At 45.0% G+C, this 54290-nt stretch carries 70 protein-coding genes and 2 other annotated features (2 of these 72 only partly in view); of the genes, 34 read left to right on the forward strand and 36 right to left on the reverse strand.

Annotated elements, in window-relative coordinates; genetic code table 11:
- Together solA and ADM98_RS08730 are read right to left on the reverse strand one after the other, a co-directional pair.
- Nucleotides 1–1019 carry the 5' portion of an N-methyl-L-tryptophan oxidase gene (gene solA / locus ADM98_RS08725; protein WP_053453136.1) on the reverse strand. It extends 124 nt beyond the left edge of the window, so the window shows 1019 of its 1143 coding nt (coding positions 1–1019); it begins with the start codon at nt 1017–1019; its stop codon lies off the left edge, out of view.
- Nucleotides 1020–1089: 70 nt separating this feature from the next.
- Nucleotides 1090–2835, reverse strand: a complete 1746-nt coding sequence (locus ADM98_RS08730) for a methyl-accepting chemotaxis protein (protein WP_235504862.1) — start codon at nt 2833–2835, stop codon at nt 1090–1092.
- 205 nt (nt 2836–3040) lie between these two features.
- Here ADM98_RS08730 and ADM98_RS17330 point away from each other — a divergent pair, with 205 nt between their 5' ends.
- On the forward strand, nt 3041–3217 hold the full coding sequence (locus ADM98_RS17330) for a hypothetical protein (RefSeq protein WP_160315923.1): 177 nt from the start codon (nt 3041–3043) through the stop codon (nt 3215–3217).
- 106 nt (nt 3218–3323) lie between these two features.
- On the opposite strand, the gene ADM98_RS08735 is transcribed toward ADM98_RS17330, so the two are convergent.
- Nucleotides 3324–3794, reverse strand: a complete 471-nt coding sequence (locus tag ADM98_RS08735) for a DUF2975 domain-containing protein (RefSeq protein WP_053453137.1) — start codon at nt 3792–3794, stop codon at nt 3324–3326.
- A 93-nt stretch (nt 3795–3887) separates the two neighbouring features.
- Here ADM98_RS08735 and ADM98_RS08740 point away from each other — a divergent pair, with 93 nt between their 5' ends.
- The 3 genes from ADM98_RS08740 (at nt 3888) to ADM98_RS08750 (ending at nt 5434) form a co-directional block, all read left to right on the forward strand.
- Complete coding sequence (locus ADM98_RS08740; RefSeq protein ID WP_053453138.1) at nt 3888–4697, forward strand: HAD-IIB family hydrolase; 810 nt, start codon at nt 3888–3890, stop codon at nt 4695–4697.
- 142 nt (nt 4698–4839) lie between these two features.
- A complete protein-coding gene (locus ADM98_RS08745; RefSeq protein WP_200904892.1) occupies nt 4840–5046 on the forward strand; it encodes a helix-turn-helix transcriptional regulator in 207 nt (68 codons plus the stop codon).
- A 1-nt stretch (nt 5047) separates the two neighbouring features.
- Nucleotides 5048–5434, forward strand: coding sequence for a hypothetical protein (locus tag ADM98_RS08750; protein WP_053453140.1), 387 nt, complete (start codon nt 5048–5050; stop codon nt 5432–5434).
- 69 nt (nt 5435–5503) lie between these two features.
- On the opposite strand, the gene ADM98_RS08755 is transcribed toward ADM98_RS08750, so the two are convergent.
- Nucleotides 5504–6052 carry a GNAT family N-acetyltransferase gene (locus ADM98_RS08755; protein ID WP_053453141.1) on the reverse strand — a complete coding sequence of 183 codons (549 nt, stop codon included), beginning with the start codon at nt 6050–6052 and terminating at the stop codon, nt 5504–5506.
- Between the two features lie 82 nt (nt 6053–6134).
- Nucleotides 6135–6380, forward strand: a binding site (T-box leader).
- Nucleotides 6381–6445: 65 nt separating this feature from the next.
- Between ADM98_RS08755 and ADM98_RS08760 the strand changes: the two genes are divergently transcribed.
- Entirely contained in the window at nt 6446–6931 is a 486-nt protein-coding gene (locus ADM98_RS08760) for an SMI1/KNR4 family protein (protein ID WP_053453142.1), read from the forward strand.
- A 16-nt stretch (nt 6932–6947) separates the two neighbouring features.
- Entirely contained in the window at nt 6948–7424 is a 477-nt protein-coding gene (locus ADM98_RS08765) for a GNAT family N-acetyltransferase (protein WP_053453143.1), read from the forward strand.
- On the opposite strand, the gene ADM98_RS08770 is transcribed toward ADM98_RS08765, so the two are convergent.
- Nucleotides 7403–7654 carry a hypothetical protein gene (locus ADM98_RS08770; protein ID WP_052019045.1) on the reverse strand — a complete coding sequence of 84 codons (252 nt, stop codon included), beginning with the start codon at nt 7652–7654 and terminating at the stop codon, nt 7403–7405. The genes ADM98_RS08765 and ADM98_RS08770 overlap by 22 nt on opposite strands.
- A 58-nt stretch (nt 7655–7712) precedes the next feature.
- Nucleotides 7713–8369 (reverse strand): hypothetical protein, encoded by a 657-nt coding sequence (locus ADM98_RS08775; RefSeq protein WP_053453144.1) that lies wholly within the window; start codon nt 8367–8369, stop codon nt 7713–7715.
- 132 nt (nt 8370–8501) lie between these two features.
- Between ADM98_RS08775 and ADM98_RS08780 the strand changes: the two genes are divergently transcribed.
- The 7 genes from ADM98_RS08780 (at nt 8502) to ADM98_RS08810 (ending at nt 13420) form a co-directional block, all read left to right on the forward strand.
- Nucleotides 8502–9188, forward strand: coding sequence for a VOC family protein (locus tag ADM98_RS08780; protein ID WP_053453145.1), 687 nt, complete (start codon nt 8502–8504; stop codon nt 9186–9188).
- A gap of 30 nt (nt 9189–9218) precedes the next feature.
- On the forward strand, nt 9219–9629 hold the full coding sequence (locus ADM98_RS08785) for a hypothetical protein (protein ID WP_053453146.1): 411 nt from the start codon (nt 9219–9221) through the stop codon (nt 9627–9629).
- A 19-nt stretch (nt 9630–9648) separates the two neighbouring features.
- Nucleotides 9649–10125, forward strand: coding sequence for an NUDIX hydrolase (locus tag ADM98_RS08790; protein WP_053453147.1), 477 nt, complete (start codon nt 9649–9651; stop codon nt 10123–10125).
- Nucleotides 10126–10238: 113 nt separating this feature from the next.
- A complete protein-coding gene (locus ADM98_RS17655) occupies nt 10239–11066 on the forward strand; it encodes an HAD-IIB family hydrolase (protein WP_053453148.1) in 828 nt (275 codons plus the stop codon).
- Between the two features lie 28 nt (nt 11067–11094).
- Nucleotides 11095–11868 carry an aminoglycoside phosphotransferase family protein gene (locus ADM98_RS08800; protein ID WP_053453149.1) on the forward strand — a complete coding sequence of 258 codons (774 nt, stop codon included), beginning with the start codon at nt 11095–11097 and terminating at the stop codon, nt 11866–11868.
- A 37-nt stretch (nt 11869–11905) separates the two neighbouring features.
- Nucleotides 11906–12502 (forward strand): AAA family ATPase, encoded by a 597-nt coding sequence (locus ADM98_RS08805; protein WP_053453150.1) that lies wholly within the window; start codon nt 11906–11908, stop codon nt 12500–12502.
- 102 nt (nt 12503–12604) lie between these two features.
- Nucleotides 12605–13420, forward strand: coding sequence for an ankyrin repeat domain-containing protein (locus ADM98_RS08810; protein ID WP_053453151.1), 816 nt, complete (start codon nt 12605–12607; stop codon nt 13418–13420).
- A 179-nt stretch (nt 13421–13599) separates the two neighbouring features.
- Here the strand turns inward: ADM98_RS08810 and ADM98_RS08815 are convergent, their stop codons facing one another.
- Both ADM98_RS08815 and ADM98_RS08820 read right to left on the reverse strand, forming a co-directional pair.
- The gene (locus tag ADM98_RS08815; protein ID WP_053453152.1) at nt 13600–14127 is read right to left on the reverse strand and encodes a PadR family transcriptional regulator; all 528 of its coding nucleotides are present in this window, start codon (nt 14125–14127) and stop codon (nt 13600–13602) included.
- 29 nt (nt 14128–14156) lie between these two features.
- The gene (locus ADM98_RS08820; protein WP_053453153.1) at nt 14157–15011 is read right to left on the reverse strand and encodes a sialate O-acetylesterase; all 855 of its coding nucleotides are present in this window, start codon (nt 15009–15011) and stop codon (nt 14157–14159) included.
- A 172-nt stretch (nt 15012–15183) separates the two neighbouring features.
- Between ADM98_RS08820 and ADM98_RS08825 the strand changes: the two genes are divergently transcribed.
- A complete protein-coding gene (locus tag ADM98_RS08825; RefSeq protein WP_053453154.1) occupies nt 15184–15855 on the forward strand; it encodes a 5'-methylthioadenosine/S-adenosylhomocysteine nucleosidase family protein in 672 nt (223 codons plus the stop codon).
- A gap of 45 nt (nt 15856–15900) precedes the next feature.
- Here the strand turns inward: ADM98_RS08825 and ADM98_RS08830 are convergent, their stop codons facing one another.
- On the reverse strand, nt 15901–16122 hold the full coding sequence (locus tag ADM98_RS08830) for a hypothetical protein (protein WP_053453155.1): 222 nt from the start codon (nt 16120–16122) through the stop codon (nt 15901–15903).
- A 573-nt stretch (nt 16123–16695) separates the two neighbouring features.
- Here ADM98_RS08830 and ADM98_RS08840 point away from each other — a divergent pair.
- From ADM98_RS08840 to sstT, 5 genes are all read left to right on the forward strand, one after another.
- Nucleotides 16696–16953 carry a hypothetical protein gene (locus tag ADM98_RS08840; RefSeq protein ID WP_053453157.1) on the forward strand — a complete coding sequence of 86 codons (258 nt, stop codon included), beginning with the start codon at nt 16696–16698 and terminating at the stop codon, nt 16951–16953.
- 43 nt (nt 16954–16996) lie between these two features.
- Nucleotides 16997–17641: a hypothetical protein gene (locus ADM98_RS08845; RefSeq protein ID WP_053453158.1), complete on the forward strand. Its 645-nt coding sequence runs from the start codon at nt 16997–16999 to the stop codon at nt 17639–17641.
- On the forward strand, nt 17613–18293 hold the full coding sequence (locus ADM98_RS08850) for a hypothetical protein (RefSeq protein WP_053453159.1): 681 nt from the start codon (nt 17613–17615) through the stop codon (nt 18291–18293). The genes ADM98_RS08845 and ADM98_RS08850 overlap by 29 nt, the downstream gene beginning before the upstream one ends.
- A gap of 106 nt (nt 18294–18399) precedes the next feature.
- A complete protein-coding gene (locus tag ADM98_RS08855) occupies nt 18400–18708 on the forward strand; it encodes a hypothetical protein (RefSeq protein ID WP_053453160.1) in 309 nt (102 codons plus the stop codon).
- Between the two features lie 326 nt (nt 18709–19034).
- Nucleotides 19035–20306, forward strand: coding sequence for a serine/threonine transporter SstT (gene sstT / locus ADM98_RS08860; protein ID WP_053453161.1), 1272 nt, complete (start codon nt 19035–19037; stop codon nt 20304–20306).
- A 72-nt stretch (nt 20307–20378) separates the two neighbouring features.
- On the opposite strand, the gene ADM98_RS08865 is transcribed toward sstT, so the two are convergent.
- From ADM98_RS08865 to ADM98_RS08875, 3 genes are all read right to left on the reverse strand, one after another.
- Nucleotides 20379–20765 carry a hypothetical protein gene (locus ADM98_RS08865; protein WP_053453162.1) on the reverse strand — a complete coding sequence of 129 codons (387 nt, stop codon included), beginning with the start codon at nt 20763–20765 and terminating at the stop codon, nt 20379–20381.
- A 241-nt stretch (nt 20766–21006) separates the two neighbouring features.
- Nucleotides 21007–21783: a phosphatidylserine decarboxylase gene (locus ADM98_RS08870; protein ID WP_053453163.1), complete on the reverse strand. Its 777-nt coding sequence runs from the start codon at nt 21781–21783 to the stop codon at nt 21007–21009.
- A 128-nt stretch (nt 21784–21911) separates the two neighbouring features.
- On the reverse strand, nt 21912–22223 hold the full coding sequence (locus ADM98_RS08875; RefSeq protein WP_053453164.1) for a DUF2834 domain-containing protein: 312 nt from the start codon (nt 22221–22223) through the stop codon (nt 21912–21914).
- Nucleotides 22224–22337: 114 nt separating this feature from the next.
- Here ADM98_RS08875 and ADM98_RS08880 point away from each other — a divergent pair, with 114 nt between their 5' ends.
- Entirely contained in the window at nt 22338–22895 is a 558-nt protein-coding gene (locus ADM98_RS08880) for a TetR/AcrR family transcriptional regulator (RefSeq protein ID WP_053453165.1), read from the forward strand.
- Here ADM98_RS08880 and ADM98_RS08885 read toward each other — a convergent pair.
- On the reverse strand, nt 22890–23153 hold the full coding sequence (locus tag ADM98_RS08885) for a hypothetical protein (protein ID WP_053454515.1): 264 nt from the start codon (nt 23151–23153) through the stop codon (nt 22890–22892). The genes ADM98_RS08880 and ADM98_RS08885 overlap by 6 nt on opposite strands.
- A gap of 82 nt (nt 23154–23235) precedes the next feature.
- On the opposite strand from ADM98_RS08885, the gene ADM98_RS08890 reads away from it, so the two are divergent.
- Together ADM98_RS08890 and ADM98_RS08900 are read left to right on the forward strand one after the other, a co-directional pair.
- The gene (locus ADM98_RS08890; RefSeq protein WP_053453166.1) at nt 23236–24510 is read left to right on the forward strand and encodes an alkaline ceramidase; all 1275 of its coding nucleotides are present in this window, start codon (nt 23236–23238) and stop codon (nt 24508–24510) included.
- Nucleotides 24511–25140: 630 nt separating this feature from the next.
- Nucleotides 25141–25620, forward strand: coding sequence for a DUF4825 domain-containing protein (locus tag ADM98_RS08900; RefSeq protein WP_053453168.1), 480 nt, complete (start codon nt 25141–25143; stop codon nt 25618–25620).
- Between the two features lie 54 nt (nt 25621–25674).
- On the opposite strand, the gene ADM98_RS08905 is transcribed toward ADM98_RS08900, so the two are convergent.
- The 3 genes from ADM98_RS08905 to ADM98_RS08915 all read right to left on the reverse strand — a co-directional run bounded on the left by ADM98_RS08905 (nt 25675) and on the right by ADM98_RS08915 (nt 28893).
- On the reverse strand, nt 25675–26580 hold the full coding sequence (locus ADM98_RS08905) for a TerC family protein (protein ID WP_053453169.1): 906 nt from the start codon (nt 26578–26580) through the stop codon (nt 25675–25677).
- 148 nt (nt 26581–26728) lie between these two features.
- On the reverse strand, nt 26729–27685 hold the full coding sequence (locus ADM98_RS08910) for a TIGR03571 family LLM class oxidoreductase (protein ID WP_152910994.1): 957 nt from the start codon (nt 27683–27685) through the stop codon (nt 26729–26731).
- 5 nt (nt 27686–27690) lie between these two features.
- A complete protein-coding gene (locus ADM98_RS08915; RefSeq protein WP_053453171.1) occupies nt 27691–28893 on the reverse strand; it encodes an MFS transporter in 1203 nt (400 codons plus the stop codon).
- Between the two features lie 311 nt (nt 28894–29204).
- On the opposite strand from ADM98_RS08915, the gene ADM98_RS08920 reads away from it, so the two are divergent.
- The 3 genes from ADM98_RS08920 (at nt 29205) to ADM98_RS08930 (ending at nt 30218) form a co-directional block, all read left to right on the forward strand.
- Nucleotides 29205–29534: a winged helix-turn-helix transcriptional regulator gene (locus ADM98_RS08920; RefSeq protein ID WP_053453172.1), complete on the forward strand. Its 330-nt coding sequence runs from the start codon at nt 29205–29207 to the stop codon at nt 29532–29534.
- Between the two features lie 45 nt (nt 29535–29579).
- Nucleotides 29580–29876: a hypothetical protein gene (locus ADM98_RS17335; RefSeq protein WP_053453173.1), complete on the forward strand. Its 297-nt coding sequence runs from the start codon at nt 29580–29582 to the stop codon at nt 29874–29876.
- Between the two features lie 105 nt (nt 29877–29981).
- Complete coding sequence (locus ADM98_RS08930; protein ID WP_053453174.1) at nt 29982–30218, forward strand: hypothetical protein; 237 nt, start codon at nt 29982–29984, stop codon at nt 30216–30218.
- 58 nt (nt 30219–30276) lie between these two features.
- Here ADM98_RS08930 and ADM98_RS08935 read toward each other — a convergent pair whose 3' ends face one another.
- The 4 genes from ADM98_RS08935 to ADM98_RS08950 form a co-directional block, all read right to left on the reverse strand.
- Nucleotides 30277–30579 carry a hypothetical protein gene (locus tag ADM98_RS08935; protein ID WP_023468098.1) on the reverse strand — a complete coding sequence of 101 codons (303 nt, stop codon included), beginning with the start codon at nt 30577–30579 and terminating at the stop codon, nt 30277–30279.
- A 109-nt stretch (nt 30580–30688) separates the two neighbouring features.
- Nucleotides 30689–31381 (reverse strand): hypothetical protein, encoded by a 693-nt coding sequence (locus tag ADM98_RS08940; protein ID WP_053453175.1) that lies wholly within the window; start codon nt 31379–31381, stop codon nt 30689–30691.
- Between the two features lie 25 nt (nt 31382–31406).
- The gene (locus ADM98_RS08945) at nt 31407–31607 is read right to left on the reverse strand and encodes a hypothetical protein (RefSeq protein WP_053453176.1); all 201 of its coding nucleotides are present in this window, start codon (nt 31605–31607) and stop codon (nt 31407–31409) included.
- A 16-nt stretch (nt 31608–31623) separates the two neighbouring features.
- Nucleotides 31624–31923, reverse strand: a complete 300-nt coding sequence (locus ADM98_RS08950) for a hypothetical protein (protein ID WP_053453177.1) — start codon at nt 31921–31923, stop codon at nt 31624–31626.
- A 189-nt stretch (nt 31924–32112) separates the two neighbouring features.
- On the opposite strand from ADM98_RS08950, the gene ADM98_RS08955 reads away from it, so the two are divergent.
- Nucleotides 32113–33033: an NAD(P)-dependent alcohol dehydrogenase gene (locus ADM98_RS08955; protein ID WP_053453178.1), complete on the forward strand. Its 921-nt coding sequence runs from the start codon at nt 32113–32115 to the stop codon at nt 33031–33033.
- Nucleotides 33034–33263: 230 nt separating this feature from the next.
- On the opposite strand, the gene ADM98_RS08960 is transcribed toward ADM98_RS08955, so the two are convergent.
- Both ADM98_RS08960 and ADM98_RS08965 read right to left on the reverse strand, forming a co-directional pair.
- Entirely contained in the window at nt 33264–34166 is a 903-nt protein-coding gene (locus tag ADM98_RS08960) for an NAD(P)/FAD-dependent oxidoreductase (RefSeq protein ID WP_053453179.1), read from the reverse strand.
- Between the two features lie 77 nt (nt 34167–34243).
- Complete coding sequence (locus ADM98_RS08965) at nt 34244–34651, reverse strand: RrF2 family transcriptional regulator (protein ID WP_053453180.1); 408 nt, start codon at nt 34649–34651, stop codon at nt 34244–34246.
- A gap of 191 nt (nt 34652–34842) precedes the next feature.
- Between ADM98_RS08965 and ADM98_RS08970 the strand changes: the two genes are divergently transcribed.
- Entirely contained in the window at nt 34843–35595 is a 753-nt protein-coding gene (locus ADM98_RS08970) for a collagenase (RefSeq protein ID WP_235504863.1), read from the forward strand.
- Nucleotides 35596–36255: 660 nt separating this feature from the next.
- On the opposite strand, the gene chbG is transcribed toward ADM98_RS08970, so the two are convergent.
- From chbG to ADM98_RS09000, 5 genes are read right to left on the reverse strand one after another with little or no spacing between them, the layout of a single operon-like run.
- Entirely contained in the window at nt 36256–36948 is a 693-nt protein-coding gene (gene chbG / locus ADM98_RS08980; protein ID WP_053453182.1) for a chitin disaccharide deacetylase, read from the reverse strand.
- The gene (locus ADM98_RS08985; RefSeq protein WP_053453183.1) at nt 36941–37243 is read right to left on the reverse strand and encodes a PTS sugar transporter subunit IIB; all 303 of its coding nucleotides are present in this window, start codon (nt 37241–37243) and stop codon (nt 36941–36943) included. The genes chbG and ADM98_RS08985 overlap by 8 nt, the downstream gene beginning before the upstream one ends.
- On the reverse strand, nt 37240–37572 hold the full coding sequence (locus tag ADM98_RS08990; protein ID WP_442855413.1) for a PTS lactose/cellobiose transporter subunit IIA: 333 nt from the start codon (nt 37570–37572) through the stop codon (nt 37240–37242). Before ADM98_RS08990 ends, ADM98_RS08985 begins: the two co-directional genes overlap by 4 nt.
- Nucleotides 37569–38888 (reverse strand): PTS cellobiose transporter subunit IIC, encoded by a 1320-nt coding sequence (gene celB, locus ADM98_RS08995; protein ID WP_053453184.1) that lies wholly within the window; start codon nt 38886–38888, stop codon nt 37569–37571. The genes ADM98_RS08990 and celB overlap by 4 nt, the downstream gene beginning before the upstream one ends.
- The gene (locus tag ADM98_RS09000; protein ID WP_053453185.1) at nt 38885–40207 is read right to left on the reverse strand and encodes a 6-phospho-beta-glucosidase; all 1323 of its coding nucleotides are present in this window, start codon (nt 40205–40207) and stop codon (nt 38885–38887) included. The genes celB and ADM98_RS09000 overlap by 4 nt, the downstream gene beginning before the upstream one ends.
- A 173-nt stretch (nt 40208–40380) precedes the next feature.
- Here ADM98_RS09000 and ADM98_RS09005 point away from each other — a divergent pair, with 173 nt between their 5' ends.
- Entirely contained in the window at nt 40381–41097 is a 717-nt protein-coding gene (locus tag ADM98_RS09005; RefSeq protein ID WP_053453186.1) for a GntR family transcriptional regulator, read from the forward strand.
- Between the two features lie 99 nt (nt 41098–41196).
- Here ADM98_RS09005 and ADM98_RS09010 read toward each other — a convergent pair whose 3' ends face one another.
- The 8 genes from ADM98_RS09010 to ADM98_RS09050 all read right to left on the reverse strand — a co-directional run bounded on the left by ADM98_RS09010 (nt 41197) and on the right by ADM98_RS09050 (nt 48258).
- Nucleotides 41197–41550, reverse strand: a complete 354-nt coding sequence (locus ADM98_RS09010) for a hypothetical protein (protein WP_053453187.1) — start codon at nt 41548–41550, stop codon at nt 41197–41199.
- Nucleotides 41551–41715: 165 nt separating this feature from the next.
- Nucleotides 41716–42168, reverse strand: a complete 453-nt coding sequence (locus ADM98_RS09015; protein WP_053453188.1) for a GNAT family N-acetyltransferase — start codon at nt 42166–42168, stop codon at nt 41716–41718.
- Between the two features lie 201 nt (nt 42169–42369).
- Complete coding sequence (locus ADM98_RS09020) at nt 42370–43545, reverse strand: hypothetical protein (protein WP_053453189.1); 1176 nt, start codon at nt 43543–43545, stop codon at nt 42370–42372.
- Between the two features lie 41 nt (nt 43546–43586).
- Nucleotides 43587–43925: a hypothetical protein gene (locus tag ADM98_RS09025; protein WP_053453190.1), complete on the reverse strand. Its 339-nt coding sequence runs from the start codon at nt 43923–43925 to the stop codon at nt 43587–43589.
- Between the two features lie 795 nt (nt 43926–44720).
- Nucleotides 44721–45191 (reverse strand): DUF7878 domain-containing protein, encoded by a 471-nt coding sequence (locus tag ADM98_RS09035; RefSeq protein ID WP_053453192.1) that lies wholly within the window; start codon nt 45189–45191, stop codon nt 44721–44723.
- Nucleotides 45192–45219: 28 nt separating this feature from the next.
- On the reverse strand, nt 45220–46113 hold the full coding sequence (locus tag ADM98_RS09040; protein ID WP_053453193.1) for a DMT family transporter: 894 nt from the start codon (nt 46111–46113) through the stop codon (nt 45220–45222).
- A 377-nt stretch (nt 46114–46490) separates the two neighbouring features.
- Nucleotides 46491–47012, reverse strand: coding sequence for a GNAT family N-acetyltransferase (locus ADM98_RS09045; RefSeq protein ID WP_053453194.1), 522 nt, complete (start codon nt 47010–47012; stop codon nt 46491–46493).
- A gap of 19 nt (nt 47013–47031) precedes the next feature.
- Nucleotides 47032–48258 carry an MFS transporter gene (locus ADM98_RS09050; protein WP_053453195.1) on the reverse strand — a complete coding sequence of 409 codons (1227 nt, stop codon included), beginning with the start codon at nt 48256–48258 and terminating at the stop codon, nt 47032–47034.
- A gap of 62 nt (nt 48259–48320) precedes the next feature.
- Nucleotides 48321–48576 (reverse strand) — a binding site (T-box leader).
- Between the two features lie 201 nt (nt 48577–48777).
- On the opposite strand from ADM98_RS09050, the gene ADM98_RS09055 reads away from it, so the two are divergent.
- Nucleotides 48778–49257: a hypothetical protein gene (locus ADM98_RS09055; protein ID WP_053453196.1), complete on the forward strand. Its 480-nt coding sequence runs from the start codon at nt 48778–48780 to the stop codon at nt 49255–49257.
- Nucleotides 49258–49299: 42 nt separating this feature from the next.
- Here ADM98_RS09055 and ADM98_RS09060 read toward each other — a convergent pair whose 3' ends face one another.
- Nucleotides 49300–49737, reverse strand: a complete 438-nt coding sequence (locus ADM98_RS09060; RefSeq protein WP_053453197.1) for a hypothetical protein — start codon at nt 49735–49737, stop codon at nt 49300–49302.
- A gap of 210 nt (nt 49738–49947) precedes the next feature.
- Here ADM98_RS09060 and ADM98_RS09065 point away from each other — a divergent pair, with 210 nt between their 5' ends.
- The 5 genes from ADM98_RS09065 to ADM98_RS09085 form a co-directional block, all read left to right on the forward strand.
- Complete coding sequence (locus ADM98_RS09065; protein ID WP_053453198.1) at nt 49948–50523, forward strand: TetR/AcrR family transcriptional regulator; 576 nt, start codon at nt 49948–49950, stop codon at nt 50521–50523.
- Nucleotides 50524–50578: 55 nt separating this feature from the next.
- Nucleotides 50579–51424: an alpha/beta fold hydrolase gene (locus ADM98_RS09070; RefSeq protein ID WP_082318525.1), complete on the forward strand. Its 846-nt coding sequence runs from the start codon at nt 50579–50581 to the stop codon at nt 51422–51424.
- Nucleotides 51425–51442: 18 nt separating this feature from the next.
- Nucleotides 51443–52456, forward strand: a complete 1014-nt coding sequence (locus ADM98_RS09075) for an NADP-dependent oxidoreductase (protein ID WP_053453199.1) — start codon at nt 51443–51445, stop codon at nt 52454–52456.
- Nucleotides 52450–53250, forward strand: a complete 801-nt coding sequence (locus ADM98_RS09080; RefSeq protein WP_053453200.1) for an SDR family NAD(P)-dependent oxidoreductase — start codon at nt 52450–52452, stop codon at nt 53248–53250. Before ADM98_RS09075 ends, ADM98_RS09080 begins: the two co-directional genes overlap by 7 nt.
- An 85-nt stretch (nt 53251–53335) precedes the next feature.
- Nucleotides 53336–54290, forward strand: partial view of a zinc-binding dehydrogenase gene (locus ADM98_RS09085; protein ID WP_053454519.1) — the 5' portion only. Its footprint extends 77 nt past the window's final position; 955 of the gene's 1032 nt are visible here — the first part of the coding sequence; the start codon lies at nt 53336–53338; the stop codon falls past the right edge of the window.

The raw sequence follows: 54290 nt of genomic DNA on the forward strand, positions 1-54290 counted from the left end.
GAAAACCCAGCGGCAATCGCGATATGCGGATAGTCTGGGTGCAAATCGATGATGAAATCCTCGTCCGGTGTCATCGTATAGAGACAGGTTTTACCATGAGACAACGTATCAATTGCTGGCATGAACGTGTTCGTGAACTGTTGTAGATCAGTCAGATCACCCGTCTCCTGACCGAATGGACGGCGCGGCTGATTCGGATCAACCGGGATCCCGCCGTCATGGCGTCCGATTTTCAGACCAGCTCGTCCGATACTTGGGAAACCGTAGTAGTATCCAGCGGGTGTATCAAAGGCGAAAGCGGGAAACAGCGTGTCGTTGAATACCTCTTCCTCTGCCTTAAACCAAGCGAAGGTCTTTCGGACGGGGCGCAGCGGTAAGGAGAGTCCGATTTGCTCGAGTAATGGTCCGGACCAGGCACCGGCAGCGACAATTAATGCGTTTGCCGAATAGGTGTCCTGTCCAACGGTTACATCAACGCCATCTGCACGGGCAGTCAGCGTCGTCACTTTCGCATTCGTTCGGATGTCGACGCCGTTCGCGACAGCAAGGTCACGGTATGCTTCGATACACGCTTCGCACTTCAACACACCAGACGTCGGTTCAAAACAACCGATATAATCTTCAGGCATCGTTAAGCCGGACCAGCGGGTTCTAACTTCCTCAGCCGTCAGAATCTCAAGCGGTAAATCGTATTGCTGAGCACTCTTGATGATCGTCTGCATCGAACGAGATGAGCGTTGACCAGCGTTTAAGACTCCTGTGTTCAAGAATAGGCTTCGACCGCTGATCTGTTCTAACTCATACCAAAGGCGTTGCGCTGTTAACGCTAGTGGGACGTAAGCTTCACCTTCACCGTATGCATGGCGAATGATCCGGGTCTCCCCGTGGTGACTTGCTTGATCATGCGGCGGATTGTGAGCGTCTAATAGTAAGATGTTCTGATTAGTTCGTGAGAGATAGTAGCCGGCTGCCATCCCCATGGATCCGGCACCGACGATAATGACATCATAATGGGACATCCAGTTCGACTCCTTCATATGTAAGTTCATACCAGTATAGAGTGAGAACTTGAAAAGAACAAATGAAGTGTCAAATCTCGAAGCGACGGGCTTCTTGTTCTAAGTGTTCGGTTCGCTCGTTTAAATCACCGACGAGCGTATGCAACGTCGTGATCGTCGCGATCATCTGCTCTGACGCGGCGGCGACTTCTTCGTTACTTGCGGTATGTTCTTCCGCAACAGCGGCGATTTCCGTTAAGGCATTACGAATGAACCGTTCTGCCTGCATAACGTCTTCCATCTGTTGCGTCATCTGTTTTGTTGCCGTTGCGACATGCGTGACTTGATCCGTTAGCTGTTCGAACGTCGTGTCCGTATCAAGGACGATCTGTTTCCCGGCTACTGTTGCTTCGACCGTCGTCTTGAAGCTCTGCTGCATCTGTTGCGCACTTGCTTCGATTGACGAGACGATTGAAGCAATCTCACTGACGCTACTTGCGACATGGCTCGAGAGGTTCTTGACCTCGGTCGCGACGACGGCGAATCCTTTGCCTTGTTCGCCAGCCCGAGCGGCTTCGATTGCAGCATTGAGTGCAAGTAAATTCGTCTGCTCGGAAATACCGCGGATGATCCCGACGAGCGTCTGGATATCTGATGATTGTTGTTTCAGTAAATCGATTTGTTCCGCTGACTGGGTGACATGTTGGTGAATGTGACCCATCTGTTCAACGGACGCAGACATCTGCTCCCGTCCGATGCGCGTCAGGCTATTCATTTGATCGGTCGTTCCATGAATCGTGTGACCGGAGCGATTCGTCGTCTCGATTAACTGAGCGAATCGATTCATCTCGTCATTCAATGAGAGAGTGACTTGTGTTTGACTTTCAGTCCCGGTCGCAATTTCCGACATCGTATGGGCGATTTGCTGAGAACCATCGAGGACTTCCGTCGTACTTTGGTCAATCGATTGACTCGTCGTTGAGACGAGAGTTGCTGTCTGTTTGATGTCGACGATCATCGTCCGTAACATCTCGTTCATATCGCGAATCGAGATCGCAAGTGCATAGATCTCGTCTTTCGATGAAATTTGTAAGTCGGTCAACGTCTGTTTCGCGTGATCGAGTCGTCCGTCGGCAATTGCGGCGGCGACCGACTGTAACGTTTCAAGCGGACGTAATTTCCGACCGAGTACGACGTAAAGTAAGACGAGCGTGACCGTTAACAGAAGTAATAACAGTCCGATGAAAAGCGGTGCATTTTGTTTTAATAACGCCGTTGTGAGGGCATCAACTTCCTTTGCTGCAATATCTGTTCCTAGGATCCCGATAACGTTCCCTGTCGTATCTTTTAACGGAACATAAACGCTAATATACTGTCCATAAATCGGATCATTGATGACGTCCGTCGTATGTGTGTCTCCCTTTAATACGTCTTTCATATTGGCGACGGTCGCACCGCTTGCAGGGGCATTAATTTTTGCAGCCTTATCTTTTGGTAAACCATCAATCAACAAGCGGACCTTGTTTTGCTCGATTCGTGCTGTGTATGTATACAGGAGTCCATTTTGTTTACGTAACGTATCGAGTTGTGTTCGTAACGTTTCGTATTGTTCGGATGCGACAGGCGATTGGAGAAATTCGCTGTAAGCCGCTGTATCAAACGTCTTGCTGATTCGTAAGGCATCTTTTTCAGCAGTCGCTTTTAACGTCGAGACAGCTGTTTGTTTCGTATTGAAATATAAGGACAGACTACTAAAAACAAAAAAGGCAATCAAAATCAAACTAATCATTACTAAAAGACGTGTCCGGATGGAATGGTTCTTGGTTGTATTTTTCACATTCAACTAGTCCTCTCAACTCATATTTTCTGTCTATATTTCATTTATCGGTTAAGAAAATACATATTAAACAGGACCTTTTAACGATATTTAGAGTATCTTAGTCACTCGTTAAAACGATTCTTTTAAAAAAGGATTTATGTTGCATGATTTAGGGCACATTAAAGTTAGAAAAAAAATACAGGATGAGAGAAGAGGGGACAACATGGAAAGTGAAGTCAATCATCGAATTAAAGCGAAGCACGTATATGAGAATGAATTACGAAGACACGCGGTCAGTCCGAAAAAAGCAACCTTTCGATTGATGACATGCCTTCGTTGTCAATCGAAGATTCTCTTGAAACAAGGACATCAGGACAGTCATCAATGCGACGTGATCTAAAAAAATCTCGCTCATAGGAGCGAGATGGAGTAAGGTACCAAGCGAGACCAGCAATGATGAGGATAGCAAAAACGATCAAGAGCATCTGTTTTCACCTCCAGTTCTTTCATGATTCGAGTGGCAACACATATCTCAATAATAATTGTTGGATGCAAGCAAGCAGTGTTCCAAGCGTCAACGGAGCAAGGATTAGTACTATGACTATGACAATCAAACCAGGTGCGTCGTCCACTTGACCAATATAAAAAAAGACAGGGAACAGACATGTCGTAAGAATCGTAACGATATAAAACGACAGTTTCATCGATTGAATGGAAGCAGTGATGAGCGGAAAAGCTGGAGGCGTCATTGAAATGTATCGTAGAATGCGAAGCGCATGAAATAAAATCAAGAGGGTCGGGATGAAGACAAGATATGCAGTTAAGAGAACACTGTAGCCAGGGCGCTCGAGTAATAAGTGTTCTTTAACTCCGTGCCAGACAAGCGGAATACCGAGGCCCGCTAAACCGAACAGACCGAAGATGATACAGAAGACAATAAGTCGTAAAAATCGAACTTGCCAGACGAAATGATTCACGAAATCAACTCCTTTCAAGACGCCAGACTTTTCTTTTAGTATACTGCAGGCGAGAAAGTCAGAACAAGAATGGTCAGAGATGGAGGAGCCGACGTGATTAAATTAATATTAACCGATATGGATGGAACATTCCTAAACAGTACGGGTGACTTCAATCGACCGTTGTTTGAAGAAATTCGCCAATTGCTTGAACAACAAGAGATCCATTTCGCACCGGTCAGTGGCAAACAATGCGAGCGAATCGAGGAGTTGTTTGCGACAGATGCTTCAAGCATGTGGATCATCGGAGATAGTGCGACACGCATCAAACGTCAAGGAGAGTTCGTCTACCAATCACTCTTACCGAATCAACTGGGCCAACGACTCATCGACCGTTTGGAAATGTTATCCGATGTACATACGATCATTGCGTGTACGCCTGATGGAGCCTTCGTAAAGGACACGATTTCTCCAGAGGAGTTCGAGATCGTCCGTGGTTCCTATCGCAAAGTCACATCGATTGCACGATTACAGGAACTGAACGAGGATTTCGTCAAGATAACGGTGCATGACCCCGCCTTGCGATGTTTCGAGACGATCAATCAGCTGAATGATTTTCGGGAAGACGCGTATTTGGTTGCATCCGAAGCAGGCTGGATTGATATCGCTAACGTCGACGTCCATAAAGGAACGACAGTGGAGCACTTGCAACGGATTCTAGAAGTCTCACCGGAAGAGACGATGGCGTTCGGTGACGGCTATAATGATTTGGAACTATTTGAGAGGGCACACTATAGTTATGCGGTTGCAAATGCTGTTCCTGAATTAAAAGCATCCGCGCATGCCATCATTGAGGAAAATGACGCGGATAGTGTCTTAAAGACAATCCGTGAGGTCGTGCAAGCGCAAGTAAAAACATCCTAATCGATGATAAAAAGACACGTTCTGGTCGTCCGAATGTGTCTTTTTTAGTGATTATTTAAATAAATATGTCAAAAGTTTTTGACATGAAACAAGATGTTGATTACAGTAGGGATGTAAAAAGAATTTGACACGTCGTGGAGGAATGAACGTGAAAAACCACATTAAAGAGCGACGTCTAGCGGCACAATTGTCGCAACAAGAACTGGCTGACCGGTGTCAGGTCAGTCGGCAGACTATCAATGCGATTGAAAACAATAAATATGATCCGACGTTGCAGTTAGCATTTAATATTGCCAAAGTTCTGCAGACACAAGTCGATCATCTATTTATCGCAGAACAGGAGGAATAAAATGTCTAAGCAGAAAAAAACGCTTCTTTTCTTAGTGACGATAGTGGCATTAGCAATCCTGACGGTCATTAGTATGGTCATCGAAAATATCGTGACGTTCTTTTCGATCGTTCAATTGGCGATTCTGTTGATCATGTTCTTCTCGTATTTCACGTGGGCACGGACAACGGAGGACGAGCGTCCGGTGCCAGATGATGAACTTGGTCAAAAGATTACGACGGAGAGCGGCTTAATTAGCTATAAAATCCTGATCGTTCTGATTTTTGGATTCATCTGTCTCGATCAATGGATACATGGGTCTGCAAATCTCTTATTGATTGTCTTGTTTGCGATTGCTTTAGTCATCTTGCCAATCATTGAGTTCATAAAAGCACGATCCTATCGATGAAACGACAAAAAAGTCGTTTAGACTAATTCATCCATCTAAACAACTTTTGATATTTAACAGATAAGCTTCTTAGAATGACCACTCATTCCGTAACAACGAGTACATATACAAATCATCAAATCGACCACGTGTTTTCTCATATTGTCGGAGCAACCCTTCGCGCTGGAAACCTAGCCGTTCAAGTAATCGTTGCGAAGAGATGTTTTCCGGTAAAACGAGTGCTTCGATTCGGTTGAGTGAAAGTTCCTTAAATCCATATTCAATGACTGCAAGTGCTGCTTCCTTCGCGATTCCTTGTCCCTGATAGGAAGGGTTCAACTCAAAACCAAGTTCAGCCCGCTGATGGCGATCGGATTGATTCAAGAATCCGCAGCTCCCGATGATCACGTCCGTTTCCGGTAACGAAATTCCGAAACGGATTCCTGTACCGTTCCGACGAATCGAGGCGTACCAGTCAATCTCTTCGAGGGCGTCTGCTTCCGATTGGAATGGAGCAAGCCCCATCTGTTTGACGACCTGTTCGTCCGATAAATAGGCGAAGACGCTCGCCGCATCTTTTGCTAACACTTCGCGTAAGACGAGAAGGTTCGTTTTAAGCGTTGGGAAAGTATGTAACATATAAAAACTCCTTTGCAATAATATGTAAAAATTTGTGTTCAGTGTTTAAGGCGTATGGTAAGATTCTCCACAACAAGAGCATATCATTTTGTTGACGAGAAAAAGTAGTTATTGCTTCTCTGTCTTACAGAAAACCGGGATTGCTGAGAACCGGGAGCCAGATCAATCATAAAAATCCTCTCTGAGAAGTCACATTGAACCATTCAATAAGTGTGACCGGGTGTCCACCGTTACATGGAATGCACATGATAGTGTGCAACTAAGTGCTGTCGAGAACACATATTTTCGACAGAATATGGGTGGTATCGCGGTGAAGTCCGTCCCTGCCAAAGGGGGCGGACTTTTTTGTATTCTCTTAGTTATCGACGAAAGAATATTGTTAAGGAGAAGATCATGATTGCACTAGAAGCATTAAAAGGTCGACTGGTCGACGGTTTGTTAGAGGTCCAAAAAGAAGAAGGGGAAGTTGCCCAGGAACGCTTTATCTTCCATCCCGGAGCAACGGACGAACAGCTCGCGCTGTTACCCGACTGGACGACAGACGATTACAAGACGTTCTTACGTCAACACAACGGCGCGAAGCTCTTTCAGCACGAAACGTTATCCTATAATGATGGATTTGAACTCTTTTCGATCGAAGATTGCCTGACTTATAGCGAGATTTGGGAATGTCCCGAAAACTTCTTAGCGATCGGCGCAGGACCAGACGGGGAGTGGATTGTTTACGAAATGAATCGACCGGCAGGAAATCGGATTTGGAGTGGGGAATTTCTTAATTTCGAGGAATGGGAAGAAGACGCAATGCCGTTCGGCTTTGAGCGATGGATCGACTACTTGATTGTCGCGCAAGGCACATCATTTTGGGAGTGGTTCCGTTAAGAGAGGGAGAGCGTTATTGGACATTCAATTAAAGACAGCGTCACGTGAAGATGCTACAAAACTTCATATGATTCAAATCGAGGCGTTTTCAGAGACACTCGAGCGGTATCAAGATTTTACGACGAATCCGGCGAACGAATCGATTGATCGTGTCATTCACCGGATCACGCATCCAAGCAGTACGTTCCATCAAATCATCGTCGACGATGTTGTCGTCGGCGGGATTTGTGTCGTTGCGAAAGCGCCGAGTTGCTACGCGATCAGTCCGATGTTCTTAGATCCAGCCCGTCAGGGTGAAGGGATCGCACAACGCGCATTACAGCTTGTTGAAGCAGCGTATCCAACTGCTGCGACATGGGAACTGCGGACGATTCGCGAAGAGACGCGCAACTGTTATTTCTATGAGAAGATGGGTTACCGATTGACTGGCGACAGTCAACCGCTCAATGAACGGGCGACACTCATTTCCTATCAAAAATCGGTTTCGGAATGAGCGGGTTTTGTCGGAAGGAAGAACCACCACAGATTCGTCAAAAGAGCGGCAAGGACGGCAAAGTTAAAGAGATAAAGGCAAAAAAAGAAGACGAACTCACCGATGTCCTCAAGGTTAGCTAACGGATTATCGACCAGGTACGATTCGTGACTAACTCCGAAGATGAACAAAGGAAAGAAGACATAAAAATATCGTTTCCAAAAGAATGACGCACGACCTGTTTGAGACATATGAGCACCTCCTGAAGGAATGGCACGCTTCTTCTGTCCGGAAGAAGCGTGTGTCCATTTACGATAAAGACGGTATACCGACGACTTCGACGTTCCGTGTGACCGTATCAAACAGACGTGTCCGCGTATCGTTATGAGACAACAGTATAGGCTTACCAGTCTCGTCATAGATGAAAGCAATCGGAATCGAAAAACCACAGTTACGGTACGAACCATCGGCATGACTCGTCCCAATCATGAGCGCTTGTTGAGCCTGGCTGATGATACGCGCTTCACCAGACCACTCGACATACTGTTCTTCACTAAACATGCCGACACCGATCGGATTGAAGATGAGATCAAGTCCGGATTCTTCGCGTAGTCCATCGTTTCCTAAGAAGATTTCGCGACAAAGGACGTACCCATAACGAAGCGCACCATCGATTGCTGTTGATGGCGTATAAAGAGGTCCAGCTTCAGGTGTCTTCGCGCGATCAAGGAGAATCGTCCCGGTCGCATCGATGATGACGGCACGATCGAGATTCGTCGCATCTTTATAACCGAGGACGACGGCTGTCTTGAACTGTTTCGCAAGGTGTTGTACGCGATCGAGTTCTGCGATCGTGCAGTATCCTTCCGGATAGACAATCAGATCGACTTCAGGATAAGCGGCAATTTCGTGTTCAAATTGTTTGAGCCCAGTCTCGCGTTTCGGTTGAGCAATTAATAATTTCATCAAAACATCCTCTCATGCATAAATATATCTGAAAAATCAGACTTTCCATTCGTCATGATTTTACCATTAGTGGTAAAATAAAGCATATCGCTTTTTGATAAATTTTACTGTAAGTGAAGGAAGGTCAACAGCATGAACATTTCAAAAACTACTCTTGTTACACGTCATCTACAGGCGATGAAGGATTTTTACATAGATCAGATCGGGTTCCCGCTCGTTTCGGAAACAAACGAATCCTTTACGATGCAAATCGGTGCGGATCAGCTGACGTATCGGCAGACGGATGATGTCGATACGCAATATCATATGGCGTTCAACATTCCGGAGAATGTTTTTCAACAAGGAAAAGCGTGGCTCGAAGCGCGGACACCGCTCTTGATTGAAGACCGACAGGATGAGATTTATTTTGACTTCACGGACTCACATTCCTGCTACTTTTATGATCCGGATGAGAACGTGCTCGAACTGATTGCGCGGCATCAAATCAATCCGACGAAAGAAGATCAAACGTTTGATGTATCGGATATCCTCGGGATTGGTGAGATGAGTCTGACGGTGAAAGATGTGCTTGCTGTTGGTGAACAATTGGCGGACATCGGTGTCCTCGAGCGCCGAGAGCGTCCACTCAACGGCGCATCACTCAACTTCCTCGGACCTATCGCGGATGGAACGCATATCTTGCTCGTTCCAGAAGGACGGACGTGGTTGTTCTCACCGAAGACAGCGAAAGTCAGTCCAATCGAGATGGAACTCGATGGACGACACCGTGTTCGGCTTGACGCAAATGGTGTATGGCACCAAAGGGCAGTTTCTTCGTAATCAACTATTTTGAAAAGTGAGGGAAGTAGGATGAACAAAGCCTCAAATGTGAGTATCGCGTTCGGATTATTGTTGTTCGTGTGTGGCTTCTTTTTTCTATTTGGTTATTTGACCCGGTCAATGCCGATTCAATCAGGTGGTGACCCGGTCGTCTTACCGATCGCAGCACTCCTTGTTCTTCTACCGTTCGTCGTCCGGGAAGGCATGCGTGTCTTGATGTATGTCTCGCTGACACGTCGACAGATCGGAGTGCTGATCGTATTTGCGATCAGCGGGATTATGTTAAGCACTTGGATTGAAATGCAGCAGAATCCGGCAGTGATCGGTCTCCGTTCGCTCTTTACGATTCATACATATGTACTCTTTGTTTCAGGCATCATCTTGTTGTGTCTTCTATTGACGGGAATCAAACGGATCCGTGTGAGAACAAGGGTAATCTAATGGAAAAGGACTGAATGCTTTGGGATATATCACAGAATTACGCAAACTCGTTGGCACACGACCGCTCGTCATGGCAGGTGCGTGTGTCATCGTCGTCAATGACCGGCAAGAGGTCTTGTTGCAGTTGCGGCAAGATAACGGATGTTGGGGACTCGCTGGTGGCGCACTCGAGATCGGGGAGACGCTTGCTGAAACAGCAAAACGAGAATTAAAAGAAGAGACGGGACTTGAAGCGGAGCACCTCGAATTGTTGAACGTCTATTCCGGTGACGCTTTTTACTACAAGTATCCGCATGGAGACGAGGTCTATAACGTCATCTCAGCTTTCCTCTGTACCGCCTATACAGGAGAAATCGTTCGGGATCCACTAGAAGTCGCGGAGTTACGCTTTTTCGCCATCGATCAGTTACCAGAAAACCTTAATCCACCGGAACAGCCGATTTTGATGGAGTATGTCGAAAAACAGCAAGCAATAGCGCATCACGTTTCCATCTGAAGCAACTGGTACGAATCGAAAATCTTGAATGAGCCTTTCATTCAAGATTTTTTGTTGCGCTGGGACGCGTTCCAGACGGTAGCATCAAGTAGACAGTAAAAGGAGGAAACGCGATGCGATGGTTTGCGATTGATTTAGATGGAACGTTATTGAATAAGAAACATCAGATTTCAGAGACAAATCGAACAGCGATCAAGAGACGTCAAGACCAAGGAGATGTCGTCGTCATCGTCACTGGACGAGCCGCCTTTGATGCGCAACGAATACTCGACCAACATGGACTCGACTGTCCAGTCATTGGTGCGAATGGAGCGGAAATCGAGATCGGAAATCCCAAACGGCACTTTTTAGATTGTTCCAGTAGTCGAACGATTTGGGAGGTAGTACGATCCACAAACGTATTCATACATATTTATCTACAGGATCGAATCCTGTTACCTCAATATTCGCTTGCTGGACTTCAAGGGGGAGGAAGCGCATTTCAAGAAGCGATTCAAGCACAAGTGACACAACAGGGGGTTGAGACAGTCGACGCTATCACCGTCGATCAACTTGATATCATCAAATTCATGTTCGTCTCACCTAGTCATAAAAATGAGTGGTACGCTGATCGCTTCTATTCATTCGAGGACGGACAAGCATTAGCTGGTCAGCTTTTAACGGCAGACTTACCGGATGCAATGATTGTCGGGAACGATGAAGTCGCAGCAGGTCTCATCCATCAATTTCGGCAACATGGGGTTCGAATACCTGAGGACATAGCCATCACGGGATTTGATGATGTACCGATTGCCAGGGCGCTTGAAATAACGACGATCCGACAACCGGTTGTCATGCATGGCAGACTGGCAGCAGAACAGTTATTGAGTGACGAGCTGAAACATAGTGAAGGTACTTTTTCTTTACTGGAACCATCTTTGATAATTCGACAAACGACATAACAAAACAAGAGATAGGAGGTATATATTGATGACTAACGCAAAAGCAGGTTCTACTGCTACTGTAATAAAGATCTCTGACGCACGAGTCCGTAAGTACTTTCAAGCATCGATTGAAAAACAACGGATCACTCAAGAATTCCGCATGCTCGAAGAACTAGAACGGACGGTCATCCCGACGCCAGACGTCTTCGCTGTTGAATTAGAAGACTCCCCGTTCATCGAGATGCAGCGCATCGACGGCAGTGAATTATTAGACCTTATTGAACCTAATCGAATGACAGATTTCCTAGACGCTTTTGCGACGCTACATCAACGGATTCATCGGCAACAATCGCGTTTAGCACCTGATTGGCATGCCGTCATGTATTCAAAAATACGTTATTTATCATCTGATTTGCGCCCGAAAGCGGAACAATTACTAGAAATGCTTTACGTTCCGCAAAATAGAGGGTTACTGCACGGAGACTTTCATTTTCAGAACATCCTCGTGACAGCGGATGAGAAATTCATCGTCATTGATTGGCATGATGCGACGATGGGTCCGCCTGTTGCCGATGTGGCGCGTACGTTGCTCTTATTACGGACGGCGGGTGGAACAGCAGTTCCGGATGAGGTACGGCGGTATGTCTGTCGCGAATACATCGACCGCTATCAAGCAGTTTCGTCAATTCAGCTATTGAACCTTGCGGATTGGTTACGACTGATGGCCATCCTGCGGACGCTTGAACAAGTTCAAGACGCAGAGCGGGATCAGTTATATCAACTTGTGCATCATCCAGATATCAGTTCTTATTTTTTTTAATATGTAACGTAAGAATAGCTAGGAGGAACGTCATTTCATGAGAACGATCATCTCGATTCAAGGTGCCATGGCATCTGGAAAAACGACGCTCGTGCGAGCATTGGAAGCTACTTATCCTGACCTTCCTATTTATTATGAAAATCCCTATCCAATCGTTCAAAAACGACAGGAACTCGGGTTAAACATTCAAACCGAAGATGGATTTGTCGAAAATCAGCGTTTGTTCATTCAAGCAGAACTTGACCGTTTTCAAAATTTTCCTGAAGGACTCATATTGCTGGATCGTGGTCCGGAAGATCTTGAATTTTATACACTTCATTATCCAAGGGTACACGGTTACGACTGGGACATTGCGTCGCGCTTGCAGGTGGAACTCGAGGCATTAAGAACGTGCCGGTCTGATCAGATTCTTTATCTAAAGGCACCAGACAACGTCTTACGAGGGCGACGCGATGCTGATCAGTCAAGAAAGCGTCACTCTTTTGAGCAGCACCAACCGCTTTTTGTACTCGAAGAAAAATGGTTTGAACGATTCCCGGTACATATGATCGATACAACGAATAAAACGCCGGAGCAAGTCCGAGAAGCAGCGCTTCAGCTACTTGTATTAGAAAAAGTGAGTAAAGACCAATAGAGCCACCATCTTGGAGCTGTTCAAGATGGTTTTTTCGCTTTCTCGAAGCAGATTGTTGTAAAATGAACAGTAACGACAGAGTTGGTAAAGGGGCGAACCGATATGGGGAAGCGATCCATTCAAGATGCAGCCTATTTAGGGAAAAAGAAACAGGTCATGCGTTGTATAGAACGTGGGGATGACTTGAACGAATGGGATGAAGAAGGATTCGCAGCCCTCCACTGGGCGATCCAAGAAGGGCATATGAAAACCGTCACATTATTGCTCGATCACGGAGCAGACATCAATCTACCCAATCAGGACGGGATGACACCATTACACATCGCGTTGTATGATCGAAAATCAGAAATTGCCTTGTTGTTGATGGAGCGGGGTGCTTATTTAGATTTAACAGGTGATGGATTTACGGCACTTCATCTCATCGCAGGTCGGTCGGGTAATAAAAAAATTCTACGTAAATTGGTTCAAGATATCGAATTGTTACACGAACGAACTGAAGAGGGTGCGGGACTGACGCCGTTACACGTAGCCGCTCAGGCAGGGAAAGCAAAAAAAGTTACACTCTTGCTAGAAGCGGGAGCCGATATCGAGGCAGAGGGACCAGAGGGCGTAACACCACTGTATTTAGCAGTTGAAAATAATCATCCGAAAGCCGTTAAGGCATTACTCAAAGCTGGTGCGGATAGTGAGACGAGTCACCCTTCAGAAGCGGGAGCGACTGTATTGACACTAGCAAGTGCGAACGGATACGAACGTATTGTCCGCATGTTGCTTTCCTATGGAGCAGATCCACGTCACCGTGACGCTGAAGGACATTCCGCACGTGACATTGCCATCGAGAATGAACATCATCAGATCGCTGAGATCTTAAGACAAAAAGAGATTGATGCGATGTCTGAAGAAGGAAAAAATGATTGACTGATGAATAGCACAGTCTGAATGGCGTCTTCCTTCAGACTGAAGACAAAGTGCAATTCTTCTCTAACGGGAAGGGTTGCACTTTGTTGTTCACCTTGAATCGTTTTGCCGGGATAAGCGTCGCACCGCTGAACTTCGTGGCAGATGGGTAATATCGCTACTCACCAACAAACTTTTAATCAGATGGATGATTCAAGCTCGGATAATAGATTATGAAACCATTCGAGATTTACTTTGTGATGTGCAATTGAGTTTTCAAGCATTCGAACAAAATTTTTAAGTAGTGCCGTGTTTTGAACAAGTGCACTTTCGATTAAGAATATCTTCTTCTCCGTTTGTTTGATTTGGCTATGAATCAAATCCTTCATAACCTGAGGCTCTACTTCGTCTTGAAAAAGCATTGCACTATAAAAAGATAAATTGATGTAGTCTGTTTTCGTTCCGTATTTTAAAATGAGACGATTAAATTCATCGAGACCTTTTTCAGTTAAAGTATACTGATTTTTCTCTCTTACGTCTGTTGAATATAAAGCAGGAAGACGTCGTATCCAATTTTTTTCCTCGAGTTGTTGAATATTGTAGTAAAATGAACCTTTCGTATAATTAACTACAAATTCATAATGACGTTCATTCATGAGTGTAAGTAATTCATACCCATATGAACCGGGTCTCTCTTTTAGTAATCCTAAAATGAGTAATGGAATCATCATGTCACCTCGTTCATAAATTTAATCATTTAGTTATTCTTATCAGCTAAAATACAGTTAATATTTTGATCAAATATTTCATAGGTCGATTCACCGACCGCTAATCGTGTACTTTCGACGAAGATTTGTTCAGTTTGAGTCAGCAATCGACTCGCTTGTTGATCAATCCAATGTGCTTCTTTTTCTAAGGGTTCTAAAAGATGCTTCTGTTTCGAAAATGCTTCATAGTAACGGATTCCAAATTTTCTTTGCGAAACGGCATTGATGTGTATACCGTCTGGATTTGAGCTTAAATTCTTTGCCGTGACGAAATAACAATTCAACTCTCGTGTTGCAAATCTATACAAAATTTGATTGATGTATTCATATTCAATAGCGCTTTTTCCGAAGCCTTTTTGTCCAAGAAAGCTACCGAGTTCACCAATCAGAATGGGTAATTGCGGTAGAGCAAGCTCAGTCCGGAGATATTGAAATAAACGCTGTAACTTTTTCTCGTAAGTCCGATACCGTTGATTAAAACTATCGCTCTCACCTTGATGCCAAAGAATTGCAATCAATTCACTGGATTCAAGTGCAAATTGCGCTTGCTGAATCGCATGTCGAGTCAATACACCGTCAATTGTCCACTCATCGATAGAACTTCCGCCTTCTGCACAAGGTATAATTCCGATTGATTCATTAGGATGATCATTTGTCCAAGCTTCGGCGAAGGAAGCAGCTGGACCAATTCCAGCGATATGACGATCGACATTGATCGGTTCAGCCATCATTTGCCATCTTCCATTTCGAAGCATTTGGATACGTTCGTTGATAATTGGTGGAACATCATGCAAAAAGCCCCGTCCTGCCATGTTTGATTGACCAATCAATAAAATAGATTTCATAAAATCACCTTTTTCTATAGATAGTCTAATTAGACCTTTTAATTTTATAGTCTATTTAGACTAAAAGTAAAGAGGGAATTATTTGTATCATTATTTTTCCAACAAAAACAAAAGAAACCAGCTTAAGATAAGAGATAAGAAATATACTGCATAATACGAGGTGGATAAATCTATGATTGGAATTAGTATCGCAACCAAATGGGAGTTTGACGCAACACTCGCGTATTATCATGTCGCACCGGAAGAACGAATCGCCTATCCATATGGTGAATACTTCACGCGAGAGATGAATGGAAAAACACTCTTGTTTTATAGTACGGGAGTTCGTAAAGTAAACGGCATTGGTGCGAATCAATATATGATTCGCCGTTTTCCATTGACGAAAGTCATCATTGCCGGAACGTGTGCCGGTATCGATCCACGATATGACATACTCGATATCATCGTTCCCAGTCAGGCGGCACAGTATGACTGTACGGTTAAAGAAATCGAGCCGTTACTCAAGCCATCCTTCATTGTGGATCTTGACGTGTCGAAATACGGCAATGACTTTCATACAGGAACGATCGGAACGGCAGATCGTGCCGTCGTTATGTGGCGAGATTACGTCGAGTTGCGGGACAACGGCTTGACGATTGCTGATACGGAAGCAGGGGCTATCGCCTATATTTGTCAGAAAAACAAGGTTGAATGTATCATCATCAAAGGAATCTCTGATTTTCCGACAGAAGAAAAAGAAGAAGATGCTGTTGAGGCAAATGTTGAACAGATGCGGATCTACATCGAGAATACGCCGAAAGTCATGCAACGAATTTTTGATGATTATGTGGCACGATTCCTATAAAAAACGCAGATGTTCCGTTCATCATCGAACGGAACATCTGCGTTTTCACATATAATGCTTTCGTTTGTATAGCTTATACTCGATCCATGTCCAAATACGAGTTGCTAAATAGATATCGCCGATCGCACCGATTGCCATTATGATCAACATGAGAATGCCACTCGTATCAAAAGCAAGTAAGGGTTCGAAAATCGTAAAGATGACAGCTAACACAAGTGGGATCGTGATACCGATCCAGATGGAAGAAAATAAGACAGACTTCCACATTCGAATCATCCTTTCTCGTAAATGGTTTTTTTTAGTATATCAAATAATGAGCAGGTAAAATGGAGATACATAATAGAAGGTGAAATGGATTGATGGGATTTGGAACAAAACGACGTTCGTAAATCCGGATGTACGGTTAACCGACTATTTTGTTCCGCCACCTAATCCAATAAAGGTAATAAACAAACCAACTATGATGGCGATAGCAAGTACGATGTTTTGATATAGACCAGCCGGAAAAAATCAACGATGAAAAGTAGTAGAAAGAGTGACGCAACAATCAGTCGTGCATCTCGCACGGAAGAATCTAACGTACGCCATTTGATGAAAAGTAAGGTGTACGCTAAAGGTGCTAATAAATAAGAAATCATGAAAAAAGGAACTCTTTTTAAATAAAAAGGTAAAAACTCTTCAGAATTTTGCACGCCTATCCCTCCAAGATTTTTCTTTATATATTACCATGTAGAAAAAATTAGTGGATGAAACTTAATAAAGGAAAATATCGTACTGAATAAGTATATAATACATAAATGGATTCTAATAATATAATGTCATATATTGGAGGGTGTTCCTATGATATTGGCACTCCTTGGTCTTAGTATCGGATTAGTTACATTGACGTTCGGTATCTATTTCATCCGCTCAAAGTATGCGGAAAAGACACCGCTAGCGGGACATGCGGATAATGTTGACAATAGTGAGTCATTCCTACTAGGTATCATTCTGTCAATTGGCGTCATCCTATTTTGTTCGTTGACCGTCAGACATTACGGTTACGTCTGTATATTAGGCGGACTGTTCATTCTATATGGTGTCAGCGCGGCATGGTGAAATCTATAGGAATGTAGAAAGCAAGATAAAGGGAGCTCAAATCATGATTCAATTACTAAAACAAGTCGACGATCGTGTGTATCACATCGTCTTTCACCAAGAAGGCCGCACCTTATTCTGTCGGGAAGGCGTTGCTCGTAGAGAACAGGCGATTGATAGTCCAGATATGATGGAAAGAAATGAGGAGTCTACGACGAAGCGAATCGTCTTCAAGAATCCCTTGATCGCGTATCGTCAGAAAAAAACGTGGGTCCGTGAAAAATTAGACGATGGATACATCCGGTCTCCTTTTGCTCTGTCTGAAACGATGGATTTTCGAGCCGACCGACGCATCATAAAGTTGCGTATTTTAAGCGCTTTATTGATCTTGTTCAGTGGATTACTGACGCTGACTGATATCTTGCCGATTCCGGGATACATAACACTCGTCGTTCTGATGATTTTCTGGCCGATTGATCTCGAAGGGAAATCTGCACGTACTCGTATGTATCGCTGGTCAGGAGCACTTTTCATGTTCGCGTTAGCGGGCTCATCAAAAAACTATTTATCACCGATCAATCTCTCGATTAACGGAGTGGTCTGTCTCATCTCAGGATTCATTCTCCTTCTGTTTGCGACAGAACAATTAAAAGAACTAGCGACGAAAGGAATCACGTATCATGACGAATCAACAAACGAAGGTGATTGAACTTAAGCGAGACAATGGTCAAACGACCGATTACTGGGTCAGTTACCGGATGGGGCGTACGCTTTACCAGGTATCCGTGCAAGAACAAGCAGATGGTCAAACGAATGAAGGGGAGATCATCAAAGAACGTTTTCCGTTCTACTTCGGGATGAAAAAACGGATGCTCGAGTTAGCAGAAGAGAGAGAAGCACTTGGTTTTCGACCGTTGACCGAAGAAGAAAAGGCAGCATACGTCATCGAGGAAGAAGAATCGCAGCTTGATGCCGCTTTCTTCAAGCCCGCTATTCGATACGCTTGGTTGATGCTTGCTCTTGGCATCCTCCTGTTTCTCCTTCCTTCACCGATCCTAAATGGACTTGCATTCGGACTCGGCTTATATGTCTGGTATGAGACGTTCGGACAGTCGGGAATGCCGCGTAACTATCAAAGGTATTTTCACGGGATGCTTGCGGGATTGACGATCTTACAGGTACTATCGGCGCTAGAGTTCGAGCGCGTCGCGCAACCGTACTATGCGACGATTTGTGTGATATCCGCGATTGTGTTGGTTCTGCTCATTGTGCAGCATCGTTTGAAAGAAACCGATCACATCGGTCAGGACAAAAGTGTTCGAGTCAGGAAAATCAGAGACTATCCTGATGCCGATCTTTAAAAGCTGATTCACTTACTTTTTAGAAGACATTTAGACTTTACGATGCTGTAAAATATAGGTATCACGTGCGTTATTTTAGTCAGTCCACTAAAAAGGAGGGTATGTCATGGACGTCATTCCGAACGATCAATATATCTTAGAACTGATCTTACTTATCTGGGCGATTGGTGCACTCGTCATCATCATCACCCAAGCGCGGAACACCAAAAGTTTAAAAGCGAGTTTATTACGAGGTACAGTCGTGAATCTAGCATATACAGTCGTTATTTCTTTGACGTGGTTTTACGCAATAGCCACGGATGGATTTAGTCAGGTATTAGGCGTGTATTTCTTTGCAGGAATATTTTTGATTCTCGAAATTGTATTATTTATTGTTCTCTTACTCGTCAAACGTAAAAAATTAGCGATTTCTTAAGAAGTAAATGAAGTTCAAGGAACGGTTAATAAGAAGATTTAGTTTACATAATGAAGTAGGAAACGACATGGAGCGTTCCCTACTTTTTTGTAATTATGCAATCGATTGCATTCGTATACTCTTTTAACATCCAGGAAAAGGAATCTTACTTCTTGCAAAAAACTAGTTTTTATTTCACGCGATTTATGCAAAAATAGAACACAACAAACTGCGAGAATTTTTAGAAAAGTGAATGACTAGACTATTCATCTATATGAGTAGAAGAGAGAAGTCATCGTTTTTCGAATTCTAAATACTTTATTTTTTGAAAGCCTGGAGGGGAATGTATGAAATTGTTGAAGATGTGGAACCAAATCAGTTTAGTGAAACAAATCGCGATCGGCTTAGTTGTAGGAATTATTTTAGCCCTCACGATTCCTGAAGCGGCGAAATCCTTGACCATTTTTGGGACTCTGTTTATTTCCTCCCTGAAGGCAGTCGCGCCGATCTTGGTCTTTTTCCTTGTCATGGCTTCGATCGTACAGCATAAAAAAGGCCAGCAAACGAACATGAAGTCAATCATTTTCTTATATCTGCTCGGGACATTCCTAGCGGGAGCTATTGCGGTCATCATCAGTTTCCTGTTCCCAGTGAACATTCGATTGACAGAAGGTGCAGAACAATTAGCTGCTCCGGGGAATACGGTTGAAGTTCTTCAGAAACTCGTCTTGAACATGGTTGATAATCCAGTCAATGCGCTCATTCAAGCGAACTACATTGGTATTTTGACTTGGGCGATCGTATTAGGACTCGCCTTAAAGAATGCTTCCGACACGACGAAGACGTTCATCTCGAACTTCTCTGACGCCATTGCGAAGATGGTCGGATGGGTCATCAAATTGGCACCTCTTGGTATCATGGGAATCGTCATCGGTTCGGTTACGGAAAACGGTCTTTCTTCGTTACTTGATTATGGGAATTTATTATTAGTATTGATTGGCACGATGCTTGTCGTCGCACTCATTGTTAATCCACTCATCGTGTTCATCAACGTTCGTCAAAATCCATATCCGCTCGTCTTTAAATGTTTACGTGAAAGTGGAATCACAGCCTTCTTTACACGAAGTTCGGCTGCGAATATCCCGGTCAACATGGAGCTATCTAAGAAGCTTGGACTTGATAAAGAGACGTATGGTATCTCGATTCCACTTGGTGCCACGATCAACATGGCGGGAGCTGCCATCACGATTACGGTTCTAACGCTCGCTGCGGTCAATACGCTCGGTATTCAAGTTGATATTCCGACGGCCATTATTTTAAGTGTTTTAGCTGCAGTTTGTGCATGTGGTGCGTCCGGTGTCGCTGGAGGTTCGCTTCTCTTGATTCCTCTCGCATGTAGCTTGTTCGGGATTCCGAATGATATTGCGATGCAAGTCGTAGCTGCTGGTGTTCTAGTTAGTGTATTACAAGATTCATTCGAGACGGCACTGAACTCGTCAACAGACGTCTTGTTCACTGCGACAGCCGAATATCGAAAACGACTTAAACAGGGCGAAACGCTCTCCATCAATCGTCAGTCAATGAACGAAGAAGTGACGGAAAAAGTCGTCAACGGTTAATCAGCTTTACAATCATCATGATCAAAATAAGAAAAGGCATCCTAGCTGAGGATGCCTTTTCTTATAGACCGTTTAACCTTCTCCTAAAGCAACATATTTTTTTAATTTCCCTTTGAAACTTACTAACAGAATGTCATTTCTTTCTTTAGTAGAGTATATGACGGTCCCCTTAGAGAGTTTCGTAGCAGTCCCATTATCAAAATCGTCTTTATCAGAAGTCATTCTTTTAATTTCTCCAACTTTTTTATTCTGAGTGACTTCGGTTTTCTCTGTCCATTCTACATCCGATTTGTAGATCGTATCATTGAATTGAAAAATGTCGGCAGTAGAATCTTCGCCCAATACTTCTGATGCCGTCGGTTTTTCACTAGTGCTTTGCATGTCACTTTCATTACTACAAGCAGCTAACATCCATACAGATATAATCGAGAAAGCGCATAATAAAACGACTTTTTTCATGACATAACCTCTTTTCCATTTTTGTATATCTCTATCTCTTATGATGTATTATTTCATTTTTATGAATAGAACGTAAGTTAATAAATGAGTATACCTTATTTATCCTCCAATCGAATTCGCATATTATTAATATTTTGTGATTAATACATACCAAACCCCCTCATTTCAATCACGAAATGAGGGGGTTTCTACAAATGAAAAACTTTCAGTATTGAGAAATGAGACTCTATCTTGGAGTGATTCAGGGTAACCAGCGTCCGATTTGCTCACCCATCTGCACGCTGCGCTCGATGCCTGGTGACAGTTCAACGGTGTCTGGCGGCAAGACGAGGATAACGGTCGAACCGAACGAGAAGTAGCCGAACTCTTCTCCACGCTCTAGCAGTCGTCCTTGATGTGTTTGAACGATTGTATTGACGTTCAGTGCGCCGACCATGACATGTTCGATTGAGCGATGGTCTACTTGCAAGCGCGTGACGCGACGATAATTCCGCGTCAATGGATGTTTACTGAAACGAAGTCCCATGTCATTGACAGGTGCCGATTCTCGCCCGAGCGTATAACTATTCGTGATTTCGCCAGTGATTGGAGAGTGCACACGATGATAATCGGTTGGACTTAAATAGAAAATCAAGGCAACACCGTTCGCATAATCCTGCGCGCGCTCGGTCGATCCGATCAGTTCGGCAACAGTATAGTCTTGTCCTTTGATCGTAAAACGACTATCTTCCGTTAACGCCGGAACGATTGAGAGCACAGCGTCGCTCGGACTGACGAAGGCATCTGGTGCTGATGCGATCGGTCGCATCCCGGGACGTAACTCACGTACGAAACAGTCGTGTAAAGAAGTGAACGAATCGACAGGCTTAAGCGCTTGATCCGTTTGAATCTGATAGGTGCGAATGAATGGTCGAATCAATGGTTTACTATAGCGACTCATCGCAAATCGTTTCAAGGTATTGGCGACAACTGGTCTAGCATTTAAGTGGACGATTGTATCAAAGATGGCTTTCTTCATGAGGTCAAACTCCTTTATTCGTTAATCTACTCCTCATGATACGGTCGAGTTCTTGTGATGGACGTAGTTGTTTTCTTAAGTTTGTCTTAATAAAAATACGTGCCGCTGACGCAACACGTGTGGGAGAATCATGATTTTCGTGTTAGTAGATACAGCAATGGACCAAATGCACCAACCGCAAGCGTGATAATCGCCCAAAGTGGAAAACTTCGTCCCGTACGTCGTGTATCGTGGCGTAGCCAAACGATGATGAAGAGCGCACAGAGAATGAGGTCGACGAAGATTTGAAGCGTTGCCGTATTTTTTGTCGCTTCAACGAAGATACCAAGCACACCAAAGTCAAGAATCGAAAAAACAGTTAGAATCGCAAAGGCAATCGTAATGAGGGCGATGAACGGTTTAGGAATAACGTCCACGAACGAAGCATTTGAAGTCGTCATAGGTGTTCCTCCTTAATAAATGTAGTTGTTACTACAATTTAATGTATCATATACTACATTTTTTAGTCAATCCTCTTGAATGGTGTATGATAAAAAAGAAGGGGGACGATCGTAATGGATAAGTTTGAACAAAAGCGACAAGATTATACGCATCACATCGCGCAAGCGACGTTAGCATCAAGCATCAAAGAGATGAGTCTGAAGAAGATGGCGACCGCTGCCGGAACGAGTGACCGGATGTTGATGCATTATTTCAAAGATAAACAGGACATCGAGACCGCCGTGTTGACTGCGATCAGCCAAGAGTTGATCGAACTATTGCAACAACCTGATTTGAAACTTGAGTTCACGGCATTCGTTCGTTTCTTACGACAGGCAATCGATGAGCCACGGATTAAACCATATTTGAATCTCTGGTTCGAAATCACCCATCTCGCAACGAGTCAGGGGGAGCCGTATACGTCGATCACGCGGACGATCGGAGAATCATTCGACGACTGGATCAAACAGATCTATGTACCAGTAGAAGGAGAAGACGTTGCTAAACAAACAGCGTTACTATTTGTTTTCACGGAAGGACTCGTCGTCTTGAATAAGATTGGCTTAGAGGATCGGATGGACGCAGCAGTCGAAGCGATGATTGATCTACACGAAAGAGCACGAATTTCATAAATCATCTTCGATTTCAATCCAGATTTGATAAAACATCTCTACTTGATAGAACATCTCTGCATCGAGTGGAACCATCGCGGTATGAACTCGGAATTCAGGAACTTGCGCTAAATAAAAGGCAAGAATCGTAGCAACCTTAAAGTCTGGTGTACCATAACCAGTAATCGAACGACCGTGCATCTCATTCGCAATTGAGTCTGCCCAGACCTCGGCTTCACGTAACGTCTCGAACTGAAGCATCTCTTCCTTCCAACGAATCGACATCTTCATATCCTCCTCTAATGTAGTTAATGTTAGTATATGGAAGGAAAATACGATTGTTCAAGAAGGAGAATCAGTCATGAGTCGTTTTGGAATTCAAAAAGAGTTGATCAATCCGCCACTCGGCGCAACGTTCATCGGTTATCACCGAGAAGTAGGTGTCGCAAGCATACACGATTCGCTCTATGTCACAGCGAGCATCTTTGAAAACAAGCAGACGACGTCGATCTTTGTCAGCATCGATAACATTGGTATGCTCGTTGCTGATACGGATGTCATTCGTGAAGGAATCGCACGTCGTCTGAATGTAGCAAAGGAACAGGTGACAGTCGTCTATACGCATACGCATTCTGGACCGGCGACAGCAGGGGATGAGGCGTTGATCGTCGCTTATAAAACGATCTTGACGCAACAAGTGATTGCGACAGCCGTTAAAGCAAGTAAAGCGATGCAGTCGGTTGAGATTGGTTGGGGTGTGACGCAGGGGAAACTCGGTGTCAATCGACGGGAAAAGAGAGACGGACAAGCAGTGATGGGAACGGATCCCCTTGGCGTGACGGACGATCGAATCGGGACACTGTTGATTCGACGTGCCGATGATGGGTGTCTCGTCGGAGCCTTCGTTTTCTGTACAGCGCATCCGAATGTCTTGAAATCAGACAGCATCGTCTTATCGAATGATTATCCCGGTGTCGCTCGAACGATGCTCGAACAGGCACTCGGCTGTCCTGTCGTAATTGTCCAAGGGGCGACGGGAAACGTTAATGCAAAATACCGTGGTGACATGGAAAGTCTAATGAAGATGGCGTTTACGCTCAGTGGTCACGTCTTAACGACAATTCCAGACATATCGTATCAACGGTTAACGCACCACCGGATCCAGTCGGTCATTCACCCGATGCATTTATCAAAAGTCCCAGGCGTTGATGCGTTACAGCAGATGGCAAGTTACGCTGAACAGACGTGGGGAGTCAGTGCAGCACGATGGTTGGCGTACGTACAAGAGAAATCAGGAACGTCATTAACGATTCCGATTGAGATTCAGTTATTCGAGTTAAACGAGGGCTCGTTCTCGGGTATCCCAATGGAGCCGTTTTGTGAGACTGCATTACAAATCCAGCAGATCCGTCAAACGGAACTCGCGTTTTTCGGAGGATATACGAATGGGTACCTCGGTTACTTACCGACAGCGGAAGAACATCCGTATGGTGGATACGAGGTGGCGATCAATCCTGTCGTCTACGGTCCAGTAACGGGACTTTGGATGCCGCCGATACCGGAAACTGCGAACGAAATCGTAGATCGTATCTTACAACTCTATGAAACGAACAACAACCCGGATTCTCTCGTTTGAAAGGTCGGGTTGTCGTGATTACGATTTAATTTTTTTGATGAATCGGCGAAATACAACAACAAACCCCCATGTCAGTAGGGCGAATAAGAGAAGCGTAATGAGTAGGTTGGCAGATAGATGTAACATCATAGACCTCCATAAATAGAGACAGCTGAATTTTCGAAATTTCGAATAATAATAGAGTAACATAGTAATTAACAATATATAGGGAATTAATTTGTTGTTTTCTATATTTTTTTAATGATTTACTCATTATACGAACGAATAGTGATTTTATCCCATCCGAAAAGAGGGGAGTATTGTGATCATCAAAAGATTTATTCTTAGTTTTGTCATCACTTATGTATTCCTCAGTTTGCTTTTATCCTTTAGCATCGGATATACGATCGATTGGATTCCGGAAGCAACTATAGCTCAAAAGATAAAAGGGGATGCCTTTGAAGGGTTCACTCGTTTTAATTTTATCAAAAGTTTTGATTGCTGCAGGTGTAGGCACTGGGTACAGCCTATTCTACTTAAAACAAAGATCATCGAGTTCACTAAAACGTTGATTTCCTTTATTTTGAAACTTTTCTTTGTCTGGTTCGTTTATTAGGATGAGAACGAGTCAACGTATTGGGGGAAATAAACATGAAAAAAACAGTTGGTGCAATCGTATTAGCAAGCGGCATGTTAATACTCGGTGGTTGTGGAACAGCAGCGACACAAACCGATTTGTTTGAACAACAAGGTACATATCTGGGCGACAACAGTAGCGTACGAGACATCGTTCAGCAACTACCACACGGCGATCAGTTAAAGAAAATGGAACTGTCGACGAAAGAAAAGCCATATCAACTGACCTTACGATATGCCGGTTATGAAGAAGGACAAGTCGAACAAAAAAGCAATCGTACAGCAATCTATAATGCGACGGCATTGTTCACTCTGATTCCGAATGTCGACCAAGTCAACATGACGATCGAGGATGCTTCGTATCACTTTACCAAACAACAGCTCCGTGATTGGTATGGAAAAGACTTTTCGGCGTATGATAATGAAAAAGCGTTAAAGACATTCATGAAGCCTTTTATTGAGGATGAACGGAAAGTAAAAGAAATACTAAATTGAAACGAAAAGTGGAAGTAGATGAATTGTTCATCACTTCCACTTTTTTGATATTGATTATTTTCCAGGCTTCGTCTTGTAGAAACTGTAGAAGACACTGATCAAGATGACGAGGACGATCGTACCAAGCGACATCCAGATCGGCATTTTGTAGACGTCACCGAGGATCATCTTCGCTCCGATGAAGACGAGCATGAAGCTAAGACCGTGTTTCAAGTAGTAGAAGCGATCAATCAAGTTCGCGAGGACGAAGTAAAGGCTACGGAGTCCAAGGATTGCCATGATGTTCGCATAGAAGATGATGAACGGATCACGCGAGTACGCGAAGCTTGCTGCGACCGAGTCGACGGCGAAGACGATATCCGATACTTCGATGAAGAGTAGGGCAATCAAGAGTGGCGTGAAGAACAGTTTCCCATCAATCCGTTTCGCGAACTTACCAGACGAGATGTCTTGTGTGATCGGTAAACGTTTCTCTAACCAACGAATCGTTTTGTTCTCTTCGAGCGACGTCTCTTGACCGATGTTCTTGTACATCATCCAACCCGTGTAGACGAGGAATGCGCCGAAGATGTAGTAAACCCAAGCGAAGTTCTCAAGCAACGAGACACCAGCGACAATGAAGATGACGCGGAAGAAGATCGCACCGAGAATACCCCAGAATAAAACTTTGTGCTGGTACTTCAGTGGAATCGCGAAGTACGCAAAGACGAGTGAGAAGACGAAGACGTTATCGATTGCGAGAGCCTTCTCGATGAAGTAGACGCTCGTATATTCGACAGCAGCAGCGCTACCTTGGTCGAAGTAGAGCCATCCTCCGAAGGCGACGGCGATCGCGATCCAGACGAATGTCCACGTCCAGGCCTCCCGAAGCGAAACTTCATGTGCCTTACGATGGAAGACTCCAAGGTCAAGGGCGAGCATGATGAAAACGATGGCTAGAAAAGCAATGAGTAGTGTCAACAGCGCTTCCTCCTTTAAAGGTAATTGTTATCTTGAATTTATTATAAGTTCACGAGAACTTAAAAGTAAAGGGGTAAGTATGCTCTTTTTTGAAATTGTGAACAAAAATCAAAGGAGCACTGCTCAACTGAACAGTGCTCCTTACGAATTAGACGAGTGGCGGGAAGTGCGGTACGACATACGTTCCGAGTTCATCGATGACGTCTTCCGCTGAGCGTTCACCGTCGAACAAAGCGAAGAACAGATGATTGACGCCAAGCTCACGGTACAATGCAAGCAACTCGATCAACCGATTGCGACCGATCCGGAAACCGAGTCGAATTGGTGTCGCTTCCTCATTCGGATCTGCGGAAAGGTCGAGATGCATCGGCATCGAAAACGGGCGGAACGTTGTGTTACCGGCTTCTTGACTGGCAGCACGCCATTGTTCGATGGCACGCGCTTGTTCGAACGGACCTTGCGGATAATACATCCAACCGTCACCGTTTTTCGCGAGCCAGTCCATGTCTTGCTGTGCAAAACCAGTAATCATCGTCGGAATTCGTTTCTTCGGGCGCGGGACGAGCGTCGCGCCACGGACTTCACCATATGTCGAGTCGATTTGCGGATAGTCTTCATATAAGGCTTGTTCCATGACCTGGAGTGCTTCCTTGAACTGAGCACCACGACTTGGATGATCGATACCGAGTCCATGGAAGTCGGCTTGTCGGTCACCAGATGAGACACCGAGGATCAAGCGCTCTGGGAACAGCGCATTGATCGTCGCGACTTCCTTCGCGGAACGTAACGGGTGACGCAGCGGCAGGACAAGGGCTGATGTTCCAAGAGCGATCCGCTTCGTCTGACTAAGAAGGTGTGTTCCATAAATCAGCATGTCGTGAATCTGTCCGACAGCAGGATCAAGAAAATAAGGATCTTTTAATAAAACGTCGCGTAACCAGAGCGTCGTAAAACCATAATCCTCTGCTTTTTGTGCGAGCTCGACTTGATTGGCGAGCGTCGGCGTTCGCATCTTGAAATTCTCAAGCGGGACGTGGAGACCGAGTGTGAGCTCGCCCTCCCGGTACATCCGCTGATAACTTGCATGATCGTTAAACATAGTAATCCTCCTTATTGATGTTCGAGACGACGCGAGACACCTGTCAAGATGACGGCAAGGATAACCATGATCCCGCCGACCCATGGCGTGTGGACGAGACCGATCGTATCGGTGACGAGACCACCAATCGTTGCTCCGAGTGCGATGCCGATATTGAAGGCTGCGATATTTAAGGCAGAGGCGACATCGACTGCTGCTGGGACATATTTTTCAGCCAATTGGACGATATAGAGCTGGAGACCTGGTACGTTCATGAAGGCAAGGAGCCCCATTAAGATGATACCGATGATACCGGCGACTTTGAACGGAATCATGAACGAGAGAGCAATCATGACGATCGCGTGGATGATGAACATATAGAACAACGCTTTAATCGGGTTACCGTTCGCAAGTTTTCCGCCGACCGTGTTCCCGATTGCGACCGCAATTCCGTAAACGAGCAGAATGATACTGATTAAGCTTGGACTGACTTTTGTGACGTCTTGCATGATTGGTGTCAAATACGTAAAGGCGACGAACGTTCCACCGTACCCGAGGGCAGTGATCAAAAATCCGAGCATCAAGCGTCCGTTCGTCAACAGTTTGAACATGTCGGAGAACTTAGCAGGTGGTGATTGTTTCAAGTCCTTTGGAATCAAGAAGAAGCTTGCGATGATCGCGATGACACCGAGTGCGGCAACCGCGAAGAACGTCGCGCGCCAACCGAATGATTGACCGATGAATGTCCCGAGTGGCACACCTGTGACGGTTGCGACTGTCAGACCTGTGAACATCAAGGCGATGGCGCTCGCTTTTTTATGCTCCGGTACGAGTTGGACGGCAATCGTCGCACCAATCGAGAAGAAGACACCGTGCGAAAAAGCGGTAATGAAACGAGCGATGATCAACAATTCAAATGTCGGCGAAATCGCAGAAACAAGGTTACCTGCGATGAAGACGACCATTAGTGCCATCAGTAACGTTTTCCGATTTATTCGGTTCGTTAATGCTGTTAACAGTGGTGCACCGACCGCAACGCCGATTGCGTAACCAGAGATGATGAGACCAGCTAAAGTGATACCAATATTTAAGTCACCAGCGATTGCTGCGAGCAGTCCGACTGGAACGAATTCCGTCGTACCGATCCCAAAGGCGCTGATTGCTAGAGCGAGCAGCGCAAGTCCGCCGTTTCTTGGGACCTGTTCCTCCTGGATCTGTGAGTTTAATTGATTCATGGGGATTCCTCCTAAAAATGATTTCAGTAAAGATCGTGTCCGGTGGGCCCGACCGAACGTGATCCGATTGACATGACTCCAGCATAACGGGGGTGCTACCTTTCGGGAAGTACGTACTTTAAAGTGCTATAGGCACTAAAAAGTACCCTACTCCTCCTTTGAGATGCAAGGTCTAAAAGGAGGTTGTACTTTCCGTTAACAATTGCTATCATAAAGCCAGCCAATCCGCTTGGGAAGTACGCACTTTCAAGTACGGTAGGCACTAAAAAGTGCCTATGCTCTCAACGGAATCACGAAAGGATGGAACGAACATGCTATACAATATCCCGGTCGAAGCGACACTCGAAGTTATCGGTGGAAAGTGGAAGGTCGTCATCATGTGTCATTTGATTAAAGGCGAACGTCGGACAAGTGAGCTTCGCAAGTTGATGCCAACGATTACTCAAAAGATGCTGACACAACAATTGCGGGAGTTAGAAGAAGACGGCGTCATCATTCGGACGGTCTTTGAACAAGTCCCACCGAAAGTCGTCTACTCGTTATCCGAGTACGGCTGGTCACTGAAGCCGATACTTGACGCGATGTGCGCGTGGGGAGAAGGACATATTGATTTGACGGGTGGAGAAGTCGTCTCGTCATGACGAACAAAAGTGAGACTCATTCGAGACTCACTTTTTTAAATACATATGTATGGTGGGGGGAGAAAGATTGAGCAACCAATCATTCGGTTCGATTCGATTACAGTCAGTTTCGAGGATAGATGCGGCAGAAGGCAGTCAATTGATGAGTTTGCACAAGGATTCGAGCACGGTATCTTATTTTTCGGCCATCCGCCGGAAACCAACGACATCAAAGTCGTCCTTGATCTGAAGACAAACTTTGGTGAACGGACGTTTCGGTTTAACTTTTGCCGGATGGACCGGGCGCTTGGTCATTACTTAATCGATGAATTGGTCATAAAGTGGGTCGTCTTATGGGAATGACATCATCAAGAGAATTATGATACGGGCGAGAAGTTTCATGAAGATATTCCAAAAGACTCAACCCAAGCCTTTTATCGTGAAATAGATGTACAAAATGAGAAACGGATGGAAAACTACTTTGAAGAAGATTACGATGAGGAAGACGGAGGTTTCAGCGATTCATACTCGAACTATACGAGCCTTGACTTTACGATTGAGGGAGATCCCATCAATACATTAGAGCGGATGCGGAAGCAAGGTGTCTTTTTCGAGTATTACTTTAAGGTGTGGATCGATTTAGAACATTCATTACCCGCGATTCGACGTGTCATTGATGCGTTATATGTACATACACCTGAATAACACTTGAATGAAACGAGCACCGCTCCCTCTGTCATCGACAGAAGGAGCGATGTTTTGGTTAGAACGCTTTACGTTGACCTTTAAGAATCGTCTGTTGCAGGGGACCGAAGTCACCCGGAACCGTCCGTTCCATGAACAGATACGGTTTTCCATCAACGATGAATTTGCGATCGCCAAGATACTCGAAGTGGCGACCGTCATCCTTTAATCTTCGCTTAACAGCTTGAATATGGTCTTCATGATGGATGAACCGTTCATTAAACGTCATGACGATGTTTCCTTTTTTGAATCCGAGTAAGAAGACGTAGTAGAACCAATAGCCAACGAGACAAATACCAACGGCCAATAACAAATCATACATGTGTGTCGAGCTCCTTTCGTGTATAAAGATTTTTACGAATATTTATGTAAAAAGATTCAATCAATTTCAATTAAAAGTAAAAAAATATTCATCCGAAGATGAATACTCGTTATTTTTGAGCGATGTATCTCTTTTGATCGAAATCATATTTAAATTCAACGATCATCCATTCATCACCCGTTGGATTCCGATACGAGTAAAAGAGCGATGTCTGTTTTTCTGGATACTCGACTGTACTATCATCATAGGCTTTTCCGATCTTAGAGTAATCTTCTGTGCGGTGAGCCGTCATGACACCGAGCCCTTTACCTGAAAGAATATGATCGAATTCAGCTATCGTCATGCCTGGTTTAAATTTCTTTCCAGGTAAGAGTCGTTTTTTCGAAGGCGTTTTAGGGGTGTATTCCTTTTGCACAAGATATAACGTGTGACCTTCTTGTTTCGTTTTGAAGATCAGATGCATTCGCTGTAAAGACCAATGATCGTTTTTTTCATCGTATGGATAAAATGAGAAAGCGTATAAAGCATAGTCGTCTTTGATCTCACTCAATACTACCTTGTGATTGAGTGTCGTGACGCCATGCTCTTTCTTAATATATTTCTTATACGATTTTCCATAGAGCGATTTTGCGACATCTGTCGCGGTCATGCCGAGTTTTAGTTTTTTGTATGATGTATATTCTTTTGTCGCCGCGTCGACAGAATGATACGTGAAAACGGAACTAATCATAGCTAGGATAACCATAATAATGAAGAGTACTTTCAACTGGATGAGATCTGATTTTTTAGTACGGACCACCATGATTGTTTCTCCTTTGAAAAACTTATTAAAAACCGTGCGATTCTTTTCGTTTGAGATACCAGAGTAGTCCTAGAGTCATGCAAAAACCAATCGCTCCCATCATTCCGATGACAAATAAACCGATAAATTCATCACCAGAACTTCTTTGAAAAAAATAGGATGAACCGAAAATAAGGATAATGCTCATGAAAATATTGCGTAGATGGCGAAGTACTTGGACGATCATGGATAAGCCCTCTTTCTTAGTTTTTCGTTCGACGGATTTCTGTCGCGACAATCGAGTTTTCTTCAAATGTCACTTGAATCGTATCCCCCGTCTGAATAGCAGCCTGGTTATCCGTTTTTCCATATATAAGCGTATCCGGCGTGATACGAATCTTCGTTAATGCATATTGCTCGTCCGGTTTTTGTTCACTTGGAGCAACGAACAGCGTGTTACCGACAATCTGTTCGACGACACGAGCATCATTTTCGTGTGTACAGGCACCAAGCGGCATACAAAGGAATAGAATAAAAGCGAAAAGCCAACGACGTGTCGGCATACATCAGGCACCTACTTTCGTCAATTAATAGGGTTAGATGAAATTGTATTATTATATAAATTTTACCAGTTGTTACTCGGATTGATGTAAATCAGAAAAATCTTTCTTACTCCAGAATGACAGGAATTTAGATCGAAAGCGGCGTATGATTAAGGGAATACGATCATCTCGATCAGAGGAGGAATAACGATGAAAGCAGCCATCTGTACCCGCTACGGACCACCGGACGTTTTGCATATTAAAGAAGTACCTCGTCCGGTTCCGAAATCGTCCGATTTGCTCATCAAAGTGTATGCATCTGCCGTCCATTCTGGAGATCGTCGCATGCGATCGCTTGATGTTCCGCTGTTAGGGAAACTTCCGATGCGTCTGGCTATTGGTTTCAAACGACCGCGACAACCGATTCTTGGCGTCGTTCTTGCCGGGGAAGTCGTCGAAGTCGGTCAGGACGTCAAGCAGTTCCAAGTCGGTGACCGTGTCCATGCTTTGATCGGTTTTGGCTTCGGTGGATACGCGGAATACGCCTGTGTATCTGAGAAGCGTTGCTTGTCTAAAATCTCGCAGCATGCGTCTTACGCGGAAGCCGTTTGTCTCCCGTTCGGTGGAACGACGTCGCTCCATTTCTTCCGGAAACTCCAGATCGATCAGATGAAGACGATCTTGATTTACGGTGCGTCGGGCGCTGTCGGAACGGCTGCCGTTCAGATCGCCAAAGCAAAAGGGCTTCAGGTGACGGCTGTCTGTAGTGGACGAAACTCGGAGCGGGTCAAAGAACTCGGTGCTGATCACGTCATCGATTATACAAGGGATGGCTATGATGGATTGTTGCTGAAGTACGATGCCGTCTTCGATGCATCTGGAAAGATCAAGAAAACGCAAGCGAAACGGCACGTCAAACAAAACGGTGCCTTTGCATCCGTCGCGGGGCAGGGTGTCGCGAGAGAACGAAAAGAGGATCTACACTATTTAAATGAACTGTTTGAAACGGGACGATTTAAAGCCGTTATCGACCATATCTATTCCCTTGATGAGATCGTCGAAGCTCATCGTTATGTCGACGCTGGGCAAAAATTCGGTAACGTCGTCGTGTTAATTGCAGAAGAAATATAATGATTCAGTAGCTTGGAAGCCATTGTTTTTGAGTGTTCATTGCTCGAGAAAAATGTATAACATAAAAAAAACGAATGAACTACGATATCGTTCAGCATAAATAATATCATTAAAAAAAGACCTTCTCGATTGTATCGGGAAGGCTTTTGATTTAGTTTCACTTTGGCAAACTGGTTATTCAACGCATGTATCATCTCAAAGATGATACAGGATGTATTCTTGTTGACGTCTTAAAAACGTTTAGATGATAAATCGAAATTGATGCTGGCAGCTGCACGGGAACCATCAGCGGCTGCCAGCAATAAAGAAGAAGGACCGCTTTTTTCAGTCTCTCCGGCAACGTATACGCCTTCGACGGATGTATGACCAGTTCCATCTGTTACGATGGCTCCACTCTCATCGAATGTACATCGCAATTGTTGAGCCAAATCGTTTGAACGATGGAATTTAGGAACGACGAATCCACCTTGTCTTGCAACCATTGTTCCATCTTCTAATTCAATATGTTCTAGAATACCTGCCTTTCCATGCAGACGTTTGATTTTTGTTGTGTATGCTTGAATGTGGTTACGATCTAAATCGTTCCGAACGTCTTCAGATAGTTCAAAACCATTTGTAAAAACAACTAAATCTTTCGACCAATTGAAAACGAGTTTTGCTAAATGGTGAGCAACAGCTTGATTTTCGGCAATGACGGCTAAGGGTAAGTCTCGCATCTCCCAGCCATCGCAATAGGGACAACTAAACAAACTTTTTCCGTAATACTCCTTGATTGCCTCCATGGGGAATTCTTCCTGAATTCCAGTTGCGAGTAGTAGCGTTTCAGTTGTATAACGATGCTGACCGGTTGAAACTTCAAACAGATGATTCTGATTGTCTTGTTTTACTTCGATGACTTTTTCGTTGCAAATCGTGATGGACGGATATGCTTGTAGTTCTTTTAATCCAATCTCCCTGAACTCTGACGGTGTAATCCCATCTCGAGTGAGATAACCGTGTGATTCTTGTGTGACACGATTTCGATTTGTAGCATCATCGAAAATCACAATATTTCTTCGAGCTCTTCCTAATGTTAGGGCAGCAGCTGATCCGGCGGCACCTCCGCCAATCACGATGCAATCATATACGTTCATGAATATTTCCTCCTTTTAGATAACAGATATTAAAGAGTCATAGTGTCTGTAATTAAAGCATAAGACATCACGTTTTTTCAAATGGATGATGTCTCATTAACTTGAGTAGATAAATCACTAATTAGCGTGTGTCTCAATGAATCTAAAAATTTGTGTTCAGCAGCCTCGATTGATTTCTGAATCAAGCAGTTCGGATTGTTATTGAGACAAGCGTCAGACATGGATGGTACGCCTTCAATTGCAATGATGACATCAAGCAATGAAATCTCTTCCCAACTTGGTTTTAATTTGTACCCACCTGTAGCTCCAGTAGTCGAGATCACCATACCCGTTTTGACTAGCTTAGTTAAAATCTTCGAGAGGTATGTGGGTGAAACGCCTTGTTGCTTGGCTAACAAAGCGACACCAACATGTTCATGAGGCTGATTTACTGCTAAAAATAACATCGTATGGAGTGCATAATTGGTTGCTTTTGATAATTTCATATTCTCACCTTAATTACAGACTTGATATGTCTATAATACCGTTATTCGTACGAATATCAAATGTTATCACTTAAACTAACGAAAGAAGGGTTTATCTGCAATCCACGACCACCTGAGGAAGGTAGTTTTTTAGTCATTATCCAATATATGTTAAAATAAAATAGACTATCTTAAGGATGGGGGATATAGCGATGATGAAACAGATTCATGCGTTTGAGACAAAAACGGACTATGACAAATACGAAGCGTTCACGCATCGCTTTCAAGCACGATTGGACGAGTATCAAACCGTCTTACGAGAGAAGTATCAACTGATTGATGAACCGAAAGGAATCGTCTGGACGTCAGCGGAACTCGCAACGACGGTATTTTCCGACATTCCGATTCCAGCATTTACGAATAAGGACTTGATTTATATCTCACCAGACGTTGCAGAGTGGCGAACGTTATTTTTGTCCCAACTCGACGGGAAGAATGTACCTCATATTCGAGCATTCTATGAGACGCTCGCGGAAGATCACGTTTTGACGATTGCTGGTCATGAACTGACGCATCACTTGGATTTGTTCGTGGATGAGTTCGACGATGAGAGAGAAGACGGGATCTGGTTTGAAGAGGGAATGTGTGAGTACCTGCCCCGGAAGCATTTGTTGTCGGACGAAGCATTCAAGCGAATTACGACAATTGAGACAGAGCTGGTCGAGCTCTTTCAGAAGGAGTATGGAGCGCGCTCGATTGATCAATTTGGGAGTGCCTCCTATGCCGGTAGTCTGTCGAGTATCATGTTTGATTATTGGCGGAGCTTTCTCGCGATCCACCATCTTATCGAGGAGCGGTATGACGGGGACGTCTTACGTGTTTTTGAAGCATATCGGAACTGGCATGAGCAGGGGCGGATCGTGCCGCTATCGAAATACTTTGATCTTCAATCGGTAAATCGCTAAGCTTTGTTTGTAGTGGAGGAGGGCTTATGAATCGTTACAGTATGCTTTCGTTAACTGCATTCATCGGTTTTTGTCTCTTATTTTTTGTGATGAAGAGCGGAATCAGTCTAAGAGGCTTTGGAACTACATATCTCCTACTTCTGTTTGTCATTCCGTTAGTAGGTGTGTACACAGGGTACAAAGCAAAGCATCGCTTACTCAGATGGCTATTCGTAGGTATCCATCTCATTGCGTTGTTTATGATGTCCTATTTGCTGTTACTGGCTTATGGTATTTCTGAATCTTAACATCTACGGAGGTATTCTTATTGCTAGATGAAAAGGACCAGTGATCTCGTAGAAAGAGAAATCACCAGTCCTTTAATAAAGAGATAAGTTGACTTTGAAGGAAAAAATTTAAGTAATTGCTTTAGATATCGACTCCAACTAATTTAAGAACGGCGATGATAGCGATAGCTGAGAGCGCAAAAGAACCAGCATAACCAAGTTGTTTTTTCAAAGGGATCTCCTCCTAACGAAAGCATTACCATTAGTATGTCATTAAATGATAAATATGTATAATTAATTCCAAATAATAACGTGATGTCTTAGCACGATGTTTCATGAAGCAAATGACAATATCCTTACTTCTCGTTTTGTCAAGAGAGTAAGGATATTGTTTTTATATCCACCAGTCGGGTGGAGTGTAGCGCGTTAAAAGATCTTTCTCGACAAGTCGCTGCTTCACATAAGACGTGACACTTGGAAGTAAAGTGTCCATGTTAGCAGGGTGAACCATGACCTCAATAGATAAACCGGGTGTAATCGAATCAAGTGTCGCAAACGAGACGCCATCTCCATAAAACCGATCATCGAAGCGTTTCGTCAGCCAGAGATCCTGATGGTTCTCGTTCCCTGTAGCACGAAACATCGTTTGATATTCATTAGCGAGCTCAACGATGACGGAATCGATTGCTGACCAGCCATGGATATGATGATGGCTGTCTAAATGGTGAAGCGGTAGACCCGTTGCAAGGAAAGCTTCTATCTGGGCTTTCCATTCTAGATAGACATCGTTAGGAGCGGGTGGTTGTTCGTCAACATAACGACTCGTGAAACGGAACGTCCCATCCGCCTTCATTAACGAATGACTCGTCGACGCGAGCGGTTTTCCCCAAGAGAGCACGAGATGTACGCCGACATGGAGGTCCGGGTATTGTTGAGCAAGTCGGACGGCGTCATCGACCGCATGTCCGTTCATCATCATCGTCGTCGAATGGACTGGACCGTTGAGATGACTCTCGATGATGCCTTGGTTGATACCCGTCGTCAGACCAAAATCATCAGCATTGACGATCACGCGTGTTTTACGCATGCGCCGTGCCGGTCAGGGAGAGTGCCTGATCAAGCACTTGATCTCCCTTCATCAATCCGTATGCCATGTTGTCGATCACAGCAACCGGCACGTTAACCGCTGCGCGGATTTTATTCTCGAGGTACCGGACTTGAGGTCCGATCAAGATGACGTCCATCGTCGTATGTTCCTTTAGTCGGGATTCGGGTACCGCTTCGATTGTTGCGTCAAGCCCTCGTGCTATGGCTTCCGTACGCATTTTTTCTACTAAGATCGAAGTGGACATGCCTGCTGAGCAGACGAGTAAGATGTTCATTTCGCTTCCTCCAGTCGGTTTATTTTAGTGATCATGTCGATCATCTCAGTCGCCAGTTCCTTGACCGTCATCGCTGTCATCAGATGATCTTGAGCGTGGACGAGTAGGACGCTCATCTCATTGCTAGTGCCCCGTGCTTCTTCTTGTAACAGTTCTGTCTGGAGCTTGTGTGCCTCAAGGAACGAGGTTTCAGCTTCTTCGAGCTTTTCCTTTACGAGTGCATCGTCACTGCGTTTAGCAGCGGCAAGCGCCTCAAACGCACTTGATCGTGCATTTCCGGCATGTAAGATGATCATGAACGATAATTGTTGGATTGATTCTGTCTTCAACTGATTTTCTCTCCTTCGTGGATGCTGTCTTTATTTCGATTGATTTCGGCAGTCATAGCGCGCGCTCCTGCTACGACGAACGGGATATAGATCAACGTCGCAAGCGTCAAATTAAACACCTGAAGTAGGACACCGCGGATGCTGCCGCCGGTGACGAGATACCCGCTGATGATCGGTGGTGTCGTCCATGGAACGATGGCGACTGTCTTCGGTACCATCCCGGTCGATAGTGCGACATACGAGACGACCGTCAAGACGACCGGTGCGAGGATGAACGGGATCAGCATGACTGGATTGAGAACGATCGGCATGCCGAAGATGACCGGTTCATTGATGTTGAACAGCCCCGCTGGAGCTGATAGTTTAGCAACTTGATGATAAGGATGATTGCGTTGTTTCCGGACGACGATGAAGATCGCGAGTAGCAGTGACAATGTCGTACCGGAGCCACCCATGAAGACGAACGCATCGAGGAACGGTTTCGTTACCGTATACGGCACGTCATAGGCGGAAGCGCCAGCTTGGAAGGCAGCTAAGTTCTGTTCAATCAGCGGTAAGTAAATCGGCTCGATGACCGACCCGATGATGTTCGTACCGTGTAGACCGAAGAACCACAAGACATGGTTCAACAGGGCGATGATCAGACCGGCGGCGAGCGAATCACCGAAGCCTTGAAGCGGTTGTTGGATTGCCTTAAAAATGACCTCAAAGATACTGAGCTCGAGTTTTACTTGGATGAACAACTGGATCGCAGCAACGACCGTCAAGATGATCATCGAAGGAATCAATGCTTGGAACGATCGGGTGACACCACCAGGCACACCCTCCGGCATCCGGATCGTCAGCTTCGTATGAATGAGAAAACGGAATGCTTCCGTCACGAGAAGCGAGACGATGATGGCGACGAATAACCCTTGGGCGCCGAGCCAAGCGAAGCTGAGTCCCCAGTCCTTCGTGACTGGAACGAGCATGACGTAAGACGCGATCGACAGAATACCAGCGGCGAGACCATCGATATCGTAGGACCGTGCCAAGTTATAGGCAATCGAGAAAGCGACCAGTAAGCCGAGAATCGCGAAGGACGCGTTCCAAATGTTGCCGCCGAGTCGTTGCCAACTGCCTTCACCAAAAGCAGCATTCATCGAGCCGACGAAATCGAGCGACCAGCTACCGAGCTGGATGGCAGGGAAGTTATTAATTAGAATCGCGAGTGAACCGACGATGATGAGCGGCATGACGGAGACGAAGCCATCACGGATGGCGACAAGATGGCGCTGGGAACCGATGCGCCCGGCAATTTCAATGAACTTATTCATGAGAGAACCTCCTTAAGCTGGAATTGGGGTAAGTAAGCATGATGCGCGCGGAACAGTTCTTCAAGTAAGGCATCGATCCGTTTTTCGTCTTGGATCAAGGGATTCATAAGGGCAGCGAGATAAGCGTCCTCGTATTTCCCAGAGACGGCTGCTTGAATCGTCAGTTCCTCGAACGTCTTCAAGTTCGTGATCAGTCCACGGACGGGGAGTGGTAAGCTACCGATCGACAGCGGCCGCGGTCCGGCTTTTGTGATGACAGCGTTGACCTCGATGACCGCATCTTCCGGTAAGTCACGGATTGACCCTTGATTCAGCGTATTGACGGTCTGGATATCACCACGGTCGTTATAAAGCGAGTCCATCAAGTTACACGCCGCATCCGAGTAGTATGCTCCACCGCGTTGCTCAAGTTCCTTCGGTTTTACGTCGAGCGATACGTCTTCGTATTGTTCGAATAGTCGGCGCTCGACTTCTTGGACGACTTCAGCTCGTGTCCCGTTCTCTTCGTAAGCTTGCAGATCTTTTGCGAGCACGTCACGCGTTTGGAAATAATATTGATGGTACGGGTTTGGCAACAGATTGATTGAATTCAGGAACGACTCGGACCAGCCGAGTCCGACGATATTCGCTGGCGAGTAGTCGTTTCCATGACGCAACGCAGTGAGTACATCTTCTGTCCGATCGACACCATTCACCGTGACATGTCGACCAAAGATGAAGTGATTCAACCCGATGAATTCGATTGAGACATGCTCGACGGGGGCGTGTAGGATTTCAGCGACGGAGTTCCGCATGTTGAACGGGATGTTGCAGACACCGATCACTTTATGATGCTTGGAATGTTTTAAAAGTGCCTCGGTCACGATGCCGGCTGGATTCGTAAAGTTGATCAACCAGGCGTCGGGACAGAGTTCAGCCATCTCGTCCGCGAGTTCGAGCAAGACGGGAATCGTCCGGAAGGCTTTGAACATACCGCCCGCACCATTCGTCTCTTGACCGATGAAGCCATGCTTGAGTGGAATACGCTCATCAAGCGCCCGTGCCGCAAGACCGCCAACTCGAATTTGTGTCGAGACAAAGTCGGCTCCTTGAAGGGCTTCTCTTCGATTGAGCGTCCAACGAAGTGCGATCTTCACGTTAGACTTGTCAATCATCCGTTGTGCGAGTTTGCCAACGGTTTCGAGCTTTTCTTTTCCGTCTTCAATATCGACAAGTACGACCTCGTCGACAGGAAAGGAATGATGACGCAAAATGAAACCTTCAATGATTTCCGGTGTATAGCTGGAGCCTCCACCGATGATGACGACCTTGAGTGGCATGTTGTAAATTCCTCCTCATGAAAGCGATTTCTTTTTGTTGTAACAAATGTAACAAATAATACAACTTAAGACAATAATAAAATACAAATAAGACAAATAAAGATTTGTATTTGCATTTGTATGATGTCTGTATCACAATAAAGGCACAAAGGATAAGAGGAGGAGGTGGCGGTATGTCGCAATCAACGTTACAGACGGCAATTAAAGAAGAATTGCTATCGCGAATCAAGAGAGGCTATTACGAAGAAGGGAAAAAATTCCCGACGGAGTATGTGCTCTGTGAGGAATTTGATGTCAGTCGGACAACGGTCCGAGGAGCATTGAACCAGTTGACGCAAGAGGGATACTTGATTCGACAACAAGGACGTGGAACGTTCGTTGCGGGCAAAAAAGTCCGACAGACCTTATCGCATACACCGAACAACTACGCCGCTCAATTAGCGGTGCAAGGGAAGCGGGGCGAGGTGTCGCTAATCCAATTATCCGTCGTCTCAGCGACGGATGTCCTGACAGAGGTTTTTGCAGTAGAGGAACAGGCACCGATCCAGAAAATCGAACGGATTCGTCATGCTGACGGCGAACCGACACAATATGAGATTTCATTCATCCCGTGGTCAATTGCTCCAGGAATCACGAAGGAACAGGCGGAGCATTCGTTATTCGATACGTTAGCAAAAGTCTTTGATATCCAGGTGTCGAAAACGACAGAGTCTCTCGAAATCGTTCTAGCCGATGAAGCAATCAGTAGTCATCTGAAATGCCCAGTCAATGCACCGTGTTTCTACATCGAGACGGTAACGGAGGATCAAGGGGGACAGATTATCGAGTATTCACGTTCCTACTTCCGTGGGGATAAGACGAATTTCGTGATCGAACGCTCGTATCGTTAAATTGAATAACGTTGTTGCCGAGAAACGCGAAAAAAGGTTGAATCCATTCACACATCGAAATGGATGCAACCTTTTTGACGTCATGCGTTTTGTTTTAACTTACATCATACTGAGTAAGAGCTGAGGGTGGTGTTCATGTAACGAATCGTCTTGGATATAACGATGATAAGACAATGACGAATCGTTCATATGGAAAAGCGTCAGCTGTCGACTCTCGAAGTCCACTTCTTCTATGTAGACAAGTTCTTTGCTACTTCCAGAATCATAGGTTTGACGCATGGATAAGGGAGTTCGTTCCCGTAAAGCAATGAATAACATGACTTCCATTTTGTAAGTCATAGGAACGGAAGTATCATGGTAAAGATGGATGGATGAATCGATGGAAAGGCAAATCGGTGATTTCATGGTGTGTAACGGTGCAGAATGAGTCATTTCTTTTTGAAGGTGCTGCATGGTAGACCTCCTTATAATAAGAACGTATGTTCATATTATGCGGTGTGGATCCAATTTTTGCAATGTTATTTAACGTCAATGACTTATGAATATGATCTTCACCATCGTTCAAGTTGTATTGTCATAGATAGAACCACGCTTTTCACAAAAAGGATGCTGACATTCTCAAATATCTTGGGATAATCGAATCATATCGATGCACCGAATTCCATTTTCGATAATTTCCTCTTCGTAGTGTCTCAAGAAGAAGTTCATATCGATTCCGACAATCCGAAATCCACATTTTTGGTAAAGTGCTAACTGTCCAATGCTTGAATTTCCTGTTCCGATCTCGATGGTGGTGTATTCCATTGTTTTCGCTTTGCTGATCGCATGTCGTAAAAGATTCATTCCGATACCTTTTCCTCGATGCAACTCATCCACTGCGATATTTACGATTTCGATCGTTTGCGGTCTTGTCGGGAGAAGTACATATACACCAATCCATTGATCATTCCTTTCAGCGACGAAACACCGACCTCTTTTTACATAGCTTTTGACTAACTTTTGAGACGGGTCCGCCATTAGCAAGAGCTCCATTGGTGGATTCTCATGAACGGATAATTGTCGGATGTTCATATTCATTCTCCTCACGGATTAATTGGTATGCGTTTGGTTTAGGTTTTAGAATCATTCTGTTGTATCAATAGCTGGTGGAACGATCATTTAAAAGCATTACGAAGAACCTTTGAGTCTCTGTTGAGCTTTGGAGAAAAAAAGTCGTCATCCGGATGGAGTACCGGAAAACGACTTTTTTCGTTAAATTAAGATCTTGATCGTTTAATTAGTCGGTAGAACCTGTACGACATGCAGGGTAGAGTTTTTCCCGTTCGTTATGGAGTAAGTGAGAGTGCCGTCCTGATAGAGAGGAATGGATACCAACTCTTCAAAGTCCGTCAGAGGAGCGACGGTCTTCGCTTTTAAGTCCGCATACATCAATTGATTGATGCCTTCACGGAAGATGACTTGTGTGTTCGAGAGAAAACGAATGCCACTGATCGTCGTCTGAGCACTTGGAGCGGAATAGTTCAACGCCGTTTGGTTCAATCCGATGGGCTGAAAAATAGCGTCGCCTTCTGTGCCGAGAGCGAAATAGGTGCCGCTACGACTGAAATCAATCAATCCGGACAACTCTTTTTTATACGCACCATCTAATGTCTCAAGCACTCGGACGTTCTTTCCGTTTTTGTAGTGAGACGTGTATAAGGTCACACCGTCATCGCTATCGCGGTGCTCGTATGTGAATAGACCCTCTCGTGTCTTTTCTGTTTTTAAGATGAAGGACTGGAGTGGTATGATCTTTCCGGTTTTTAAGGAATACGTTTTTATCGTGGAAACCGTTTTTTGTTCAGTCGCTTCCTGCGTGATCCAGGACGCACGTGTTGACGTGACATCAATATGCGGCGGGGATGTATCGAAGCGACTTTCACCGGAATCAAGCGTCGTCACCTGATTCGTCGTAATCTTCAGTTGACGAATCGACCATTTTACACCGGTCTTGGTCGGCTGTTCCGTTTCGACCCATAGTAAAAACTCACCTGTACCCGTCATCATCGGGATTGCATGCTTTGTACTATGGACGATTTTGTTATGCTGTCGTTTCGTATCGTATGTATAGATGACGCTCTTACTCTCTTGTAGATCAAAGTAGAAAATCTGGTTTTGATAAGAATACTGTGGATCAATCGAGATACGGTGTTTGCTCAGTAAAGAAGAGAGGTCGTACGTCTTTGTTTTTCCTAACGTAACGCGCTTTGTTAGCTTTTCTAATTCGATGGGGTGTTGGTTCTTTGTATTGATCGATGTTTTCTTGGAGGAAGTGTTCACTTGTTCAGGTGTTACACTATTGTTCTGTTCTACTCGCGGTGTCACTCGTTCTTCCATCATGGAACAACCCGCTGTCGTCCAAACGACGGTGGAAAGGCAAAAGACGGATGCAAATCGACTTAGTTTCAAACTGTACCACTCCTTTTATTTTTTGTATGAAGAAACATGGTTCATTGTTGTACATCATGTGGAGAGGGACTCGGACGACGAGTATGAAGAAACACGAGATACCACCACTTTAATGCGTAGGCAAACAAGAAGACACACATCCATGCCCAAGATCGCAGTGTCATCAAACCTTCGTAAAAATGTCTGAATTCTGTAATGTCGAGACGGTACATGGAGTTCCAAATGAATAATGTAGACATGAAAAGTAGTGCTAACATCGCTCGAATCGATGCTTTTCTCAAGGATGAATGCTTGATCGCAACGAAGATTGCACTGATAAATGTGATGAAAAAGAAAGCGTAGCACAATACCCACACCCACATGTCATTGGTTGGTCCCAATTGGATGACCTCCTTTTAACTTGTCAACGGATTTTGGAAACAATAAGCATAACAAGAATGATCGACATAACTACTAGAATATTTTTCCACAAGAAACAATTGAATCCCTTCTACTGGTCGATAGAGTTTCGTGAAGACCAGATATTATTGACTCATGATTCAAAACGTCAAAAAGGATAGAAGTTCAGAGAGTCCTGAACTTCTATCCTTTATTTCATCGTGATGTGATTTAAAGCTACATATCAATTAGTAACGAATCATACGATCGAAATCATCGTATCGTCGGTCGTAAAGTTCAACATATATTTCCTTGAGGGACTTAATCGCTGTCGCATCGCCAATGATATCTACTACATCTGTCGATACATACAATAGGAAATCTGAGTCATAGAAGACGATGTAAGCTTGCGAGTGCCCTCGATAGACTTACGCAATAGGAGATCATTTCATCTAGCCTTACATGTTTCACATGCGCGTAGACGACACCCGTATGATCGGCTTCTTCTTGCACGATATACTCTTTCCAATTTCGGATCGTGATCGAAGATCCTACTCGTGCCTTTGCTAAGTAGCGCCGATGCTGATCGATTTATGCAGCAACGAATAGAAGATGGATGGATCTGTCTTTTTGAAAAATCGTCTGAAGGATATTTTTTAACTGCGAGGTAGTTAGATCCTCCATTAAAAAACGAATACGGTGTTCAGGTGTTGACTGAAAATACGGTGTTGGCTTCCTGATATCAAAATCAATCTGGAAGCGGGATAAATTCAGCATATAGAAGTCTCCTGATTATATTAGAATTTTGCTAACGTATAGGGAATGTGACGGATAAAGGCATCCAGCTGGATGTCGAAGTACGCTTCAAGATCGAATCGCAGTTGCCTTTCTAAATCAAACAAACACGTCACTAAGATGTCGAGTGGAAAAAGAGTATTCACTCGTTCATCGCCCCATATCGATTGGATGTTACCTTGCTTAGCATGAGGCACCATCGATACGATCGCCCCTTCGTCATCATGGTCAAACTCCACCGAAAAATAATAGAAGGCAGGAGTGAAGGTCGACGTCACCTGTCTTTTCCACCGATACAACGATTTATAAAATTCGAAGATGGATAACGATGTTTCGAGATATAGTGCATGGTCAATCATGATTTTAAAGGTCGCTTCTATCGACAGAATCGTTGGGATATCCTTTGCTGAAGAATTTGAAATAGCGTGCGGTGAATTTAAAAAATCATAGGTACATGTAATTTGAGAAGACATGTTCATCACTCCGGATCATGAATTGATTTTAGGTATACAGTTTGTTTCGTTGACGTATCGGACGAATCCCTAGAGCAATCGAAGCACCGATGCAACTAAACAGGCAACCGATGATTAAAGGAAGAGATAGCGTCGATTCACCAATCAATACTGAAGCAACACCACCGATCAACGGGAATAATGCCACCATATAACCGCTCTTCGCCCCACCAATTCGTTCGACGAGTTTTAAATAAAACAGCCATGCGAGAAATGACGCAATCACGGTTAAATACAATAAGGCAGAAAGATACGTAACGGATATCGGGAGCGTAAGTGGTGTCCCTTGGAACCAGACGATCGCACCCATCAGTAGACCCGCTACGGTAAAGCCAATCGCATTCGCATAGACCGGATTAATCCGTTGCTTAGCGTTACGCGCCGAACTGGCATCACCAATTGACGTCAATACCGTACCGACTAAGGCGATCAAAACACCTTTCAAATCGGTCAGTCCATCGATGCTGTTTAGACTCGGTACAATCAGGACACCGACGCCGAGGATACCAAAACATCCACCAATCCAGACGCGCGCATGGAGGGTCTCTTTTAAAAACAAGCGCAGAGCAATCGGAGTCAGAATGACTTTGAGTGAGAAAATCAAGGTTACGATGGCAGCGGAGCTTAATATCGTCGCGTAATAGAGGCATAAGTAACTCAGAGCGAAATTACAGACGCCGAACACGACGATGAACGGGAAATCCGTCGCGGTAGGTTTGTTCGTTCGTTTGATGAACAGTGCGAAGACGATGAAGAGAATCGCTGTCATCGCTAAACGATAGGTCAAGGATAATTCCAACGTGACAGGTGTTCCTTGGATTTTGACGGCAATGAAATTCAGTCCCCAGACGATCAAACAAAATAGATACATGAAATAGGTCATAGCAGGTCCTCGTTTAAGTAGTTTACTTCCAATTTTTTCTTAAATTTATCGTAACAAAAAAGTACTCCTATTAAATAGATAACAAAAGCAATCACTGACTGTCTGCTGACAGTCAGTGATTGGATATGCTAAATTTCAAATACTATAGGTCGAAAAATACTTAGTTGCCGACTCGACTCCGAATTTAAGAGTTGTCGATTTGGTGATTGCTTCGCCCGATGCGAAGAAGACGTGTTTTTTTGTCACGCGTTACACGAAATACGAGAACGACACGAGAAGCTGAAGGTGCAAAATAAAGATAGCGATCCTTCCAAACATATGGATTACGATTTATGTAGTCAACAGCACGGAAGAGGTGCTACATCAGAATTGACTCTCTAAACAACGATTGGATTCCGTTTTCGCATGATGATCTCGTCAAACGAAACGCCATCATACAGTAAAGCGTCAGGAATCGTTTCAATGATGTGAAAACCGACTTTCTTATACGCAGCGATTGCTCGTTCATTGTGCGAAAACACTTCGAGTTCGAGTTGGTTGAGCTGAAGTTCTTCGAAACAAAATCGGAAGATACACGCGATCGCTTCTGTCCCGTATCCTTGACCGGTCCAGGGGAGGGCACGCAGTGAGATTCGAAAGCCAGCCGTTTCTGAATCTGAATCGATATCAAGAATCGAACACTCGCCAATCGTCTCACCGGACGTCAGGCAAATTGCAAAATCATGACGCGTCGCATCAGCTTGAATCGAGAGAATATGCTGTTCAATCTGTTCGAGCAAAAATGTCGCCGTCGTTCCAGTCAGGTAACGTAATGTCTCATCCTTGGTTTGTTCCAATAAGACATGCGCATCGATCATGTCAATCGGGCGTAGAAAAATCCGTTCTCCAGTCAACTGCATTAAGATCTTCCTTCCTTTATTATGACGAAAGCGTAATCGTTTCGTCAGTTTCCGTCGTAAAATAATGTCTCTTCGTTCGGTCTTGGACGATGAAGACAATCAATCCACCAATTAGTAGGAAGCCAACTGAAGCGACAGTATACGTCAAGCGGATTGATGTCTCGGCATAAAAACCGATCAAGGCAGTCAGTAGAATGACACCAGTCGATTGTACGACGTGGATGCTACTGAGGAATCGTCCCATCAATTCAACGGGGATGTGTGTTTGAGCAAACGTCATGAAGCCAGTGTTCGCGAACGCTAAGGCGAAGGTTAGTAAGAAAAAGCCGATGGCTGAAGTCAAGAACGACGTCGCCGAGGCAAAAATCAAGTACCCGACGGGCGTCATCAGTGCTCCGAACTGAATCAAGAAGCGGAGCGTCAATCGATGCGTGAAAATCGCATTGACGGCAGAGCCACAGATAATACCAACTCCGGCGATACTCACAAGAAAACCGTATGTGCTCTCGTCCAGCTCTAAGACGAACGTTGCAAACGAGGCTTCGAGCGAATCGAGTCCGCTCATCAGGACGATCATCAGAGCATAAAAGGCGTAGACGACAGCAATGTAACGTCGCGTCCGTGCAAAGACAAGCGTCTCCTTCCAATCTGAGAGAATGAGTCGGAGTGAGAAGGGTGTCTTCTCCTTCGACGTAATGTGAACGTTCGGTAAGCAGGACAAGAGGATAGCAGAAAATAGTAGTGCTCCCGCATTCAGTACGATTGCTGTTTTGGGGGAACCAATCAAAAATAAAAACCCGGCAATTGACGGTCCGAGGATGAAACCAGCTGATTGAATGAAGTTCTTTAGGGCATTGAATCGTTGACGGTTGTTCTCTGGGACGAGCTTCGTCATGTAAATCAAGGACGATGTCTCAAAGAGCGTGTTACCGATGTTCAGAATGAAGACGAGCATGTAGAGGACAAACAAGGAATCGATCAGTGTCAACGAAAAGACAAGTGCGGCTCGCGAGACGTCGAGCAACACGAGCAAGCGGCGCTGATTGATGCGATCAATCACACTGCCGGACCAAAGACTCGTCAACAGCGCGGAGATTGGCAATAGAATGTAGAGAACGGAGACAGCAAACGCTGATCCCGTTCGTTCGAGTACAATCAAATTCAAGGCGATGAAGTAGACCCAAGCCCCGATGTTCGAGACACCGACACCAAGTAACAGTAATCCAGGGTATTTCCAATTCGACATACGACACACTCCTTTTTATAGTGTTTCCGCCAATAAAAAAATCCCACCTCCAAGACGTTGGTCTTGGGGACGAGACTGTGCGTGTCGTGGTGCCACCCCTGTTCGCGAAACCGTCACCGGTTCCGCCTTCATCGGTACGACCGCTTGCAAACGGCAAATACCTGAGCTCGATAACGGGAGCACCCGTCACGATATCCCCCAAAGGTTCCACCGTGCTGCTCAGAGGCTTGGTTCGGTCAATGGCTGATGCTCCTTCCCACCAATCGGAGCTCTCTAGGAAAAGCCGAGATGACGTACTGTTCTCTTCGACGCGTTTATTTCATGTAATTTTTCTTATCCTAGCATATGCAGAATGAAACCGCAAAGGATTTTTATCATTTTTTTACAATTATTGAAAAAGATGCATAGGTATCAGAATTTGATAAATGATCAAAATGGTAAAAGATGTAACAGGTTGTATGATACATTGTTATGGTCACGCGTTCACTTTCAAGAAAGTCGTACGAAAGGGGAAAAGAAATGAAACGTTTGATTTTTTTCATATCTCCACTCCTTGTTCTTACCGGAGCTGTCTTTTTCACGACGTTTCGTCCAGTCGAGCAAGCGATCTATTTCTTAATCTTATTTTTACTGACCTGTCTGTCAGCGATGACAGTAGTGGAGCGCATCGTCAAACGTCATGATGTGATCCGTCGACTGAACACGATCCATCCACTGATGGGGATCGTAATGGGGACAGTTGTGCTCGCTGTATTAGTCGGTGGTCTTATATGGTTAGCACCTTCGTTAACGATTCCAAGTCTCGTTGGTCTTCTCATAACCTTCGTCTTCATGTATGGTGGAATCATCGTTCTCGGTTTCATCGTCAGCTGTTTTTTCGAAGGCATCACGCGCCAACCGAAGGATCAATTGATTCGTCCAGTCTTTCTGTTTATCGGGACAGGCTACCTCATCTTGACCGTCTTCGGTATCGTGCAACTCTACAATCAAACAGGATGAAATAGAGCCTCCATGACTGATGCGTCGAGGAGGCTCTTGTATTTACTGGACTTTTAGCGAGAACCCGAATTGTCCGTCGCCTTTTTCCCAGCGAGATTGCAATTCATAGGCATAAACACCTGGTTTTGTCGGTGCTTTGAATTGGTCATCTTTTAACGTCACACTCGAAGACTTTTTCTGGTCATTCCATTGTGTCAGTTCCATGCTTTCAATAGTACCAGAGAGTTCGATACTGACAGGCTCACCGGCAGAAACGACAATCGGCTTTTGTCCTTTAACCAGATCAAGACCGTCGCGATATGTTTTATCGACACATTGACTACGGAGTAAACTATCCCAGCAATATGAGCCTTGAACGGTCGGGACATCCTTTCCTTGCGCCTCGACTTCTGGATTTGGTGGTGCGCCACGGAAAGGTTCGAAGACGATGATGCACACGATGAGAATCAATAGGACGGCTAATGCTAAGCCACGTTTCATGGGACACCTCCTCGGTATTTTCTTTATTTTACCAAAATGAATGATGGGTCATGAATGAGCTTCTACAAAAGGGGTATGGATATTTCAAAAAGTGGAGTCATTAAAAAGTTGGATTTAATTCTTTACTAATCGTTCTAGAAAGAGTATCTTGTAGATAAGCTATTTGAGAACGTTCAGTCTAGAATAGAAAAGAATGCGAGGGAAATGACCATGGCACGCAGTAAGGAATTTGATGAACAGGTCGTCTTACGAAAAGCAATGGACGTATTTTGGGCACAAGGTTATGAGAAGACATCGATGCAAGATCTCGTCGATCAGATGGGCATCCATCGCCGGAGCATCTATGATACCTTCGGGGATAAACATTCATTGTTCGTAGCCGCATTAGCAGAATACGAACGATTCATCACAAAAGAGATGGAACGAATCATCGATCGGAGCCCGTCGGTCAAACAAGCGATTCGAGATGTCTTCTTGTTCATTCTCGAGTCGGCAACGGACAATCCGAAAGGTTGCCTGTCCGTCAATACGGCAGTCGAATTATCATTGCTTGATACGAAAATTGATGAAATCGTCACGGACATGTTCCGTAAAACAGAAGCGATGCTACAACAACTGATTGAGCAGGGACAGTCGACAGGTGAAGTGTCGTCAGCCATCCATGCCAAACAGACAGCACGTTTCTTACACAATAATCTCGTTGGACTTCGTGTTCTCGTAAAAACAGACTATGATCAAGAGGAATTAGAAAGTGTCATCAATCTGGCCGTCCGCGTGCTGGATTGACTTTCTTTTTGACTATTCTAGAACGTTCATTCTAAAAACATTGGAGGAATTCATTATGACAACGCAACTCCCGACAACATCTTCATTCATCGAAGTAGCAGGTACACGGTTCGCCTATCGAGAAATGGGAACGACTCACGGTACGCCACTCGTCTTATTCGTTCATTTCAGAGGAACGATCGAGAACTGGGATCCGGCTTTACTCACAGCACTCGCAAAACAGCGTCCACTCATCTTGTTTGACAATACAGGCGTCGGAGAAACGAACGGTGAAACACCGACGAGCGTTTCTGAAATGGCAGCAGACGCAGCAGCATTCATTCGCGCACTCGGACATGCACAGGTCGATCTGCTCGGGTTCTCAATCGGAGGAATGGTTGCCCAAGAAGTCGCGTTGCAACATGGTGACCTCGTCCGTAAATTAATCTTAGCGGGTACGGCACCCGAGTCAGGGATTCATCCACGTCCAGAGATCTTCGAACGGATGAACCGTCACGGCGGAACTGAAGAAGATGGTGTCGCCGACTTCATGTTCTTCTTCTATGGACAGACTTCAACGAGCCAAGCAGCCGGAATGGCATCGCTAAAGCGAATCTTCGCTCAGAAGCAGTTCGATAGTTCGGAGCAAGTCAAGCAGGCACAGATGGAAGCAATCGGGAAATGGGCACATCCGCAACCAAATTCGAACTATCAATGGTTGCGCTCGATCTCACACCCGACGCTCGTAACGAACGGGATCGAAGACGTGATGGTACCGACAGCGAACAGTTATCTGCTGACGGAACACATCCCGAATGCACAGCTGATTATCTATCCGGATTCTGGTCATGGTCACTTGTTCCAGTTCCCAGAACAGTTCGCAGCACACGTGGCATTATTCCTAGACGGAGATCTTGTCTAAAAAGGAGACGATTTGAACATGACCTACACGATGAAGGCAGCACAAATTGATAAATATTCAAAACGGATCGAAGCAAGTGTGAACGAAGTGGCGATTCCTAACATTGCGGACCATCAAGTGTTGATCCGTGTCAAAGCGGCAGCCATCAATCCGCTCGAAATGCTAATCATGACAGGGAGCGTCAAATTGATTCAGGATTATTCTTTCCCGCTCACACTCGGCAATGAATTAGCAGGTGTCGTCGAGCAGGTCGGAAAAAGCGTCACGACATTTCAAGTAGGGGACGACGTCTATTCCCGATTGCCGATCGATCAAATTGGAGCGTTTGCTTCTTTTGTCGCAGTCGATGCGTCAGCGATCGCTCGGATGCCGCGGAATCTCTCGTATGACGAAGCAGCAGCCATCGCTTTGACTGGATTAACGGCGTATCAAGGATTACATGAAGAGTTAAACGTCAAACCAGGAAAGAAGGTCTTCATTCCAGGAGGATCGGGTAGTTTCGGTCAGATGGCGGTACCGCTAGCGAAGGAAGCAGGACTTGATGTTATTGTCAGTGGGAATACGGCATCACGTGACCGAATGCTTGCACTCGGTGCAAGTGAATACGTCGATTACACGAAACAGGACTATACGCAGGTCGTATCGAACGTCGATTATGTGATCGATACGCTCGGACCGAACGAATTCAAAAAGGAGTTAGGAACGTTAAAACGAGGGGGACGATTACTGTCGCTTCGGACAGGCCCGAACAAACGCTTCGCTGAAGACCGTAAGTTCCCGTTTTGGAAACGAAAACTGTTTGCACTCGCAGGTGCAGGATACGACCGGACAGCAAAAAAACACGATGTCGAGTATCGCTTCATCTTCGTACGGGCAGAGGGAAAACAGCTGACGAAAATTACAGACATCGTCGAACAACAACAGATCAAACCGGTCCTGCACCCAAAACGTTTTTCGATTAACGAGATTAACGAAGCCTTGACGCTTGTCGCGACGGGTCGTCCGGAAGGCAAGGTGATCGTGACATGGTAAATCGACCTCTGTCGCAAAAGACGACGCTCATCACGGGGGTGTCAGGTGGGATTGGCAAGGAACTCGCGGACCGCTTCGCAACAGGCGGATCAAACCTCGTGCTCGTCGCACGTAGCGGGAAGACACTCGAACGCCTTGCGACCGATTATCGTAAAAACTACGGCATCGAAGTGACCGTAATCGTCAAAGACGTCGCAAGTCCCGGTGTACCGCTAGCGATCAAACAAGAACTTGATGCTCGTCAGATTCACGTCGACTACCTCGTCAATAATGCTGGCTTTGGACTCTATGGACCGTTTCTTGAGACGGATCTCAATCAGGAACTGAACATGATTGATGTCAACATCCGCGCTTTGACGGAAATGACGAAACGATTTTTGCCAGCGATGGTCGAACGAGGAACAGGTGGCATCCTAAACGTTTCATCGATGGTCGGCTTTTTCCCAGGACCTTTGATGTCCGTCTATTATGCTTCGAAGTCTTTCGTCCTCTCGTTTACGGAAGCGATCGAAAATGAAGTCAGCGGTAGCGGTGTGACGGTGACTGCGCTTTGTCCGGGCGTGACGGCGACAGGATTCGTCGACCGGGCAGGGATGGGTCAATCGAAGCTCTTTCGTCAAGGGAATGTCATGAATGCCGGTCGAGTCGCGGATGAAGCATATGCTGGATTTTTACGAGGGGAACGACTGATTATTCCTGGAAAGCAAAATCGAGTACTGGCGAATGTCCCTCGTTTTCTGCCGCGCAAGATGATGACCCGAATCGTACGGAAGATGCAGGCGACAGGACGCTGAAGTGAAAAAGTGGCTTTCTCTCATGAAAAGGGTAAAGAGCATGGAAACAGGTAATTCTGAAACGAGAGAAAGTGAGGCAAAAAACATGAAAGCAGTCATGGTCACAGGGCATGGTGGGCTCGAGCAACTCGCCTATATCGATCAAGAAACACCACAACCAAAACAAGGTGAGGTACTGATTGAAATTAAAGCATGTGCCTTAAATAATACAGAAATCTGGATGCGCGAAGGGGCATATGGTGCGGAGAGTGAGTCGGGCTGGAAAGCAGAAGGGGTGCAATTTCCGCGGATTCCCGGTTCAGACATCAGCGGTCGAATCGTTGCGGTCGGAGACGGTGTCGCAGAATCAGAAATCGGGCGCGACGTCGTCTTGTTCCCATTCACGGCAAGCGGAGAAATCAAAGACGAACAGAGTGCCGAAGACTTATCGTTCATCGGGTCTGAGTATGACGGTGGCTACGCGGAGTATGTGTGCTGGCCGATTGAACTCTGTTACGACATGCCGCTTGAATCCTATACGGACAGTGCCGTCTTCTCGGTCAGCGGTCTGACGGCGTGGCATATGGTCGAGCAACTAGACTTACAAAAAGGACAAATCGTTCTTGTAACAGGAGCGAGTGGGGGTGTCGGCTCACTTAACGTCCAGATTGCAGCAAGCGTCTTCGGGGCTCGAGTCGTTGCGCTCGTCGGTGATCTTAAGCTGAAGGATCAATTGCAAGCACTCGGAGCAGAAGTGGTCGTTTCGTACCGTGAGTCGGATTGGGATCAGCAAGTGATGGAAGCAATCGGTCCGGTTGATGCGATTCTCGATGTCGTCGGCGATGCCGTCTTCAAACAAGGTCTTGATCTGTTGAAACGTGGTGGAACGTACTGCATTTCGGGGTCATCCGGTGGTCAAGTGACGTCGCTTGATTTTCGGACGCTCTATCTAAAGCATATTCGTCTGCAAGGATCAGTCCTAGGTAATCGTCATGATTACGAGAAGTTACTTGACGCGATTCGAACGAAAACGATTCAGCCTGTCATCGACCGGACATTCC

Origin of the sequence: Exiguobacterium sp. BMC-KP (assembly GCF_001275385.1) — a bacterium.
GTDB lineage: Bacteria > Bacillota > Bacilli > Exiguobacteriales > Exiguobacteriaceae > Exiguobacterium_A.

Excerpts from the sequence above, each read along its gene's own strand:
- ADM98_RS17330 (WP_160315923.1), top strand. The coding sequence starts at position 3,041 with ATGGAAAGTGAAGTCAATCATCGAATTAAAGCGAAGCACGTATATGAG.
- ADM98_RS08745 (WP_200904892.1), top strand. The coding sequence starts at position 4,840 with ATGAACGTGAAAAACCACATTAAAGAGCGACGTCTAGCGGCACAATTG.
- ADM98_RS08750 (WP_053453140.1), top strand. The coding sequence starts at position 5,048 with ATGTCTAAGCAGAAAAAAACGCTTCTTTTCTTAGTGACGATAGTGGCA.
- ADM98_RS08755 (WP_053453141.1), bottom strand. The coding sequence starts at position 6,052 with ATGTTACATACTTTCCCAACGCTTAAAACGAACCTTCTCGTCTTACGC.
- ADM98_RS08760 (WP_053453142.1), top strand. The coding sequence starts at position 6,446 with ATGATTGCACTAGAAGCATTAAAAGGTCGACTGGTCGACGGTTTGTTA.
- ADM98_RS08770 (WP_052019045.1), bottom strand. The coding sequence starts at position 7,654 with ATGTCTCAAACAGGTCGTGCGTCATTCTTTTGGAAACGATATTTTTAT.
- ADM98_RS08775 (WP_053453144.1), bottom strand. The coding sequence starts at position 8,369 with ATGAAATTATTAATTGCTCAACCGAAACGCGAGACTGGGCTCAAACAA.
- ADM98_RS08780 (WP_053453145.1), top strand. The coding sequence starts at position 8,502 with ATGAACATTTCAAAAACTACTCTTGTTACACGTCATCTACAGGCGATG.
- ADM98_RS08785 (WP_053453146.1), top strand. The coding sequence starts at position 9,219 with ATGAACAAAGCCTCAAATGTGAGTATCGCGTTCGGATTATTGTTGTTC.
- ADM98_RS17655 (WP_053453148.1), top strand. The coding sequence starts at position 10,239 with ATGCGATGGTTTGCGATTGATTTAGATGGAACGTTATTGAATAAGAAA.
- ADM98_RS08800 (WP_053453149.1), top strand. The coding sequence starts at position 11,095 with ATGACTAACGCAAAAGCAGGTTCTACTGCTACTGTAATAAAGATCTCT.
- ADM98_RS08805 (WP_053453150.1), top strand. The coding sequence starts at position 11,906 with ATGAGAACGATCATCTCGATTCAAGGTGCCATGGCATCTGGAAAAACG.
- ADM98_RS08810 (WP_053453151.1), top strand. The coding sequence starts at position 12,605 with ATGGGGAAGCGATCCATTCAAGATGCAGCCTATTTAGGGAAAAAGAAA.
- ADM98_RS08815 (WP_053453152.1), bottom strand. The coding sequence starts at position 14,127 with ATGATTCCATTACTCATTTTAGGATTACTAAAAGAGAGACCCGGTTCA.
- ADM98_RS08820 (WP_053453153.1), bottom strand. The coding sequence starts at position 15,011 with ATGAAATCTATTTTATTGATTGGTCAATCAAACATGGCAGGACGGGGC.
- ADM98_RS08825 (WP_053453154.1), top strand. The coding sequence starts at position 15,184 with ATGATTGGAATTAGTATCGCAACCAAATGGGAGTTTGACGCAACACTC.
- ADM98_RS08830 (WP_053453155.1), bottom strand. The coding sequence starts at position 16,122 with ATGTGGAAGTCTGTCTTATTTTCTTCCATCTGGATCGGTATCACGATC.
- ADM98_RS08840 (WP_053453157.1), top strand. The coding sequence starts at position 16,696 with ATGATATTGGCACTCCTTGGTCTTAGTATCGGATTAGTTACATTGACG.
- ADM98_RS08845 (WP_053453158.1), top strand. The coding sequence starts at position 16,997 with ATGATTCAATTACTAAAACAAGTCGACGATCGTGTGTATCACATCGTC.
- ADM98_RS08850 (WP_053453159.1), top strand. The coding sequence starts at position 17,613 with ATGACGAATCAACAAACGAAGGTGATTGAACTTAAGCGAGACAATGGT.
- ADM98_RS08855 (WP_053453160.1), top strand. The coding sequence starts at position 18,400 with ATGGACGTCATTCCGAACGATCAATATATCTTAGAACTGATCTTACTT.
- sstT (WP_053453161.1), top strand. The coding sequence starts at position 19,035 with ATGAAATTGTTGAAGATGTGGAACCAAATCAGTTTAGTGAAACAAATC.
- ADM98_RS08865 (WP_053453162.1), bottom strand. The coding sequence starts at position 20,765 with ATGAAAAAAGTCGTTTTATTATGCGCTTTCTCGATTATATCTGTATGG.
- ADM98_RS08870 (WP_053453163.1), bottom strand. The coding sequence starts at position 21,783 with ATGAAGAAAGCCATCTTTGATACAATCGTCCACTTAAATGCTAGACCA.
- ADM98_RS08875 (WP_053453164.1), bottom strand. The coding sequence starts at position 22,223 with ATGACGACTTCAAATGCTTCGTTCGTGGACGTTATTCCTAAACCGTTC.
- ADM98_RS08880 (WP_053453165.1), top strand. The coding sequence starts at position 22,338 with ATGGATAAGTTTGAACAAAAGCGACAAGATTATACGCATCACATCGCG.
- ADM98_RS08890 (WP_053453166.1), top strand. The coding sequence starts at position 23,236 with ATGAGTCGTTTTGGAATTCAAAAAGAGTTGATCAATCCGCCACTCGGC.
- ADM98_RS08900 (WP_053453168.1), top strand. The coding sequence starts at position 25,141 with ATGAAAAAAACAGTTGGTGCAATCGTATTAGCAAGCGGCATGTTAATA.
- ADM98_RS08915 (WP_053453171.1), bottom strand. The coding sequence starts at position 28,893 with ATGAATCAATTAAACTCACAGATCCAGGAGGAACAGGTCCCAAGAAAC.
- ADM98_RS08920 (WP_053453172.1), top strand. The coding sequence starts at position 29,205 with ATGCTATACAATATCCCGGTCGAAGCGACACTCGAAGTTATCGGTGGA.
- ADM98_RS17335 (WP_053453173.1), top strand. The coding sequence starts at position 29,580 with ATGTATGGTGGGGGGAGAAAGATTGAGCAACCAATCATTCGGTTCGAT.
- ADM98_RS08930 (WP_053453174.1), top strand. The coding sequence starts at position 29,982 with ATGGAAAACTACTTTGAAGAAGATTACGATGAGGAAGACGGAGGTTTC.
- ADM98_RS08935 (WP_023468098.1), bottom strand. The coding sequence starts at position 30,579 with ATGTATGATTTGTTATTGGCCGTTGGTATTTGTCTCGTTGGCTATTGG.
- ADM98_RS08940 (WP_053453175.1), bottom strand. The coding sequence starts at position 31,381 with ATGGTGGTCCGTACTAAAAAATCAGATCTCATCCAGTTGAAAGTACTC.
- ADM98_RS08945 (WP_053453176.1), bottom strand. The coding sequence starts at position 31,607 with ATGATCGTCCAAGTACTTCGCCATCTACGCAATATTTTCATGAGCATT.
- ADM98_RS08950 (WP_053453177.1), bottom strand. The coding sequence starts at position 31,923 with ATGCCGACACGTCGTTGGCTTTTCGCTTTTATTCTATTCCTTTGTATG.
- ADM98_RS08955 (WP_053453178.1), top strand. The coding sequence starts at position 32,113 with ATGAAAGCAGCCATCTGTACCCGCTACGGACCACCGGACGTTTTGCAT.
- ADM98_RS08960 (WP_053453179.1), bottom strand. The coding sequence starts at position 34,166 with ATGAACGTATATGATTGCATCGTGATTGGCGGAGGTGCCGCCGGATCA.
- ADM98_RS08965 (WP_053453180.1), bottom strand. The coding sequence starts at position 34,651 with ATGAAATTATCAAAAGCAACCAATTATGCACTCCATACGATGTTATTT.
- ADM98_RS08970 (WP_235504863.1), top strand. The coding sequence starts at position 34,843 with ATGATGAAACAGATTCATGCGTTTGAGACAAAAACGGACTATGACAAA.
- chbG (WP_053453182.1), bottom strand. The coding sequence starts at position 36,948 with ATGCGTAAAACACGCGTGATCGTCAATGCTGATGATTTTGGTCTGACG.
- ADM98_RS08985 (WP_053453183.1), bottom strand. The coding sequence starts at position 37,243 with ATGAACATCTTACTCGTCTGCTCAGCAGGCATGTCCACTTCGATCTTA.
- celB (WP_053453184.1), bottom strand. The coding sequence starts at position 38,888 with ATGAATAAGTTCATTGAAATTGCCGGGCGCATCGGTTCCCAGCGCCAT.
- ADM98_RS09000 (WP_053453185.1), bottom strand. The coding sequence starts at position 40,207 with ATGCCACTCAAGGTCGTCATCATCGGTGGAGGCTCCAGCTATACACCG.
- ADM98_RS09005 (WP_053453186.1), top strand. The coding sequence starts at position 40,381 with ATGTCGCAATCAACGTTACAGACGGCAATTAAAGAAGAATTGCTATCG.
- ADM98_RS09010 (WP_053453187.1), bottom strand. The coding sequence starts at position 41,550 with ATGCAGCACCTTCAAAAAGAAATGACTCATTCTGCACCGTTACACACC.
- ADM98_RS09015 (WP_053453188.1), bottom strand. The coding sequence starts at position 42,168 with ATGAACATCCGACAATTATCCGTTCATGAGAATCCACCAATGGAGCTC.
- ADM98_RS09035 (WP_053453192.1), bottom strand. The coding sequence starts at position 45,191 with ATGTCTTCTCAAATTACATGTACCTATGATTTTTTAAATTCACCGCAC.
- ADM98_RS09040 (WP_053453193.1), bottom strand. The coding sequence starts at position 46,113 with ATGACCTATTTCATGTATCTATTTTGTTTGATCGTCTGGGGACTGAAT.
- ADM98_RS09045 (WP_053453194.1), bottom strand. The coding sequence starts at position 47,012 with ATGCAGTTGACTGGAGAACGGATTTTTCTACGCCCGATTGACATGATC.
- ADM98_RS09050 (WP_053453195.1), bottom strand. The coding sequence starts at position 48,258 with ATGTCGAATTGGAAATACCCTGGATTACTGTTACTTGGTGTCGGTGTC.
- ADM98_RS09055 (WP_053453196.1), top strand. The coding sequence starts at position 48,778 with ATGAAACGTTTGATTTTTTTCATATCTCCACTCCTTGTTCTTACCGGA.
- ADM98_RS09060 (WP_053453197.1), bottom strand. The coding sequence starts at position 49,737 with ATGAAACGTGGCTTAGCATTAGCCGTCCTATTGATTCTCATCGTGTGC.
- ADM98_RS09065 (WP_053453198.1), top strand. The coding sequence starts at position 49,948 with ATGGCACGCAGTAAGGAATTTGATGAACAGGTCGTCTTACGAAAAGCA.
- ADM98_RS09070 (WP_082318525.1), top strand. The coding sequence starts at position 50,579 with ATGACAACGCAACTCCCGACAACATCTTCATTCATCGAAGTAGCAGGT.
- ADM98_RS09075 (WP_053453199.1), top strand. The coding sequence starts at position 51,443 with ATGACCTACACGATGAAGGCAGCACAAATTGATAAATATTCAAAACGG.
- ADM98_RS09080 (WP_053453200.1), top strand. The coding sequence starts at position 52,450 with ATGGTAAATCGACCTCTGTCGCAAAAGACGACGCTCATCACGGGGGTG.